Raw genomic sequence first — 56,900 nt, forward strand, 5'->3', positions numbered from 1 at the left:
AACGGTCATCGAGACGGGGTCGGGAAAACCAGCACGAAGGCGCTGCACGCTACAGTGCGAGTAAGCGTATTGGACCCGGTCCGCGTATCTCCATACAGGCCCGCGGCGTGTAACGGCCGCATCGAGAGGCCGAAGACACGACTGCACCTGACCGCATGCCTACACCGGACCCGAGGAAAAAGGGCTTGCATCTGTGGGGGCGTCCAGACACGCCTTCTTCTCCGGCCGCTGTCAGGTCTACACCACCGACAAGTCCGGGCTCGCCGCGATCAAGTCGGTCGATGCCCCGAACCCGGACGCCTACAAGATCCTGCCCGAGACGATCTCCAAGGAGCCGCTGGGCCCGAGCGTGGCGCGCGGTGACGACGAGTGGTTCGCGGTCGCCAAGTGGGTCTTGAACGCGCTGGTGCAGGCCGAGGAGTCCGGTGTGACCAGCGCCAATGTCGACGACATGATGGACAGCGATAACCCGACCATCCAGCGCATGCTGGGCACCTCGGGCGACATGGGCGAGAAGCTGGGCCTGGATTCCAAATGGGCCTATCGCGCCATCAAGATGGTCGGCAACTACGGCGAGATCTACGCCCGCAACGTCGGTCCCGACACCCCGCTCGGCCTCGAGCGCGGCGTCAACGATCTGTGGACCCGCGGCGGTCTGATGTACGCCCCGCCGATCCGCTAACGCCGCGGCGGATGCCGCCGGCCGCCGGTCACGGCGGCGGTGCCGGCCACCCTGATGAACCATGCGTCGATCGACGCGCGGGGCAGGGCGGCCGGCCCGTGGCCGTTGCCCGGACGGCCGGCGCGCCGCCGGTGTTTTCGATGACGCCGCTGCCGTCGTCCTTCTCGACACAAAGGTCCGGTTCACCATGACCGATCAGGCCGAGCGACGTGCCGGCGCGCGGTCCCAGCCGCCGCAGCAGGCGACGCCGATCTGGCGCGACCCGCGGACCCGCGCAATCATTTGGCAGGTGCTGATCCTGGGCGGCATCATCGCGCTCGCCGCCTATCTGGTCCACAACACCCTCGTCAATCTGGAAGCGCGGTCGATCCGGACCGGCTTCGGCTTCTTCGAGCAGGAAGCCGGCTTCGCCATTGGCGAAAGCACCTTCATCGATTACCGGGCGTCCGATTCCTACGGCAAAGCCTTCGCGGTGGGTCTGCTCAATACACTGCGCGTGTCGCTGATCGGCATTGTGCTGGCGACCTTGATCGGCGTGGTGATGGGCATCGCCCGATTGTCGTCGAACTGGCTGGTCGCCAAGCTGGCCTCGGTCTACGTCGAGGTGATGCGCAATATCCCGCTGCTTTTGCAGCTGTTTTTCTGGTACGGCGCGATCTCGTTCCTGCTGCCGGCGGTCCGCGACGCGCTGAACCTGATGCCCGGTGTGTTCCTGTCCAAGGCGGGCCTGCAGTACGCGGTGCCGGTCGGCCATCCGGTGCATCCCTGGATGGGCCTGGCCTTCCTGGCGGGCATCGGCGGCTGCGTCCTGTACTACCGCTGGGCCAAGAAGCGCCAGGCGGAGACCGGCGTGGAGCCGCGCCTGGGACTGCCACTGACCGGGATCCTGGTCGGCCTGCCGGGGCTGGTCTGGCTGATCGGCGGCGCGCCCGTGGCGATGAACGTGCCCGAGTTCGGCACCTTCAACTACCAGGGCGGGGCCAGCGTCACTCCCGAGTTCCTGGCCCTGCTGCTGGGCCTGACGTTCTACACCGCGGGCTTCCTCGCGGAGATCGTGCGCGCCGGCATCCTGGCGGTGCCGCACGGCCAGACCGAGGCGGCGAGCGCGATCGGGCTCAGGCGCGGCCAGGTGCTGCGCCTGGTCCTGCTGCCGCAGGCGCTGCGGATCATCGTGCCGCCGACGACCAGCCAGTACCTGAACCTGACCAAGAACTCGTCGCTGGCGGTGGCGATCGGCTATCCCGACCTGGTGTCGGTCGCGAACACCTCGCTCAATCAGACCGGCCAGGCGATCGAGTGCATTTCGATCATGATGGCCTGCTACCTGACGATCTCGCTCACCATCAGCTTCTTCATGAACTGGTACAACCGGCGCATCGCGCTGGTGGAGCGGTAGCGCCATGACCGATCCGACCACCGGCATGTCCAATCCGGAGCCGCAGGCCGCCCGCAAGCCGCCGGCCAGCAGCGTCGGCGTTCTCGGCTGGCTGCGCGGCAATCTGTTCAACGGCTGGTTCAACTCGCTGCTGACGATCCTGGCGCTCTACCTGCTGTGGCAGGTGGTGCCGCCGTTGTTCAATTGGCTGTTCTTCGACGCGATCTGGGCCAACGTGCCGGCCGAGGTCTGCCGCGAGAACCGGGAGGGCGCCTGCTGGGCGTTCATTCGCGAGCGGTACCGGCTGATCCTGTTTGGGACCTATCCGTTCGACCAGCAGTGGCGGCCGCTGGTCGGCGTGCTGATGCTGCTGGCCGTGATCGGGTTCAGCTGCTTCCGCCGGTTCTGGCGGCCCTGGCTGGGCTTGGTCTGGCTGGGCGCGCTGGCGATCTACCTGACGCTGCTGGGCGGCGGCGTGTTCGGCCTGACGCCGGTGCGCAGCGACCTGTGGGGCGGCCTGCCGCTGACCCTGCTGCTGGCGGTGGTCGGGATCGTCGTCGCGTTCCCGCTGTCGCTGCTGCTGGCGCTCGGCCGGCGGGCGGAGAACATGCCGATCGTGAAGGCGATCTGTGTGGGCTACATCGAACTGATCCGTGGGGTGCCGCTGATCAGCCTGTTGTTCATGGCGTCCTTCATGCTGCCGCTGTTCATGCCCACCGGGGTCACCATCGACGCGCTGATCCGCGCGCAGGTGGCGATCATCGTGTTCGTCAGCTCGTACCTGTCGGAGGTCATCCGCGGCGGTCTGCAGGCCCTGCCGCGCGGCCAATACGAAGGCGCGCAGGCGATGGGCCTGACCTACTGGCAGATGCAGCGCAAGATCATCCTGCCGCAGGCGATCAAGATCTCGATTCCGCCGATCGTGAACACCTATCTCGGCATGTTCAAGGACACTTCGCTGGTCGCGATCGTCTCGCTGACGGATCTGCTGCTGGCGACCCGGCAGTCGTTCGCGGACCCGGAATGGCGGCAGTTCTTCGTCGAGGGCTACGTCTTCATCGCCTGCATCTACTGGTCGTTCTGCTTCTTCATGAGCAAATATTCCCAGCACCTCGAACGCGCCCTGTCGACCGGGCACAAAACCTAACGCCCGAAATCCGCCGAGCCGGCCAGCTTTCAGGAAGGTCCGCCACCATGAGCGACACCCAAGGCGTCACCGCCGAAGAGAAGCACTGCGAAGCCGCCCGCCGGATGCCGGCGCCGGACAACGAAGCGATCATCGAGATGGTCGACGTCAACAAGTGGTTCGGCCAGTTCCATGTGCTTAAGGACATCAACCTGGCGGTGAACCGCAAGGAGCGGATCGTCGTCTGCGGTCCCTCGGGCTCCGGCAAGTCCACGCTGATCCGCTGCGTCAACCGGCTGGAGGAGCATCAGGCCGGCCGGATCGTCGTCGACGGGGTTGAACTCACCAACGACATCAAAAAGATCGAGCAGATCCGCCGCGAGGTCGGCATGGTGTTCCAGCACTTCAACCTGTTCCCGCACCTGAGCGTGCTGGAGAACCTGACGCTCGGCCCGATCTGGGTGAAAAAGCAGCCCAAGGCCGACGCCGAGGCGACCGCGATGCGCTATCTGGAGCGGGTCAAGATCCCGGAGCAGGCCAACAAGTACCCGGGCCAGCTGTCCGGCGGTCAGCAGCAACGCGTGGCGATCGCCCGCTCGCTGTGCATGAACCCGAAAGTGATGCTGTTCGACGAGCCGACCAGCGCGCTCGACCCCGAGATGATCAAGGAAGTGCTCGACGTCATGATCGAGCTGGCGGAGACCGGCATGACCATGGTCGTGGTGACCCACGAGATGGGCTTCGCCCGCACCGTCGCCGACCGGGTGATCTTCATGGACGGCGGCGAGGTGATCGAACAGAACCACCCGGAAGAGTTCTTCCACAACCCGGAGTCGGAGCGCACGAAGGCGTTCCTGAGCCAGATCCTGAAGCACTGAAGGTAAGGGCCGTAGGACCGCGTGGGCCTGGACGCTGTCCTGAACGGGAGACGTTTGCGCACGGGCATGAGCAGCCGTGCGGCGTGCTTCGACACGCCGGCCAGCGGCCGGCTACTCAGCATGAAGCGGTTTATATCTATCTGAAAAACCTAACTCTTCATCCTGAGTAGGACACCGAAGGTGGCCGTGTCGAAGGACCTCACACGGGCGCCCGGTTAGATGTACAAAAGTCTCTAAACCGGGGGGATCAGCCCGGTCATGCGTGGGTCGTCGATGCGCTTCTGGACCCGTTCGACCGGCTGGAAGCCGAAGCGCTGGTACAGCGTCAGCGCCTTCGGGTGGTCCAGGTTGCAGGTGTTGACCGTCACCTTTTCGGGCGCATGCGACCAGGCGATGTCGAGCGCCGCGCCCAGCAGGTAGCGGCCCAGCCCCTGGCCCAGGTACTCCGGCACCACGCCCAGGTAGGCGAGGTCGACCGCGCGGTCGTAGCGCCGGTCGATCTCCGCCATGCCCGCGGGCGTGCCGTTGCAGTACAGCACGTAGACTTCGACGTCCGGATTGGCGATCACCCGGGCCAGCGCGGCGTCGTCCAGGGCGCGCCGCTCCCACCACAGCCAGTCGCGGCCGATCTCGTTGTACAGGAAGCGGTAGAACGGCACCGTCGGCGGCTCGCTGCGCATCAGCGCGACGCGCTTGCCGGCCGGCGCGCCCGGCGCGCTCTCCGCCGGCGGCTGGGTCATCTCCAGATAGGTGATGGTGACGTCGAGCTTGCCCTCGGCGTCGGGCTGGACGTAATCCTCCGGCGGCGCGCCGGGGCTGGCCAGCCAGCGGCCCCAGACGCCGACGTCCTGCACCTCGTAGCCGAGCGCCTGATAGAACCCCTGGGCGGCCTGGTTGCTGCCGCGCAGCATCAACTGGGCCTTCGGGATCTGCTTTTCGGCCAGCCAGATCTCCGCCGCCCGGACCAGCTGGCGGGCGAAGCCCTGACCGCGATGGTTGGGATGCACGCTCAGGTAATACATCCAGCCGCGCCGGCCATCATGGCCCAGCCCGACCGAGGCGACGATCCGCCCGTTCACGCGCCCGACCAGCAGGTGGGCGTTGCCGGCTTCCAGAAAGCGCGAAACGTCGGTGGCGGGATCGTTGTACCAGCGGGTGAGCTCGCAGCTCTCCCACAGCGCGATCACCGCGTCGCGGTCGGCCGGCTCGGCCGCCTGGATGCGGAAGGCGTCGTCACCGTCGGTCAAGTCGGGCGTGTCCTCGGTCGTGGGACGTGGGACGTCGGGGGTCGGCCGGCGTGCGCACGCGACGGCGCCTCAGCCGCGGCCGGTCTCGACCGGCATGTCGAGCTCCGCCCGGCCCCAGTCGGACCAGGAGCCGTCGTAGAGCGCGATATCGCGGTAGCCGGCGACGTGCAGCGCCAGGCTGAGGACGGCCGCCGTAACGCCGGAGCCGCAGGAGGTCACCACCGGACGCTTGGGGTCGATCCCGGCGTCCGCGAGCAGGCGCTGCAGCTCCTCCGGGCCTTTCAGCGTCTGCGTCTCCGGGTTCAGCAGCTGGCTGAACGGCAGGTTGATCGACCCTGGGATGTGCCCGGCGCGCAGGCCCTCGCGCGGCTCGGCGACCTCGCCGGCGAACCGCTCGGGCGCGCGCACGTCGACGATCTGCTCCTTCTGCCGGCCGACCTCGCGGCTGACCTGGTCGCGGTCGCGCAGCAGGGTGTTGTCGAAGCGCGCGGTGAAGTGGCGCTCCTCGCCGGCGCGGCCCTTGCCGTCCTCGACCGGCTTGCCCTCCGCGAGCCACTTCGGCAGACCGCCGTCCAGCACCGCGACGTCGGTATGGCCCATCGCCCGGAACATCCACCAGACGCGCGGGGCGGAGAAGATGCCGCGCTGGTCGTAGACGACGATCCGGCTGCCGTCGCCCAGGCCCAGCCTGCGCACCTTGGCGGAGAACTTCTCGGGCGGCGGCATCATATGCGGCAGTTCGCTGGCGCTGTCGGCGATCTCGTCGATGTCGAAGAAAACCGCGCCCGGGATGTGCTGCTTCTCGAACTCCGCGCGCGCATCGATTCCTTCGCTCGGCAGGTAGTAGCTCGCGTCGACGATCCGCACGTCGGGCGCGCGCAGATGCTCGTGCAGCCAGTCGGTGCTGGCGAGGGCGTCGGGATTGGTGCGCGTCATTCCGGGTCCTTCGTCTCCTGTGCTCTGGTGGCCGCGGTCCCGTAGGCGCGCGGCGCAAGCGTTCAGTCTGCCAGGTGCAGGTTGATCCGGCGGTTCTGCTTGCCCTTGCTCTCGACCTTGCCGACCCGCACGGCGCCGATCTCGCGGGTGTTGGCGACGTGCGTGCCGCCGCACGGCTGGTAGTCGACGTCGCCGATCCGGATGGTGCGAACCTGGCCGCCGTCCATCGGCGGTTTGACCGACATGGTGCGCACCAGCTGCGGACTGGCCGCCAGATCCGCGCTGGAGATCCAATCGGCGGTGACCTCGTGCCCGCCCTGGATCAGCGCGTTCAGCTCCCGCTCCAGGGCGTCCTTGTCGACGCTTTCGCCCGCCAGCGCGAAGTCGAGGCGGCTTTTCTCCGCGCCGATCTGCCCGCCCGTGACCGGCCCGTCGACCAGGCTGCACAGCAGGTGCAGGGCGGTGTGCATGCGCATTAGCCGGTGGCGCCGGTCCCAGTCCAGCTCGGCCGTCACCGTGTCGCCGGGCCGGGGCAGGGCGGCGCCGTCGGCGGGGATCAAGAGGCACCCCCGGCCGTCCTCGCTCTTGCGGGTATCGGCGATCGCCGTCTCGCCGCCGGACCAGCGCAGCCGGCCGGTGTCGCCCGGCTGGCCGCCGCCCATCGGATAGAACACGCTGCGGCTGAGGCGGATGCCAGCCTCGGCGTCGGCCGAGACGACCTCGGCCGCGCAACTGCGGGCGTAGGCGTCGTCGCGAAAGGCGAGTTCCATGATGGCTCCCTAGTTCTCCAGCCAGTCGGGGACCGGCAGGCCCTTCTCGCGCAGGAACGCCGGGTTCCACAGTTTGGAGACGTAGCGCGTCCCCCAGTCGCACAGGATGGTGACGACCGTGTGCCCGGGGCCGAGCTCCTTGGCCAGCCGCTTGGCGCCGGCGACGTTGACCCCGCTGGAGGCGCCCATCACGAAGCCTTCGTGGCGAAGCAGATCGAAGGTGACGGGCACGCTCTCCTCGTCCGGGATCTGGAACGGGAAGTCGATCTCGAGCTCTTCCAGGTTGCCGGTGATCCGGCCCTGGCCGATGCCCTCGGAGATCGACGAGCCTTCCGCCTTCAGTTCGCCGTTGGCGTAGTAGTTGTAGAGCGCCGCGCCCGGCGGATCGGCGAGCCCGATCCTGACCTGCGGGTTGCGTTCCTTGAGCGCCATCGCCACCCCGGCCAGCGTGCCGCCGGTGCCGACCGCGCAGATGAAGCCGTCGACCTTGCCGCCGGTCTGCTGCCAGATCTCCGGACCGGTGGTTTCGTAGTGGCCGCGCCGGTTGGCCTGGTTGTCGAACTGGCGGGCCCAGATCGCGCCGTTCGGCTCGCTCTGGTTCAATTCCTCCGCGAGCCGGCCGGAGACGTGGACGTAGTTGTTCGGATCCTTGTAGGGGACCGCCGGGACCTCCTTCAGTTCCGCGCCGCACAGCCGGAGCATGTCCTTCTTCTCCTGGCTCTGCGTCTCCGGGATCACGATCACCGTGCGGTAGCCGCGCGCGTTGCCGACCAAGGCCAGGCCGATACCGGTGTTGCCGGCGGTGCCCTCGACGATCACCCCGCCGGGCTTCAGCGCGCCGCCGGCCTCGGCGTCCTGGATGATCGCCAGCGCCGCGCGGTCCTTGACCGAGCCGCCGGGGTTCAGGAACTCGGCCTTGGCGAGAATTTCGCAGCCGGTCTCCTCGGAAGCCTGGCGCAGGCGCACCAGGGGCGTGTTGCCGATGGTCCCCACGAAGCCGTCTCGAACGTCCATCAGGTCGATCCGTTTTAGCCGTTTGGCGGAAGGCGGGTGGCGAGACTAGGGCGGCCCATGTGCCCAAGCAAGAGCCGGGATGGCCTGCCCGCGCGGGCTAACCTGGCCCCGGCGCGGGTTCGCGCAAGCGCGCCCGGTTGAGCGCCAGCCAGGTCAATCCGATCACCGTGGGCGCGTTGTCCGCCGGGCCTTGCCCAAGCTGGGCGAACGCGGCGTCGAACGGCATCGCCCGGGCGCGGATGTCCTCGTTCTCGTGGGCGAGCCCGTGCACCCCGCCCGCGCCGGTCGCGTCGATCAGGCCGCAGTAAAGGCGGATCGTCTCGCTGCTGCCGCCGGGCGTGGCGAGGTAGTGGGAGATCGGGATCAGTTCCCGGACGTGCAGACCCGCCTCCTCTTCGGATTCCCGGTGGGCGACCGCCTCGGGCGCTTCGTCGGGTTCGATCATCCCGGCGATCACCTCGACCTGCCAGGGCGGCATGCCGCCGGCGAGCGCGCCGGGACGGAACTGCTCGATCAGCACGACCTCGTCGCGTACCGGGTCGTAGGGCAGCACGGCGACGGCGTGCCCGCGTTCGAACAGCTCGCGCGTCATCGCCTCCGACCAGCCGCCGGCGTGGGTGCGGTGGCGCAGGGTGTAGCGGTCGATCCGGAAGAAGCCCTGGAACGGCGTCTCGGCGTTCAGGATTTCCACGCTGTCGGGCACATCGGCGTTGGTCAGCGGTGCATTGATCGCCCGGCGCGTGGCGCGCGGCTGGTCGGCGGTCATGGGCGGTATCCGGGGTATCTTAACGGTTGGCGAACGGTCGCGACGACCAACCTAGGTCATGGCCGGGCACAGGTGAAAGCGTCCGGCGGTGACAGCCGACGGTCCCAATCCGGCTCGGGCCCGTTCGAGGTCGCCCAGCCTGCCTTCAGCCCCGCGCGTCCGCCCGCAGCTCCGTCCGGTGCAGCGCCAGCCACTGCAGGGCGATGATCGCCGGCGCGTTGTCGATCGATCCGGTGCGCAGCATGTCCCAGGCGCGGGCGAACGCAACCACCTCCGCGCGGATGTCCTCCTGCTCCGCCGCCACGCCGTGCAGGCCGCCGAGCATGCGGGAATCGACCAGGCCGCAGTAGATCCGGGCGCGTTCCGTGCTCGGTCCCGGACTGACCACGACGTCGTGCATCGGGATCAGGCGATAGATCGCCGCGCCGGCTTCCTCCAGCGTCTCCCGGCGGGCGACCGCGTCCGGCGTCTCGTTGCCGTCGATCTCACCGGCGACGATCTCGCGCTGCCAGCAGGGCTTGCCGGCGGCGAGCGCGCCCAGGCGGAACTGGGTCAGCAGGACGACCGTATCCGCGCGCGGGTCGTACAACAGCACCGCGACGGTCGGCTGGCGCTCGAACACCTCGCGCGTCATCCACCCGGTCCAGCCGCCGGCGTGCCGGCGATGGCGCAGCAGATAGCGGTGCACCCGGAAGTAACCCAGGAAGGCGGTGTGGCTGTCGGCGATCTGGAGGTTTGCCGGCGTGGCGTCGTCGGCCCACGGAAAAACAACGGGCATGGCAGGGGAGGGCTCCCGACCCTATGGTAGCTGGGCGGTAGTGTGTCTCGCTCCCCTATGGCTGTAGGATATCGCATATCGGGCCCGCGTACGAGCGTTGGCGACCGGATTTCCCACAAACCAAGAGGCAGGCCAGATGACGGTGTTGAGCGAGAAGGTGAGTTTTCCGGGCACGCAGGGGCACACGCTGGCCGCCCGGCTGGACCGGCCGACCGGGCCGCCGCGCGCCTACGCGCTGTTCGCGCACTGCTTCACCTGCACCAAGGATGTCTTCGCAGCCCAGCGGATCGCGGCGGCTTTGGCGGAGGAGGGGGTCGCCGTTCTCCGGTTCGACTTTACCGGCCTTGGCCACTCAGAAGGGGAGTTCGCGAACACCGACTTCACGTCCAACGTCGGCGACCTGGTCGCCGCGGCGGAGTTCCTGGCGCGCGAGCACGCCGCCCCGCAGCTGCTGATCGGGCATTCCCTCGGCGGTGCCGCGGTCCTCGCGGCCGCCCACCGGATCTCCTCGGCGCGTGCGGTTGCCACGATCGGCGCCCCCGCGGACCCCGGCCACGTGCGCCAGCTGTTCGCGCACAAGACCGAGGAGATCGCGACACAGGGCACCGCGGAGGTCGAGCTCGCCGGCCGGCGATTCACGATCTCCCGCCAGTTCCTGGACGACATCGCGGAACAGACGCTGCACGACGACCTGGCCGACCTGAAGAAGGCGTTGCTGGTGTTCCACGCCCCGCGCGACGAAGTCGTCGGGATCGACAACGCGTCGGCGATCTTCACCGCGGCCAAGCATCCCAAGAGCTTCGTCTCGCTGGACGATGCCGACCACCTGCTCAGCCGCAAGTCGGACGCGGTCTACGTCGCCCGCACGCTGGCCGCCTGGGCGGAACGCTACCTCGACCCGGCGGCGGGCGCGGGCGATCGCGCCGCGCCGGACCCGGCGGAGGGGACGGTGGTCGTGCAGGAAACCGGCGCTGGCAACTACCAGAACGCCGTGCGCGCCGGCCGGCACCGGTTGCTGGCCGACGAGCCGCGTGCGGTCGGCGGGATCGACAGCGGGCCGTCGCCCTACGATTTCCTGCTGACCGCGCTTGGGGCCTGCACCTCGATGACGCTGCGGATGTACGCCGATCGCAAGCAGCTGCCGCTGCAGCGCGTCACCGTCCGGCTCAGCCACGAGAAGGTCCACGCGGAGGACAGCAAGGCCGAGAACGGCAAGGTCGACCTGCTGACACGGCACATCGCGGTCGAGGGGGCGCTCAGCGCGGACCAGCGCCAGCGCCTGCTGGAGATCGCCGACCGGTGCCCGGTGCACCGTACCCTGACCGGCGATCTCAGGGTCCGCTCCGAGATCGAGTAGCGCTGTGCCAAGGGCCAGTATCCGCTAACGCCCTGTCAACGAAACCTGTGATAATTCAGTGCGCCCTGACGGCGCGGTCTACCAGTGGAGGAAGGATCCACCCAGACAGTAGTCGGTTTGGTCTGGTAGCTGACGAGCGGCTTCGTCGGGCAACCGGCGGGGCCGAAGCCTCGTGACAAAGGCCGCTTCAGGCGGTTGAGCGATCCAGCGGGCCGTAACATGCGTGAAGCCTGAGCAGGCCTCGAAAGGGACGTCGCGGATGCCGACCCGCCTGAATTACGGGGAAGGCCGCGTGCGATGGGGAAGGAAACCGACGCGCACCCATCGCGATCCGCCGGGGTAGTGGGCACGGCACGTTGGAAAGGTAGGCCGGGTAATCAGGGGAGGCCCGGGTCAGGCGAGGGTAGCGGCCTCAACGTCACTTCGGGTGACGGTCTGCCCGGGCGTCGGACGGGGCCATACGACCGTTGAGGCCGGGTAACGCCGGCGGAGGAAAGGGCCCCGACTTCTGGTGCGCTTCGCGACGAAGCCGAGGACAGGTGATTGGCGATGAGCCTAACAACACCCGAGAAGATCCGGAGACTTCAGAGGAAGCTCTACCTCAAGGCGAAGGCGGAGCCGGATTTCCGCTTCTATGCGCTGTATGACAAGATCTGGCGGACAGACATCCTGCACCATGCCTACGCCCTGGCGCGCGCCAATCGGGGTGCACCAGGTGTGGATGGGCAGACCTTCCGGCAGATCGAGGCGTCTGGGCTGGAAACGTGGCTGTCCGGTCTCCAGGATGAGCTGCGTGCTCACGCGTACCGGCCTCAGCCGGTGCGGCGGGTGATGATCCCTAAGCCTGACGGCGGCGAGCGGCCGCTCGGTATCCCGACGGTTCGGGACCGGGTGGTGCAGACCGCTGCCAAGCTGGTGATCGAGCCCATTTTCGAGGCGGACCTGGAGCCCAATTCCTACGCCTACCGGCCGGGGCGAAGTGCCACGGACGCGGTCAAGGAAGTCCACGGGCTGCTCATCCAGGGCTACACCGACGTCGTTGACGCGGATTTGTCCCGCTACTTCGATACGATCCCGCACACTGACCTACTCCGGTCGGTGACGCGCCGGATCAGCGATCGCTACGTCCTGAGGCTCATCAAGATGTGGCTCAAGGCGCCGATCGTGGAGACGAACGCGCGGGGTAGGCGGTCCATGTCCGGCGGCCAGCACAGTACCTGCGGCACCCCGCAGGGCGGGGTGATTTCCCCGTTGCTCGCCTCCGTCTACATGAACCGTTTTCTGAAGTACTGGCGGATCAGCGGCGCCGCGGAACAGTTACAGGCCCGGGTCGTGGCGTATGCCGACGACCTGGTGATCCTGAGCAAAGGCCAAGCGGCTGCTGCCCGGGATCGCGCCGACCGGGTTCTGACCCGGATGGGCCTCACGCTGAACCCGGTGAAGACCTCGTTGGTGGATGCCCGGAGCGCATCCTTTGACTTTCTCGGCTACACGTTCGGGCCGCACCGGTATCGGAAGGATGGGCGCTGGTACTTGGGCGCCAGCCCCTCGAAAGCAAGCGTGCGCCGCCTGACCCAACGGGTCAACGCGGTGATGACCCGAGGCCACCCGGCCCCGTGGCCGACCCTCCGCGACCGGCTCAATCGGCTCCTTCGCGGCTGGGCGGGATACTTCAACTACGGGACCCGACTGATGGCTTATCGGGCCGTCGACAAGCACGTCTATCAGCGTACGCAGAAGTTCCTGGTGCAGCGCCACAAGGTCCCGACGCGTGGGACACGCCGGTTCACCGATCGAACCGTGTTCGAAGAGATGGGGGTGCTACGCTTGCGCACTCTCCATGTCGGCGCGCCGCCGTGGGCCTCGAGGTGAAGCCAGTCGGAAAGCCGGATGCGGGAGATCCGCACGTCCGGTTTGATGAGCGGGGAGGAGAAACGGAGCGACGGCCCGGATTGAGGCACCGGCACACGGCGAAAGCCGCCGGCCAACGGCTACTCCCCGGGACCCACCGCCACCGCGCTCCTCCTCGACTCTACGCTAAATGTGGATGGGGGCGAACCGGCGCCCGACGGCCTGGGGGTCGGGCGCGTTAGCGAGTGAGAACCAAGGCGATGCCGCCCAAACTGACCCTGCCCGGAGCGCGCCGGCGAGTCGCGACGCGGCGCTCCGTGACCGGCCTGCGCAAGCGCGACGCCGAGCTGCTGAGGGGCGCGGACGGCCGCTATCCCCACGCTTACGTTCCCGAGCTGGCCGACGGTTTCGCCGCCGGGCGGACCGACCGCCGCGGGTTCCTGCGCACCGCCTGCCTGCTGGGCGTATCGGCCAGCGCCGCCTATGCCTTCGCCGGGCTGGTTGACGGCGGGCCGATGGCGCCACCCGCCCGCGCGCGGGACGTCCCGCGCCGGGGCGGCGAGCTGCGGTTCGCGATGGAGGTGATGGAGATCACCGACCCGGCGACCTTCGCCTGGTCGCAGCAGGCCAACATCACCCGTTGGATCGTCGAATACCTGACCCGGACCGGGCCGGACAACGTGACGCTGCCCTACCTCGCTGAGGGGTGGGAGGCGTCGGACGACCTGAAGACCTGGACCTTCACGCTGCGCCGGGACGTGCGCTGGTCGAACGGCGATCGCTTCACCGCGGACGACGTGGTAGCGAACTTCCAGCGCTGGTTCGATCCCGAGCTCGGTTCGCCCAACCGCTCGCTGTTCGACGGGCTGGGCGAACGTGGAGAAGTTACGCAAGCCAACACCCCACCGCGGCCGCCGGCCGGCCTGCGCGCGGGGGCGGTGGAGAAACTGGGCGAGCACAGCTTTCGCCTGCACCTGTCGCGGCCAGACCTATCGGTGCCGGAGAGCCTGTACAACTACCCGGCCGCGATCCTGCACCGCGACTTCGACGCGATGGGCGGCGATCTGCAGGCCAATCCGATCGGGACCGGCCCCTATGCGCTCGCCGCCTTCGCCGCCGGTGAGGAAGCGCGGCTGGTGCGCCGGCCGGACGGCTATTGGGGCGCGCCGCCGCACCTGGATGCGATCCGCTACATCGACCAGGGCCGCGACCGCCGGCAGATGCTGGGCGCTCTGCTGGACGACCAGGTGGACGGCGTGTTCGAGGTCGACGTGGGCGATCTACCGCTGTTGGAAGGCATCGCCGGGATCGACCTGCACGCGGTCTCGACGGCGCGCACCGGTGTCTGCCGGATGCGGGTCGACACCCCGCCGTTCGACGACATCCGGGTGCGCCGCGCGGTCCAGCTCGGTGCCGACAACCGCGACCTGCTGATCAACGGCTACAACCGCCGCGGCGTGATCGCGGAGAACCACCACGTCGGGCCGATGCATCCGGAATACGCCACCTTGCCGGCGGTCGCGCGCGATCCTGCGCATGCGCGCCAGCTGCTGGCGGATGCCGGCTATCCGGACGGCCTGCAGCTCACCCTGACGGTCGGCAACGTGCAGGGCCCGTGGGAGCAGCGGGTCGCCCAGGTGCTGCAACAGCAGCTGCGCCAGGCCGGCATCGACCTCAAGCTCGAGATCGTGACGCCGTCGGACTACGTCCGGACCTGGACCCAGGTGGCGTTCGGCATGACCTCCTGGACCCACAGGCCGCTGGGCGTGATGGCGCTCAACCTCGGCTATCGCTCGGGCCAGGCGTGGAACGAGACGCGCTATTCGAACCCGGAGTTCGACGCCAAGCTCGACACCGCCAACGGGCTGCTGGACCCGAACGCCCGCCGCGAGGTGATGGAAGAGGTGCAACGCATCTTGCAGCGCGACGCCGTGATGGTGCAGCCGTTCTGGCGCAACCAGTACGTCGCCACCCGCACCCGGGTGCGCGGCTACCAGACGCATCCCACCCAGTACCACCAGTTCCAGGACGTCTGGGTGGACGACGCTTAGGGCAGGCTTCAGCTGAAAGGCCGTCCCGCCTTCCAGCTTCTCGGCGTCCGGCGGTTTCCTCGTGCGCGGCAATCGGCTACCAACGGGCCAGGAACGACTGCGCCGGTACAAGACGGCGCCGGCACGGGAAGAGGCAGACTTGGACGCGAGCTGGCAGCTACAGATTCTGGTACTGATCGCCGTGATCGCGGCGGCGGCCGTGACCACGCTGAAGTTCTACGAGGACCGCCGGATCCGCGATCTGGCGTTATGGCTGCAGCGCACCTATCCGCAGACTTACGACGCCCTGCCCTGGGTGGTGCGCAACGCCAACCGGGCGGCCGCGGTGGAGGCGTTCCGTCAGAATCCGGACATCGACGACGCCGAACTGGAGCGTCGCTACGCCGAGGCGCAGCGCAGCCGCCGGTGGCAGGGCTTGGCCGTCGCGGTCGCGGTTGCCGCCGTTGCGCTGGCCGTCGCCGGGCACGAGTTCCTCGGGTGGACCCTGCAGCGCGGGCCGCGCCCGTAGCCTGCCCCATGGCGGGGTGATGGACGGTTCCCGGGATCAGTTGCCGCTGTTGCCGTCCTGCGGCCAGCCGGGGCCCTCGCCGGGCCAGCCGACGCCCTGGTCGCCCGGGATCGACATCAGGACGCTGGCGGCGAACAGGCACGCCGCAGCTCCCTCGGGATCGTACGTCCGTATTTCCGAGGCCACCCGGCGCAGCTCCGCGACCTGTCGGTCGAAACTGGAACTTAGAGGCCAGTTGGGCATCCGTTCAGCCATGAAACCTCCGCCCGGCGGCGTCGAGCGTGCTTGCGCCCATTCGCTGGTCGCTGACAGGGGTGGGTGCACGGCCCGGATCGAGGCGACGCGAGCCCATTCGCGTGTCGCTACCAAGCAGCCGGCCCGCCGTGTGCACGATCATTGTGCCTATCTTCCGTAGCTGGGACGCAATCCCTGAAGGTCTGTTCAACCTTTCGGGATTCCGCCTTGAGTCCCCCAAGAGAGGGAAAAGCCGGCACGGAAGGTGCGTAAACCTTCCGCGATCTTGCCCTATTGAACGTCGACGGGTGCGCTTTTGTTCGCGGGCGTGCCGACCCGGATCGGATCGCACGGCTGGAGACGAAAACGCCGGCCGACCCGGGCACGGGCGGCCGGCGCACACGGTCGGGGCAACCCGTGGGCGGTTACGCGACGCTGGCCACCGCGATGATGAACAGCACCGCGATACCGACGATCAGCGCCCCAGCAACGTAATCCTGTGCCATGACAACCTCCCATGCTTGGTGAAACGCTGGGTCATACTTGTCTAACGACAGTATAGGTGTTCACGTTCCAGCGTACCAGGTGTTTGGATTGGGAATTTATTGTCCTGTGCCAGGCGACGATGGGGGGTCCGTCGGCCGGGTCGCGCGGCGGGTCAGGGCCACGGCCAGCCCGCCGCCGGCCGCGGCGGCCACCGTGTTCACTAGGCCGTCGGCGACCTCCGCGCTGCGCCAGGGCAGCAGGCCCTGCAGGCCCTCGACCGCCCAGCCGAGCGTGACCATCGCCGCCACCGCCATCCAGCATTGCGGCCCCGGCCGCCCGAACGCCGCGCCAAAGCCGAGCGCAAGATACGCCAGTGCGTGCCACAGCTTGTCGATTCCGGGCGGACCCCCAGACGTCGGATCGGGGACCGCCGACAGCACGACCACGAGCCCGATCGACGCCGTCCAGGCGACGCGGACGGTCGCACGCAGCCCGGGCGCGCCGAGCCCCCGGCGCACCCGGGCCGTTATTCGGGTGCCGGGCATCGATCACAACATGGCGATAAGGACGGGGGCGGCGGTGTTGGAGGCCCGGGCCGGAATCGAACCGACGTGCGGGGATTTGCAGTCACTGTTTTGCCCCGTGTCCTAAGTCCTTGTCCGCGCTCAATCATGCCCGCGAACCCGCACAAATCCGCGATTTATGGTTGCACGTTCGGGGACAGCGTGAGACATTCCTAGACAGTCGCGCGCGGACACGGCGCGGACATAGCGCGGACACGAGAGGCGAAGGTATGGCACAGAAAATCACCGACAAGCTGGTGCGAACCCTTGAGGCGCCGGAGAGCGGGCAGACCAAGATTTACGATACCGACGTGCGCGGCTTTGGCTTCCGCGTCACGAAGGCCGGCGCCCGCAGCTTCATTTTCCACTATCGCGCCAAGGGACGCGAGCGGCTTTACACCATCGGCCAGTACCCGGCGTGGTCTGTCGAGGCCGCGCGGAACGAAGCAAAGGGGCTGCGCAAGGCTGTGGACCGTGGCGACGATCCGATGGGCGAGCGCCACGAGGACCGGCAGGCCGCGACCGTCAAGCGCCTGTGGGAGCTATACGAGCGCGACCATCTGCCGACCAAGCGCGACGCGGACCGCGACCGGGAAATGTGGAAAGCCGACGTGAAGCCGGCCTTGGGCGCGCTCAAGGTGCAGGACGTGAGCCGTAGCGACGTGCGAGAGCTTCACCGGAAGGTGACGAAGCGCGGGCCGATCCGGGCTAACCGGGTGTTGGCCCTAGTGTCCAAGATGCTGTCGCTCGCCGCGACCGAGTACGAAATGCGGGCGGACAACCCGGCAAAAGGCATCCCGCGCAACCCGGAGCAAAAGCGGGAGCGGTATCTGTCGCAGAAAGAGATCGCGGCGGTGTCCAAGGCGCTTGCCGAGTACCCGTCGCAAAATGCCGCGAACGCCGTGCGCTGGCTGCTGCTGACCGGCTGCCGGAAGTCCGAGGCGCTGGCAATGACCTGGGATGAGGTCGATTGGGATGCTGGCGTTTGGACGAAGCCGCAGACCAACACCAAGCAAAAGAAGTCGCACCGGGTACCGCTTTCCGCGCCCGCGTTGCAGCTCTTGCGCGATATCGCCAGCGCGCAGGAAGAGGGCACCCCCTATGTCTTTCCGGGCCGGCAGGCGAACGAACCGCTCAAGCAGCTACACACGGTCTGGAATTTCGTTCGAGACAAGGCCGGCGTGCAGGACGTGCGGCTTCACGACTTGAGGCACACATACGCGAGCATCCTTGTGAGCGCCGGTCTGTCCCTGCCGATGATTGGCGCCCTGCTAGGCCACACGCAGCAGGCCACCACGCAGCGGTATGCGCACCTGTACGACGATCCGTTGCGAGAGGCGACCGAGCGCGTTGGGGCTGTCGTGTCGGGGAACAACGACCAGGGAGCGGACGTGGTGCCTTTGCGCAAAAATGGCTAGATAAGGTATTGACTGTCGCTTACCTACGCCATATATTGACGGTACAAGTTAGTGGCTAGATGGAGCCTTGCCCACGGGGTGATCCCGGTGCGTGCGCTTTAGGGCAAAGGGGTACATCGAACGCGGCGTGACGCCGGCGAGCTTTGGTAATCACCAACGCTCCCGGCGTTTTTTGTTGCCGGGGGCGCGAAGAGGAGCCCGGCAATGTCGGAACCAAAGGACGAGGTTCTCGCTGAATACTTCACTAAAGCGCAGCTAGCAGAGTTTCTCGGCACTAGTCCCCGTACTCTTGATCGTTGGGAGCGGCAGCGCATCGGCCCGCCCCGGATCAAGGTCGGCAAGTTGATCCTGTACCGGCGACAAGCCGTTCACGATTGGCTCGCCGCTCAAGAGTCGCAGCCTGTTCGGACCCATCGGAGGGTCGCTTGAACAATGGTGCTGCGGAAAGAAAAGACCCCGGCTGTGGCGAACCGGGGCCTTTCGGAAACTGTCTGCATGGCGGCGGACAGCCCGAAAGATAGCGCAACCCGTGTGCCTGAGCAACCGCTTAGCCTTCGCGAGCTTGCCCGCAAGCATGATGGCCGCTGGCAGGGCGACAAGCTGCTAATCCGGTGCCCGGCCCATGACGACCGCAACCCGTCGTGCCTCGTGTCGCCAGACCCGGAAAAGTCGGGCGGCGTGTCCGTCCATTGCTTTGCCGGCTGCGATTGGCGCGACGTGAAGGACGCGTTGGGGCTGAATTGTCGCCACGTTGGCGACATATATCCGTCTCGCCAAGTTGGCGACACGGAGAGTGCCCAAGTTGGACACTCTAACCGCGACGAGCTGGTTAAACGCGTTCTAGGCGAGTGCCAGCCCATCGGTGGGCAGGCTGCGGACTATCTTCGCGAACGCGGTATCCATATCCCGTTGCCGGACTGCCTGCGGCTACACCCTCACTGTTGGCACACAGGCGCCCGTGAAGCCTTCCCGGCCCTGATTGCGGTGGCGACCACCGACAACGGGCCAACGGGGCTACAGCGGACTTATCTGGCCCCTGACGGGCGTTCTAAGGCGCCGGTCGATCCCGCCAAGATGTCGCTTGGCCGTATCCGGGGCGCAGCCGTCCGCCTGACCCCGCCGGCCGGCACGTTGTGGCTGACCGAAGGCGTCGAGGATGGCTTGAGCCTCGTGCAGATGATGCACCAGGCCGTGTGGGCCACGCTCGGCACGTCCGGCATGGCGACGGTCGAGCTGCCCGACGTTGTAGAACGGGTGATCCTCGCGCCGGACAATGATCCCGCCGGACAAGCATCAATCGACAAGGCCGCGCGGCGGTTTCACCACGAAGGCCGGGACGTGCGGATCGCCCGCCCGCCGATGGGGCAGGACTGGAACGACGTGTTAGGCGAATACGAAGAGCGGGCAGCCATCCTGCAATTCGACGCCTTGCAGCCGGTCAATTGGGCTGAGGACGCGGCGCGCCGGGCCGTGATCGGGGGTCGGCATGGCTGATCCCGTTCACGAGTTCACCGAGCCGTGGCGTCCGCCGGAAGAGCGCCAAAAGCCATCGCAAGATGATGGCAAATGGCGTCCCAAATTAATCTCTGTCCGGGATTTTGTGGACGGTTTTGAGGCGCCGGACTTTCTTATCGAAGATATGGCGCAACGCCGGTTCCTCTATTCGCTGACCGGTCGCACAGGTGACGGCAAGACTGCGGTGCTGACTACACTAAGTCTGTGCCTTGCAGCCGGACAGGAGTTCGCTGGCCGTCGTGTCGAACAAGGGCGCGTGGCATACTTCGCTGGCGAAAACGCGGACGATGTACGGGCTCGCACCCTTATGACTGCCGAGCGCCTTGGCGTTTCTCTTGACGACCTACCGCTCTATTTCCTCGACAAGCCATTCGATATTGTTGGGGCGAGGGAACAAATCAAAAAGAGCGCCGAAGAGCTTGGCGGATTGGACCTTGTCATTGTCGATACGCTTGCAGCGTTTTTCCAAGGCGAAGATGAAAACGCTAACGTCGAGCTTGGCAACTTTGCTCGCGACTTGCGAGAGAACCTATGCACGCTGCCCGGCGGGCCAAGCGTCATCATTGCGTGCCATCCGACTAAGGTTGCGACCAAGAGCAACCTTGTGCCGCGTGGTGGGGGCGCGTTCCTGGCCGAAGTGGACGGCAACTTACGGGTCTGGAGTGATGATAAAGAAACCACGGAGCTGCACTGGTGCGGCAAACTACGCGGTCCCGGTTTCGAGCCTATCCCGTTCAACCTGTCCAAGCGCACCAGCGACAGCGTGAAGGATAGCAAGGGCCGGCTTATTCCCAACGTCGTAGCGGAACCGCTGGCAGAGACGGAGCTACAATCCGTTGAGGCCAAGGCCCGCCGCGACGAAGATGCGCTGCTTGAGCGAATGCTGAACGATCCCAGCGGCTCAATGGCGGATTGGTGCCGGCAGCTTGGCTGGGTCGGAGCAAAAGGCGAGCCGTATAAGAGCAAGGTGCAACGGGCACTCGCCCAGCTCCAGGATGATCGGTTGGTCCATAAGTTCCGGGGCCGCTGGACACTCACAAAGGCCGGCAAGGATGAGGCAAAGCGTCGGGGCTGAGGCACAGTTACTGCCTCGTACCAACGCGGTACGATGGGCGGTACGGAACGCATCGGCAACGGAGCCGGTACAGAGTGGTACGGTATCCGGTACGGCAGTGCTGCTAAGTTCCTGATATCCCTAACGTACCAGCGGTACGGCAGGGCGGTACGGAGAGGGGGGTTTTTAACCCCTCTCCTACCCGTACCGTACCAATCTTTCTTAGGGGTGGTACGGCGGTACGACCCTAATCCTGCGTGGGTGAAAGCGGAGAATGTGTGGTTGTTACCCGCGCATGGAACCGCCGCGCCTCACATGCCGTGCGTCGGCTGAATATGGTTGCGGGGATGCAGTATCCCCACACGTAACGTCGCGAGCCCTTGGCATACTGCGGGTTTTTGTGCTATTATCTGAACGTGTCCGCACCATGTCCGCGCTTGCGGGCGGCGACGCGGCAAACGACGGTAAACAGGAGACGGAGCCGATGGCCGAACAGCAGACCAAAGCGGAAGCGGAAGCCGCGTATATTCAAAGCAACGTGCCTGAGCGGCAGGTGCCCGCTGATCTAGACCCGCGCGTTTTGCGGGCGCGCGTGACGGGCGATGTCGCGGGTGAGTTCGCAGAAGATCCCTCGCTTGAGGACGCCATGACGGCGGCGGAGGCGCTTCATTCTCAGCTTGGCCGATACATCGAAGGCGAACGGGCCGTTAAGTCTGACACCACCATGACGGCGGATGCGCAGACACTCGCGTTGGCCGACATGATGAACGTGGAAAAGGGGCCGACGCACCGGGCGGATCAAGCCCGCCAGCGGCTTAGTGAGGCGCACAGCACGGCCAGCAAGCGCGTTGACCAGACGATTAAGAGCGCGATGCCGGAGACTGAGGCGCAAGAGCTTCGGTCTGTGGTGCGCAGCATGAGCGCCGATGATCGGGAAAAGCTACTGACCGACCTTCGCGAGCGCGGCGACGTGCGGTCCCTCGCTGCCTTGGTCGCGCATCCCTCCAACGTGGCGAGCGGCCTTGGTCCGGGTGAATACACCGCAACGCGGCGCTTTGTTGAGCAGAAGCTAGCTCCGGCTGAGGCGCAACGCCGTGACCAGACCGCGAAGGCCCGGGAGCAGCTTGACAGCCTGACGGAGCTTTATCTTCGGGAAACTGCTGCCATGACGCCCGATCAAAAGCGGGTGAGCCGCATCCGCTCAGCACAGCAGGCGAGCCGTAAAGCGCGCGGGCAGTCCTAGAGGTGCCGATGGCCATCGGCAGCCGGCGGGGTTGGGTTGCTCCTACCCGGATCGCCCCGCCGGCATCTTTTACGGGGGCGACCATGTTTGAGGATTTTGGGCGGCGACAGACCAACACGGCGGTTGCCGGCTTTGTGTACCGCCGCAGGGGCGACACTGACCCGCTTTACCGGCTTGCCCGGCGCGCCGCGACGACCGGCACGCAGGCGGACCAAGACGCTTTGATTGAAGCGTGCGAGGCGCGCCTTACGGACGAAGAACAGCAGGCTCTTGAGGCGGAGCTGCTGGAATTGAGCGACCGTCTGCACGCGATGACCGAAGATGTGAACGCAGATACGGTCGCGATCCTTGAGAGTTGGAGGCGCCGCTAATGGCCCGTTTGGTACTTGGCATTGACGCCCGGCCGGCAAAACAGGGCGCGCAAGAGTTCCGCCGGTCGGCTGAGAGTATCCAGGGGTCGGCGCGCAACACGGTCCAGCGCGTCAACCGGATCGAAGGCGCGTTCGACAAGCTGCGCCGGAGCGGGCTGGCCGTAAACGGCGTTCTAGGCGCGATTGCCGGGGCGGGTGGCCTTGGCTTCCTGATTAAGCGCAGCTTGGACGCGGCGGCGAACATTGAGGACTTAGCGAACCGCGCGGGTGTCACGACCGACGCCCTACAGGAGCTAACCTTTGCCGCGCGCCGCTACGGTGTCCAGCAAGACGCGCTGGTTGACGGCATCAAGGAATTGCAGATCCGCGCCGATGAGTTCGCCACGACCGGGAAGGGTGAGGCAGCCGAGGCTTTCGAGCGCCTGGGCTTCACGGCGAACGAAGCGGCCCGTCTGATTGACGGCACCGGGCGCGGTGTCGAGGTTGTCGTTGAGCGCATCCGCGACTTGGAAAGCACAGCGGCGCGCGCCCGTGCCTTTGAAGAGCTGTTCGGCGGGCAGGCCGGTGAGCAAATTCGCCAGATCACGGGCGATATCGGCGCCCTGCGTCGCGAGGCGAACGAGCTTGGGCTTGTGCTGGAAGAGGATGTTATCCGCAACGCGGACGAGGCCCGCGACAAGTTCGATTTGCTTTCCAACGTGCTTCAAAAGCAGGTTGTCTCTGCAATCGCACAGTCTGCACCGCAGATTAGTGGCGTCCTTGACGGTCTGTTAGATGATTTGCCTCAAGCGATTTCGCAGCTTGAAAGTCTCGCTGAGAAATTCGGTATCATTGAAGATGTATCCAAGAACACCCGCATTTTCCAATTGCGCGGTGAGCTTGAGGAAATCCGCCGCCTAGAGCAGCAGGCGCAGCAGATGCGGGACGACAGTATGTTGGCCCGTGGTGCTGGCTTTATCAGCGACCAGATTGCTGAGATAACTGGACTGCAAGCGGACTTTGAGGCGCGGAGACAGGCGCTCAGGTTCGAGCTTGCCGAGCTGACCAGCGGCCCGTTGCAGAGTACCAGCGACAGCAGCGGCGGTGGTGCCTTGCGCATTGACGTGCCGGCGCCATCGGGCGGCGGCGGGGGTAGTAGTGCCTTGCCGGAACCGCCCGGTTCGTTCGCGGCTAACCAGCGGGCATCCGATATCATCCGCGAGCAACGCGCCGAGTTGGACCGCCTGGGTGAAAGCCTGCGGTCTGATATCAACCCCGCGTGGGCGCAGTATCAAGAGCGGGTGCAGAACCTAAACACGGCGCTTGAGGCGGGGCGGATCACGCAACGCGAGTTCCTGACCTTGAGCCAGCAAGCGGGTGAGCGATTCTCGGATACGACGCAGACCGCGACCGAGGGCTTGCAGAACGCGCAGAAGGCTGCGGACCAGCTTGGCTTCAGCTTCAGCAGCGCTTTTGAGGACGCAATCGTGAAGGGGCAGGAGTTTTCCACGGTCCTACAGGGGCTGGCTCAAGACATCCTGCGCATTCTGGTCCGCACGCAGATCACGCAGCCGGCGGCAGGTGCGCTGTCCGACGTGTTCGGAAGCGCGTTTGGGAACATCTTTAGCGGTGGCGGAGGCACCACAGGTGCGGCCGTCCCGACATCGGCGGGCGGGCTAGGCCAGCCGCTTCCGACGTTTGCAGAGGGCGGTATCACGCGCGGTCCGTCCATTGCCGGCGAGCGCGGCCCGGAGGCCGTTATTCCGCTGCCCGGCAACCGCAAGGTGCCTGTCCAGATGCAGGGCGGCGAAACCAACGTCTACGTTGAAAACCATAGCGGCCAAGAGGCCAACGTGCAGCGCTCCCGCAACGGCAACGGCGGCGAAGATATCCGCGTCGTGATCGGTAAAGAGGTCGGTCGTCAGATTGCTGGCGGCGTGCACGACAAGCCCATGCGTGCGCGCTACGGTATCACGCCAAGCACCGGCACTCGGTAGGAGGTATCATGAACCCGAATAATCAGCCGAACATGCCAAAGTTCACGCCGTTGTGGGGCTTGATCGTGATTGCCGTGGTTATCGGCTACTTTGTCTTCGCCTAGGAGGATTTATGGGACGCCGCTGCACCGTCTGTGACCACCCGGAGCGCGCCAAGATCGAGCTTGGTCTAGCGCGCAAGGTGCCGTCGCGGAAGCTGGCGCAAAAGTTCGACGTGGGCGAAGCGGCGATCCGGCGGCACAAGGACGGGCACATGCCGCCGCAGCTCATGGCGTCGCTTATGACGGCTGCCACGCCCTCGGAGATTGACCTAGACCAGCTACGGCAGTCGGAGAGCGAGGGCATCCTACAGCACCTCGTGGCCGAACGCGGGCGGCTCTACAACGTCGCGGACGAAGCGGAGCGGCTTGGCGACTTCCGTTCAGCGATCCAGGCGCACCGGGCGATCAACGACAACATCAGCACGACGGCCAAGCTGCTAGGCGAGCTGTCCACCGGCAGTCAGACCACGATCAACAACAACCTCGTGGTGGCGCCTGAGTATCTGGACATGCGTAACGAGCTGATCCGGGCGCTGCGCCCGTACCCGGAAGCCTGCCGGGCCGTGGCGCAGGTGCTCCGGCGGTACGAGGGCGCGGAGCCGCACCAGACCGGCACACATCAAAAGGTGCTGGAACATGCTGGCGGCTGACCTAGCGCGGGCGCTCGATCCCGTCACCTTTGCCCGGGACGCGGGCATCACGCCCGATCCGTGGCAGGCGGACGTGCTCACAAGCACCTCTCACAAGGCGCTGCTGCTGTGCTGCCGGCAGAGTGGCAAGAGCACCACAACGGCGCTGTGTGCGCTTCACGAGGCCACATACAGCCCCCGGGCGCTTATCCTGCTGCTGTCCCCGTCGCAACGGCAGTCGAGCGAGCTGTTCCGCAAGGTGATGGCGTTCTATTCGGCCATCCCCGGCGCGCCTGAGATTTATCAGGAAAGCGCCATGCGTGCGGAGTTCGTGAACGGGTCGCGCATCATCGCCTTGCCGGGCAGCGGGCAGACCGTGCGCGGTTATTCCGGCGCATCGCTCGTGGTTATCGACGAAGCGGCGCAGGTGGACGACGAATTGTTGGCAGCCGTGCGCCCGATGCTGGCAACCACGCGCGGCCGGCTGATCGCCCTAAGCACGCCCTACGGCAAGCGCGGCTGGTTTTACGAGGCATGGCGCGGGGCCGGCGACTGGCAGCGCATCTGCGTTACGGCGGACGATTGCCCCCGTATCTCGCAAGAGTTTCTGGACGAAGAGCGCGCCGAATTGGGCGAATGGTCCTTCCGCCAAGAGTATCTGTGCGAGTTCGTGGATACCGAGGAACAGTTTTTCGCGACCGACGTAATCGAGGCCGCGCTTTCGGATGAGGTTCAACCGCTATGGTGATGGTCGGAACAGAAGATCGAAGCAATTACGTTGTCGGTGTGGACTTGGGGCAGTCCCATGACCCGACCGCGATTGGCGTGATCGAGCGCACGGATACATATGAGTTGCACCATTGGGTGCGCGAGCGGGGAATCAATGACGCGGAAGCACGCCGCAAAAAGGATGTTCCGCCGCGCTTCGCCTTGCGTCACCTTGAGCGGCTGCCGCTCGGCATGTCCTACCCGGCGCAGGTGGATAAGGTGCAGACCGTCCGCGCCCGGCTGCCGCAGCGGACCGAGTTGGTGATTGACCGAACCGGCGTGGGGCGGGCGGTGTTCGATATCTTTCGTTCACACGGCGTAAGAGCACAGGCGGTCGATATCACGGCCGGCGACGGGGCTTCGCAGTCCAGTGACGGCTGGCGGGTGTCCAAGAAAGACCTGGTGAGCCGATTGCAGGCGCTCTTGCACCAGGGGCACTTGAAGATCGCTAAGGGCATGCCGGAGGCGCAGGCGCTCGTGAAGGAGCTACAGGACTTCCGCGTGACCTTCACGCAGGCGGGTAATCCGACGTTTAATGCCCGTGAAGGCCAGCACGACGACCTTGTGTTGGCCGTGGCCATCGCCTGCTGGTGGTCCGCCATGCCGAGCCGTTCGGTGACGGCTCATCGGCTGCAATGGCAGGGGCTATCTGCCAAGGTCGTATAGACCGCGCTCGATCAAGCGCCGGATCGCCTCAGCCCGGCTTGGTAGGTCGGGCTGCTGCCGGCGCCATTCGTCCAGGCGTTCGACCTCTTCCGTGGTCATGTGGATCGGGATTCGCTGGTCGCGTTTCTGTGTCATGGGCACAGAATATACCGGGTGTGCCTGCGGCACAAGATTGTGCTTGCGTTGTGCCGGTTGTGCCGCTAGCGTTATAGGCACAGCAGAACGGAGAGGCTGCAATGTCCAACGTCGTTCAAGTCGCTTTCGGCAAAGCCGCGCCCCGCAACCCGGAGCCGGCGCCCGGTCTGTTCGCGCACCCGACGATGGCCCCGTTTGCCAAGAGCCTGACGGCAGACCAGCGGACGCAGGTTGAAACCCTGATCCGCGACGCGTGGGTGCAGGGTTGGACGGTGGAGACGTTGCAGACGCAACTCGCCCGCCTGCTGGACCGCAAGCGGAAGCACACGGCGCTGCTGGCCCGTACCGGGCTGGCGGTTGCCGCACACGCCTAATGGGAGGCACAAATGTCCGTTTCAAAGATCAACACCAACGCCGACGATCTCAGCCAGACGATGCAGGAAATGGGAAAAGACGTTGACGCTATAAACGACGCCGTTGACGGCCTGCGGGCGCTGGCGATGCTGCTGCACGGGTATCAAGACGATACCGTTGGCACGAGCCAAGTGATGCGCCTGCTAGACCCCATCGTTGCGAACCTGCAAAACGCGGCCGAGCAAGCCGAGGTCAGGTCGCGTAGCGCGCGCCGCGCCATGAACGGCGAACGCCCGCTGCCCGGCGAAAACGACCTGTACCTATGCCGGCTGTCCAAAGAGTACCAAGAGATTTGCGAGGCAAATACCGGGATCGTCTCGGATGACGAGTCGGCCATCATGGACAAGATGCTCGCAACGCCCGCTGACAGCATTATCGGCGTTGCTGCCAAGCTGGCGGCGGTGTCACGTACCCGCGACCCCGAGCCGACTGCGGTATGCGACAAGTTGGAACATCGCGCGCTTGTCGAGGTTGAGCGGCTCGGCGGGTTCGCCCCTGAGAGCCGCGACAAGGCCGCATAGACGCAAACGCTAATTTGGCGTCTTTCGCCCCCGGTGCCCCGCGCATCGGGGGCTTTTCACGTAAAAGGCCCGCCGAACCGCAAACGCTAGCTCGACGGGCCTCCGCGAATACGACCGGCAAGCGGTCAGTTATTTTATAACACGTGCGGATTCGCCCGGCAAGCGGACATGGTGCGGACATGAAAAAACCCGGCTGCGTGAGCCGGGCTGTAAGTCCCTGAATTTGTTGGAGGCCCGGGCCGGAATCGAACCGACGTGCGGGGATTTGCAGTCCCCTGCATCACCACTCTGCCACCGGGCCAGAAAGCCGCAATAGTTGGGGCGCGGCAGGCTGCTGCGCCGTCCAACCTGCGGGGGGCACGTATAAAGAGGGGCCCCGAACCGGTCAAGCGGATCGCACGGCCCGCCAGCGCCCGGGCGCGCGGGCGTTGCTTCGCTTGGAGGTTCGCGCCTATAACGGCGCGCGTGCAGGCGTTTGCCGCGCGACGGCGGCACACCACCTTCACTCTCGGCCGGGCCGCCTTCCACGCCCGGTCCGGCACACCGCCCGAACGAGAGGACCCATGGTCGATTACGCCACCGCCCGGATGAACATGGTGGAAAGCCAGTTGCGCACCAACAAGGTCACCGATCAGCGGGTCCTGGAGGCGTTCGAGACGATACCGCGCGAACGGTTCGTGCCGGATCACCTGCGCAGCCTCGCCTACGTCGACGAGGATTTGCGGCTGAAAGGCGACCGCTACCTGGTCGAGCCGATGGTGCAGGCCAGGTTGATGAACGTCGCCGACATCCGGCCCGAGGACGTGGTCCTGGTGGTTGGTGCTGGCACCGGGTACGCCTGCGCGCTGTTGTCGACCATCGCCGCGACCGTGGTTGGGCTGGAAAGCGATCCGGAACTGGCCAAGCTCGCGGAGAGCGCGCTGCAGGAGCAGGGCATCGACAACGCCGTCGTGATCCAGGGCGAGATGGAGAAAGGCTACGCCAAGCAGGGCCCGTACGACGTCATCCTGGTCAACGGCGCGGTGGCGGAGGTGCCCAAGGCGCTCACCGACCAGCTGAGCCCGCAGGGCGGGCGGCTGGTCACGGTCGTGCGCAGCGGCACCGGCCCGGGCAAGGGCACGGTGTTCGAGCGCTGGGACAAGGCCGTCGGCCGGCGCACCCTGTTCGACGCCAACACGCCCGTGTTGCCCGGCTTCCGCAAGCAGACCGGATTCGTCTTCTAAGCGTGCCGTGCCGCCTGGCCACGCCGCACGCCGAATAAGGACAGCCTCGATCTCATGACCGTTTCCCGCCGTTTCCGTCGCCGCCGCGCGGTCCGTCGCGTGGCGCTCAAGAGCGCGGCGTCCGCCGCCGTGCTGGCCGCGGCCGCGCTGCTGCCCGCGAGCGCCTCGGCCGAGAGCTTGCAGCAGGCGCTCGCCAACGCCTACCGCAGCAACCCCAATCTGGAGGCGGCGCGCCGCGCGCTGGGCGCCACCAACGAGGCGGTGCCGCAGGCCCAGTCCGGCTGGCGGCCCAGCGTCACCGTACGTGGACAGGCCGGCCGGCAGCGCAGCGATACCGAGCTAGGGGATCTGAGTCCCCTTCAACAAGGCGGCGTCGAATACACCACGCCGCTGAGCGCCTCGCTCGAGATTAGGCAGCCGCTGTACCGCGGCGGTAGCACGGTCGCCGGGGTCGCCCGCGCCAAACTCGAGGTCCGGGCCGAGCGCGCCCGTCTGGCGTCGACCGAGCAGGACATCCTGTTCCGCGCCGCGCAGGCTTACATGAATGTCTGGCGCGATCAGGCGGTGCTGCGGCTGAACGACAACAACGTCGAGGTGCTGCGCCGGCAGCTGCAAGCCACCCGGGACCGTTTCGAGGTCGGCGAGGTGACGCGCACCGACGTGGCGCAGGCGGAATCGCGCCTGGCCCGCGCGATCGCCGACCGGACCGATGCGCAGGGCCAGTTGAACGCCAGCCGCGCCGCTTACAAGGAAGTCATCGGGCAGATGCCGGAGAACATCGAGCAGCCGCCGGTGCCGGACGGCCTGCCGGCCAACCTGCAATCCGCCGTCTCGCAGGCGCGCGAGGCGAACCCGCAGGTGCGCGCGGCCGAATTCGCCTACCGCGCCCGGCGCGAGGAGACGCGCGAGGTCGCGGGCCAGCTCCTGCCAAGCGCCGACCTGGTGGCGGAACTCGCGTACAGCGAGGAGCAGCAGAGCGGCGGCACGTCTGGGGAATCCGCGGAGATCCGGGCCGAGGTGACGATCCCGCTGTACCAGCAGGGCCTGGTTTACTCTCAGGTGCGCGAGATCAAGCAGCGCGCCAACCAGGCGCGGCTGAACCTGCGCGCCGCGCGCAACACCGCCGAAGAGACCGCGGTCAGCGCCTGGGAGACCCTGCAGGCGGCGCGCGCGCAAATTGAGTCGCTGGAGGAGCAGGTCCGCGCCGCGGAGATTGCGCTGGAAGGCGTGCGCCAGGAACTGCAGGTCGGCGCCCGCACCGTCCTCGACGTGCTCAACGCCGAGCAGGAGCTGCTCAACGCCGAGGTCAGTCTGGTCCGCGCCCAGCGCAACGAGGTCGTCGCCGCCTACCGCGTGCTGCAGGCGGTGGGCCAACTGAACGCCCGCGCGATCGGCCTGGACGTTCAGGTATTCAAGCCCATGCGCAACTACCAGGCGGTCGCCGGCAAGTGGTTCGGCTGGGGCCTGCCGGAAGAGCAGCCGGCCCAGCGGCAGGGGGCGCCGAGCCAGCAGGACCGGCCGACGAATCTCGACGGCGGGCCCAATTCCCACGGTGGCGGCAGCAGCCAGTAGCGGCCTGCCGCCCACCTTGCCGGCCGGGTGCGGTTGCGTTCGGGTTTTCTTTACCGACATGCTATAGGCTGGCGGATCGGCGAAGCGCACCCGGCGAAGGACGGCTTGATGAGCGACAGCAAGCAGGGCGGCGGCGAGCCGTCGATGGAGGAAATTCTCGCCTCCATCCGCAAGATCATTTCCGAAGACACCGCCGACGACCGCGCCGGGAGCACGCAGCACGGCGCCGAAGCTGACGATTCGGCACCGCAAGCTGACGATCAGGGCGACGATGTCCTGGAGTTGGACGACGCGGCCGACCCGATCAGCGCGGACCCCAGTGATACGGACCCTGGTGCCGCGGACGACGGCGACGACGCCCCGCTGGACCTGACCGAAGAGGTCGCCGCGGCGGGCGACGATACGAACCCGGACGACGCGGCGCCGCTCGACCTGGACGAGCAGGTCGACGCCGAGACCGCGGGCGCGGCGCAAGCCGACGCGGAGTACGTGTCCAACGACGACATCGGCGACTTCGACGAGATCGCCCAGGCCGCCGAGACGGTCCGTGATGACATCGCCAGCGACGATCGTGCCGCCGGCGATAGTGCCACCGGCGACCTGGCCGAGGAAGACACGGCGGGTGGAGCTGCCGCAGTTGACAGCGACGCCGCGGACGAAACCGCGTTCCTGGCAGACCCGTTCGACGGCACGCAAGCGGGCACGGACGCGCCCGATACGGCGGCGGAGGCCGCGCTTGCCGCCGGGGCGATGGCCGGGGCGCGTGGCGGCGAGGCGCAAGGCCGCGACGCGACCACCAGCCGGTCTGACGACACGGCGAGCCCGCTCGGCCCGGACGACCAGCGGGTGATCTCCGACACGGCCGAGCAGCAGGCGGTCGAGCAGCTGACCTCGCTCGCCCGGCAGGCGGACGACGCGCCCAGCGGCACCGCGGCCGACAACGTCGATCACATCCTGGCCCGGATGGTGCGCGATGCGTTGCGCCCGCAGCTGCGCGAGTGGATGGACCGCAACCTGCCGCAGATCGTCGAGCGGATCGTGCGCGAGGAGGTCCAGCGCATGACCAAGCGCGCCCAGGGCCTGGACGACGACACCCGCTATTAGCGCAGACGCGCTGAGGGCCGTGTCGGCGTTTGGCGGGTAAGCCGCGCGATCTTGCGTATGCCGTGCGGCCGCGCGGCCCCTTGCTTCACCCGGCAGATTGGCTAGGTTGCGCGCGGCGTGCGCGCGACCCGCTTGGCGTTGCCCAAGACATACCGCGCGCACCACGTTCATTTCTGCGCGAAGGTTTCAAGGCACGTCCATGCTCGACAAGACATTCAACCCGGCCGAGGTGGAACGGAAATTCTACGACGTCTGGCGTAAGTCCGGCGCTTTCCGCTGCGATCCGGACAGTCCGGCCAAGCCGTTCACGATCATGATGCCGCCGCCCAACGTGACCGGCAGCCTGCACATGGGCCACGCGCTCACCTTCACGCTGCAGGACGTGCTGACCCGGCATAAGCGGATGACCGGCTACGACGCGCTCTGGCAGCCCGGCATGGACCACGCCGGGATCGCGACCCAGTCGGTGGTCGAGCGCACCCTGGCGCAGGAGGGCAGCAGTGCCGCCGGGCTCGGCCGCCAGGCCTTCCTGGAGCGGGTCTGGGACTGGAAGGAACAGTCCGGCGGCACGATCTCGCGCCAGCTGACCCACCTGGGCGCCTCCCCGGACTGGGAGCGCGAGCGCTTCACCATGGACGCCGGCCTGTCCAAGGCGGTGCGCAGGGTGTTCGTCGAGTTGCACCGCCAGGGGCTGATGTACCGCGACCAGCGCCTGGTGAACTGGGATCCCAAGCTGCACACCGCGATCTCCGACCTGGAAGTCAACCAGGTCGAGGTCGACGGCAAGCTCTGGCACTTCAAGTATCCGGTGGAGGGCGAGGCCGACACCCATATCATGGTCGCCACCACCCGCCCCGAGACCATGCTGGGCGACACCGGCGTGGCGGTGCATCCGGAGGATCCGCGCTACCAGCACCTGGTCGGCAAGCACGTCATCCTGCCGCTGGTCGGCCGACGCATCCCGATCGTGGCGGACGCGTGGGCGGATCCCGAGACCGGCTCCGGCGCGGTCAAGATCACCCCGGCGCACGACTTCAACGACTTCGAGGTCGGCCGGCGCTGCGGGCTGGAGGTGATCAACGTCCTCGACCGCGACGCGGCGATCAACGAGAACGCGCCGGAAGACTACCAGGGCATGGACCGCTTCAAGGCGCGCAAGCAGATCGTCGCGGATCTGGAGGCCCTGGGTCTCCTCGCCAAGGTCGAGGAGCACCGCCACAGCGTGCCGCACGGCGACCGCTCCGACGTGCCGATCGAGCCGTGGCTGACCAACCAGTGGTACGTCGACGCCGCCACGCTCGCCAAGCCGGCGATGCAGGCGGTTCAGGACGGCCGGACCCGGTTCGTGCCGTCGAACTGGGAGAACGTCTACTTCGAGTGGATGCGCAATATCCAGCCCTGGTGCGTCTCCCGGCAGATCTGGTGGGGCCACCAGATTCCCGCCTGGTACCCGCTGGACGCCGAGGGCGAGGCGACCGGCGATCCGTTCGTCGCGATGACCGAGGACGAGGCCAAAGCCGAGGCCGAGCGGCGTCTGGGCAAGAGCGTGCGCATCCTGCAGGCCGAGGACGAGGTTCCCGCGGACAACCGCGGCCTGGACGGCGAGACCGTCTACCTGCGCCGCGATCCGGATGTGCTCGACACCTGGTTCTCCAGCGCGCTCTGGCCGTTCTCCACCCTCGGCTGGCCGGACGAGACGCCGGAGCTGGCGAAGTACTACCCGACCGACGTGCTGGTCACCGGCTTCGACATCATCTTCTTCTGGGTCGCCCGGATGATGATGGCGGGTCTGCACTTCATGGGCGACGTGCCGTTCCACACCGTCTACATCCACGCCCTGGTTCGCGATGCCCACGGCCAGAAGATGTCGAAGTCCAAGGGCAACGTGATCGACCCGCTCGACATCTGCCAGCGCTACGGCGCGGACAGCCTGCGCTTCACCCTGATCGCGCTGTCAGCCCAGGGCCGCGACGTCAAGCTGTCCGAGGACCGGGTCGAAGGCTACCGCAACTTCGCCACCAAGCTGTGGAACGCCGCCCGCTTCTGCCTGATGAACGGGGTTGAGCCCGATCCCGGCTTCGATCCCGGAAAGGTCGGGCAGACGGTCAACAAGTGGGCCGTCGCCAAGACGGTGCGCGCCGCCCACGGGGTGGACGAGGCGCTCGCCGCCTACCGCTTCAACGACGCGGCGAGCGCGCTCTACCAGTTCACCTGGCACCAGTTCTGCGACTGGTACGTCGAGTTCGCCAAGCCGATCCTGCAAGGCGACGACGAAGCCGCGAAGGCGGAGACCAGCGCCACCATCGCCTGGGTGATGCAGCGGCTGTTGCACCTGCTGCACCCGTTCATGCCGTTCATCACCGAGGAGCTGTGGGAGCAGTTCGGCGGCGGCGAGGGCAGCCGCCTGATCACCGGCAGCTGGCCGGAACTAGGCGAGGGCCTGATCGACGCCGACGCGGAGGCCGAGATCGACTGGGTCACCCGCACGATCGGCGAGATCCGCACGGTGCGCGGGGAGATGAACGTCCCCAACAAGGCCGAGGTGCCGCTGCACCTGGAAGGCGCGGGCGCGACCACCAAGGCTCGCCTGGACCGCCACGCGACCCTGATCCGGCGGCTCGCCAAGCTGTCCGAGATCCGCACCCTCGACCGGGTCGACACCCGCGGCGCCGCGCAGCTCTTGATCGACGAGGCGACGGCGGTGCTGCCGCTCGCCGAGATCATCGACCTCGCCCAGGAGCGCCAGCGCCTGCAGAAGGAGCTGGAGAAGCTCGACCAGGAGATCGCCAAGTACGACAAGAAGCTCGGAAACGCCGATTTCCTGAACAAGGCCCCGCAGGCCGTGGTCGAGGAACAGCGCGACCGCCGCGCGGACGCCGCCGCGTCCAGGGAGAAGCTGGCGAACGCCCTGGAGCGGCTCGTGGGGTAGGGGGGCCCTCGGGCGGGTAGATACCCGTCGGGCGTCCTTCGAAACGGGTGCTGGCGCGCCCCGCTCAGGATGACGTGCGCTTTGTAAGTCACTGATTTTAAAACTCACGTCATGCTGAGCAGGTCGGCGCAGCCGACCGTGTCGAAGCACGCCTGACGGCCCTCGCCCAGCACGCCACCGCCCGTCACGAAAACCGTTGGCTGCCCCGGAAGCCGGCGGCTATCCTCGCGTCCGGCGATACATGAGATGAGAGGAGAGAAGGCGCCATGCCGCTCGACGAGAACCAGAAGCGCCGTTTCGACAAGTCCAAGCTGCCCAGCCGCCACGTTACCGTCGGCCCGAACCGGGCACCGCACCGCTCGATGTACTACGCGATGGGGCTCACGGAAGAAGAGATCAACCAGCCGTTCGTCGGGGTGGCGACCTGCTGGAACGAGGCCGCGCCCTGCAACATCGCGCTGTCCCGGCAGGCGCAGGCGACCAAGTCCGGGTGCGAGGAAGGCGGCGGCACCCCGCGCGAGTTCACCACGATCACCGTCACCGACGGCATCGCGATGGGCCACCAGGGCATGAAGTCCTCGCTGGTGTCGCGCGAGGTGATCGCGGATTCGACCGAGCTCACCATGCGCGGCCATTGCTACGACGCGATCGTCGGCATCGCGGGCTGCGACAAGTCGCTGCCGGGGATGATGATGTCGATGGTCCGGCTCAACGTCCCAGCGGTGTTCATGTACGGCGGCACCATTCTGCCGGGGCGCTACAAGGACCGCGACGTCACCATCCAGGACGTGTTCGAGGGGGTGGGCGCGCACGCCGCCGGCAAGATGAGCGAGGACGACCTGCACGACCTGGAATGCCATGCCTGCCCGTCGGCCGGGTCGTGCGGCGGCCAGTTCACCGCCAACACCATGGCGTGCGTCTCCGAGGCGATCGGGCTCGCGCTGCCGGGCTCGGCCGGCGCGCCGGCGCCTTACGAGTCGCGCGACGAGTACGCCCGCGCCTCCGGCGTGGCGGTGATGGACCTGTTGGAGAAGAACATCCGCCCGCGCGACATCGTCACCCGCAAGGCGCTGGAGAACGCCGCCACGATCGTCGCCGCCTCCGGCGGCTCGACCAACGCCGCCCTGCACCTGCCGGCGATCGCGCACGAGGCCGGGATCGATTTCGACCTGCACGAGGTCGCGCGTATCTTCCGCCAGACGCCCTATATCGCCGACCTGAAGCCGGCCGGCCGCTACGTCGCCAAGGACCTGTTCGAGATCGGCGGCGTGCCCGTGCTGATGAAGGCGCTCTACGAGGGCGGCTATCTGCACGGCGACTGCATGACCGTCACCGGCAAGACGATCGCCGAGAACCTGGAGGCGGTGACCTTCCCCAAGGACCAGGACATCGTCCGCCCGACCAGCGACCCGATCTCCACCTGGGGCGGCGTCGTCGGCCTGCAGGGCAACCTCGCCCCGCAGGGCGCGATCGTGAAGGTCGCCGGCCTGGACACCCTGAAGTTCACCGGGCGCGCGCGCTGCTTCGACTGCGAGGAGGAGGCGTTCGACGCCGTCTCCAGGCGCGACTACCAGGAAGGCGACGTGATCGTGATCCGCTACGAGGGCCCGCGCGGCGGCCCCGGCATGCGCGAGATGCTGGCGACCACCGCGGCGATCTACGGCCAGGGCATGGGCAAGAAGGTGGCGCTGATCACCGACGGGCGCTTTTCCGGGGCCACCCGCGGCTTCTGCATCGGCCACGTCGGCCCGGAAGCGGCGGTGGGCGGCCCGATCGGCCTGCTGCGCGACGGCGACACGATCAAGATCGACGCCGACGAAGGCACGCTCGAGGTCGACCTGTCGGACGCCGAACTCGCCGAGCGCCGCAAGGCCTGGCAGCCGCGCGCCCACGACTACCAGGCCGGCACCATCTGGAAGTACGCCCAGACCGTCGGCGACGCCGAGAAGGGCGCGGTCACGCACCCCGGCGGGGCTGCGGAGACGCACTGCTACGCGGATATCTGACGGCCGCTCACTGATCCCCCTGCTCCACTGGGAGGAGGGGCGAGGGGAGGAGGAACCACGGGCGCGAATGCCGCGGGCAACCTCCTCTCCCTAACCCTCTCCTCCCGCTGGAGGAGAGGGGATAAGTTCGGCGTTTTCAGCGAAATACCCGTCGCCCTTCGTCCACGGAGCGTCCGCAATCGCCCGCATCGCCGTCGCCGGTTTTCAGCACGAGACCAACACCTTCGCGCCCGTAAAGGCGGACTTCGACGCCTTCGCGGTGCCGGGGGCGTGGCCGGGGCTGCTGCGCGGCGCTGAGGTGATCGCGGGCACGCGCGGGCGCAACCTGCCGATCGCGGGGTTCTGCGAAGCCGCCGAGCGGGCCGGGCACACCCTGCTGCCGCTGTCCTGGACGGCGGCGAGCCCGAGCGCGCAGGTGACCGACGACGCGTTCGCCCGGATCGCCAACCAGATCCTGGAGGACCTGTCGCAGCAGGTCGGTCTGGACGCGGTCTATCTCGACCTGCACGGCGCGATGGTGACCGAGCGCGAGGCCGACGGCGAGGGCGCGCTGCTGGCCCAAGTGCGCGCGCTCGTCGGCGACCAGCTGCCGGTGGTCGCCAGCCTGGACCTGCACGCCAACGTCTCCCGGGCGATGGTCGACCGGGCGGACGCGCTGATCAGCTATCGAACCTATCCCCACGTCGACATGGCGGAGACCGGCGCGCGGGCGCTGGCGCAGCTGGACGGGCTGTTCAACGGCACCGCCGGCCGGGCGACCGCGTTCCGCCAGATCCCGTTCCTGATCCCGCTCACCGCCGGCTGCACGCTGAGCGAGCCGGGTCGCGGGGTCTACGCCCGGCTGGCCGAGATCGAAGAAGCGCGTCCGGGGGTCATGCTGTCGTTCAACTGCGGCTTTCCGCCCGCGGACGTGCCCGACGCCGGGGCGAGCGTGATCGCCCACGCCCGCGACCAGACGACGGCCGATGCGGCGGCCGACGACCTCGCGGCCTACGTCACGGAGCGGGAAGACGCGTTCGGCGCCGACATCCTGCCGGCCGGCTCCGCTGTGACGCAGGCGATCGAGCTGGTGCGCGCCCGTCGCGGGCCGGTCGTGCTGGCGGACACGCAGGACAACCCTGGCGCCGGCGGCAACGGCGACACCACCGGCCTGCTGCGCGAGCTGCTGGCGCAGGGCGCGTCGGGCGTGCTCGCCGGCCTGCTGCACGACCCCGACGCCGCGCGGGCGGCGCACGATGCGGGCGAAGGTGCGGTGATCGAGGTCTCCCTCGGCGGTCGAACGCCAGGCGATACCCCGTTGGACGTGGGGGTAAAAGTGGCGGCGGTCGGGGACGGGCAGGTGACCGGGGTCGGCCCGTTTTACCGCGGTGCGCGCTTGCAGCTGGGGCCGTGCGCGCTGCTGGCGCTCGACGGCGGGCGGGTCCGGGTGGCGGTGGTCAGCCGCAAGCTGCAGGCCGCCGACCGCGCGCCCTTCCTGCACCTGGGCGCGGACCCGGCCGAGGCGGCGATCCTGGCGCTCAAATCCTCCGTGCACTTCCGTGCGGACTTCGGCCCGATCGCCAGCGATATCCTGATCGCCGCGGCGCCGGGGCCGAACCCGGTCGACCATACCCAACTCGCCTACCGCCACCTGCGCGCTGGGGTCCGCCTGATGCCGAACGGCCCGACCTTCCTGGGCGCCCCGCGGGGCTGAGACGCGCGGCTTTTACAGTGGGTTGCGCGCGAGTGCTCGACGTGGGTTTTAAGCGAAGGCTGAACCACAGAGGCGCAGTGACACAGAGATGGCGTGCAAGGGACGGCCGCGTGTCTACACGGTCTAACGTTTGCGATGTTTGCGCGCGCAAGCGCGCCGAAAAAGCCTTCGTCCGTCCCTGCACCACCATCATCAGGGCGGCACAATGCTCGGCGGGGCACAGAATCTCTGTGCCTCTATATCTCTGTGGTTCAATCTTAACCGGCATTCGCGCCCGAACACCGGCTCCGGGGCGGGTCACCCCCAGGGCCCGGGGCGCTTGTTCTTCGGCTTGGCGGACCTCTTCCCGGCCGTCGGCTGCGCCGGCTGCGTGCGGGGCGGGCGCTTGATGCGGATGCCCTTGGGCTGCTCGCCGCCGCCCCACAGCGGGATCGACTTGTGCCGGAAGCTGCCGATCAGCGCGGCGCCGGCGGCAAAGCCGCCGATGTGCGCCCACCAGGCGACGCCGCCGCCGCTGGGCCCGCTGCCGAGCGCCGCGACCAGCTGGAAGCCGATCCAGCCGACCAGCAGCAGCCATGCGGGAAAGCGCAGCGGGATCCAGAACAGCAGGATCGTTACCCACGCCTTGGGATGCAGGATCAGGTAGGCGCCCAGTACGCCCGAGATCGCGCCCGAGGCGCCGATCATCGGGGTGGTCGAACCGGGGGCGATCAGCACGTGGGCGAGCGCGGCCGCGGCACCGCAGATCAGGTAGAAGGCCACGAACTTCAGGTGGCCCATGGCGTCCTCGATGTTGTCGCCGAACACGCCCAGGAACAGCATGTTGCCGGCGAGGTGCATGAACCCGCCGTGCAGGAACATCGAGGTGAACAAGGTCGCCCAGGCCGGCAGCAGCGATAGGTCCGGCGCCAGTTCGCGCGCGCCCACCAGGACCGCCGGGATCAGGCCGAAGCTGTAGGCGATCGCCTGCGCCGCCCGCGGGCCGGAGGTGACCTGCAGGATGAACACGACGATGCAGGCCGCGATGATCGCCCAGGTGACGACCGGCCGGTCGATCAGGATACGCGGGTTATCGTCCTGCAGCGGAATGAACGGCATCGCGGGTCCCTTGGCGTGTGCGGCGCAGATGTCTCCCGGAGACTAGCGCGGATGGCGGCGCTTTGCAGGCATTCGCACGTTCGCGGTTGGTTTTGGGGAATGATGGGCGTCCCGGCGGGTCCCTCTCCCTTGAGGGGAGAGGATAGGTGAGGGTGGGACTTCCAGCTGTGCGCCGGGGAGTCCCACCCTCACCCTCCCACGCCCTGAAGGGCGCGGGCCCCTCCCGCTCGCCTCGAGGGAGAGGCGAAGAGCGCCGCGGTGCCGCTGTTGATCGTCGTCGGGCGTGCTTCGACGCGCCGCCGCGGCCGGCGGCTGGTCCGTATGAAGTTAACTTATCTATCTGAACAACCTATCACTTCATCCTAGGCAGGCTTGCGCAGCAAGCCGTGTCGAAGGGCGACTGCCGGGCGCCGAAGCCCCCGCGCCGGCCCTCATACGTCCAGCTCGCACACCACCGGGGTGTGGTCGGAGGCCTTGTCCCAGCCGCGCGGCGTGGTGTCGATCTCGCAGGTCTTCAGGCGGTCGGCGGCCTGCGGGGACAACAGCAGATGGTCGATCCGCAGGCCGTCGTCGTTGCGGAAGGCCGCCCCGTAGTCCCAGTAGGAATAGACGTGCCGGTCGTCGTGCAGGGCGCGCCACGCCTCGGTATAGCCAAGGTATTGGAGCGCGCGGAAGCGGTTGCGTGTCTCCGGCCTGCACAGCGCGTCGTCGGCGAAGCGCGCGGGGTCGTAGACGTCGTCGTCGGTGGGCGCGCAGTTGTAGTCGCCGCCCAGCACAGTCGTCTCCTCGCTGCGCAGCAGCGCGTCGGCGTGGGCGCGCAACCGGTCCATCCAGGCCAGCTTGTAGGCGTACTTGGGCCCGTCGGCGGGGTTCCCGTTCGGCAGGTAGATCGACCCGACCCGGACGCCGCAGGTCCGCGCCTCGATATAACGGGCCTGCGCGTCGTTCGCGTCGCCGGGCAGGGCCGTCGCGGTCACCTCGATCGTGTCCCTGGACAGGATCGCCACCCCGTTATAGCTCTTCTGCCCGACCACCGCCGCCGCGTAGCCGGCGGCCTGGACCTCCATGCGCGGAAAGTTGTCCTCCGTGCACTTCAGTTCCTGCAGCAGCACCACGTCCGGCTGCGCCTGCTTGGCCCAGTCGGCCAGATGGCCGGCGCGCTGCTTGATCGAATTTACGTTCCAGGTGGCGACGCGCAGGGGCATGGCGGCGGCGCGAGCTCCTAGGCTTTCGCGGTTGGACAGAAGAAACGCCCGCGACGGATTTACGCGGCGCGGGCCTTAGATAAGTAACTGTCTGGGCAAGATGCTGAAAGGTAGAATTACCTTTCAGCATCTTGCCCAGTCTTCAAAAAGTTAGAGCAAAATTTACGACGTAAGCCGGTTCGGCTTACATCGTAAAATCGCTCCTGCGCGTCGTGGCGGCGCGAACGACGTGAACTAGATCGAGAAGGAGGCGCCGCAGCCGCACGAGCTGCTGGCGTTGGGGTTGCGGACCTCGAAGTACGAGCCGATCAGGTCGTCGACGTAGTGCAGCTCGGAGCCGCCCAGCAGCTCCAGCGACACCTCGTCGATCACGATCTTCACGCCGTCGCGCTCGAAGGTGTGGTCGTCGTCGTTGATCTGCTTGTCGAAATCGAAGCCGTAGCGGAAGCCGGAACAGCCGCCGCCGGACACCGACACCCGCAGCAGCAGCTGTGGGTCGCCCTCCTGCTCGATCAGGTAGGCGATCCGCTTGGCCGCGGCCTCGGTGATCGTCATCGGCTTCAGGCCGCCCTCGGGCGCCGCGCCGGCGTCGGCCCCGGCGGGGGCGGCGTCGCCGGCGGTCTCGCGGTTGAGCAGCGATTCCTGCTGCAGGCTTGCGGTCTCGCTCACGGCTGTTGCCTTTCGACGCTTCCAGGAACTCCATCTCCTAATGTAAACGCCCGCACATCCCTGTCAAACCGCGCACCGGCAACACGGCCCTGCCGGAATCGCGGGGCCGGGCAGAGTGCGGGGCAGGGGCGATTGCGGGGCAGGAGCGATTGCGATGGGGCATGATTGCGACGGGGCCCGCGCCCGCGTAGGCTCGCCATCGTGATGAGCGTCAAGACGGTCAACGCCCGCAGCCTCGCGGCCTACGCGAGCGATCCCGACGCCTCGCGCGGGCGGCGGCACGCCGAGCCCGAAAGCGCGACCCGCAGCGTGTTCCAGCGCGACCGCGACCGGATCGTCCACTCCGGCGCGTTCCGGCGGCTGCAGTACAAGACCCAGGTGTTCGTCTACCACGAGGGCGATTACTTCCGTACCCGCCTGACCCACAGCCTGGAGGTGGCGCAGATCACCCGGTCGGTCTGCCGCCAGCTGGGCCTGAACGAGGACCTGGCGGAGGCGGTCGCGCTCGCCCACGATCTCGGCCACACGCCGTTCGGCCACGCCGGCGAGGAGGAGTTGGGCCGGCAGCTGAAGGCGCACCGGGCGGGCAGTTTCGACCACAACGTGCAGACCTTCCGGATCCTGACCGCGTTGGAGCATCGCTACGCCGGCTTCGACGGGCTGAACCTGACCTGGGAAAGCCTGGAAGGTGTGGTCAAGCACAACGGGCCGGTGCGCGAGCCGGCGCCGGAGCTGAGCGCGTTCTGCCGGGACTTCGACCTCGAACTGGGCACCCATGCGGGCCCGGAGGCGCAGGTGGCGGCGCTGGCCGACGACATCGCCTACGACAACCACGACATCGACGACGGCCTGCGCGCCGGGCTGTTCACGCTCGCCGAGTTGGAAGACCTGGACCTGGTCGGCCCGGTGCTGCACGAGGTGCGCGCCGCGCATCCCGGGATCGACGAGCCGCGGCTGATCCACGAGGCGGTGCGGCGGATGATCGACCGCATGGTCGGCGACCTGTTGAGCGAGACGCAGCGCCGGCTGCACGAGCTGGCGCCGGACAGTCCGGCGGCGGTGCGCGGGGCGTCCGCGCCGGTGGTTGCGTTCTCCGACGCCATGCGTCAGAAGGAGCGCGCGCTGCGCCAGTTCCTGTTCGAACGCATGTACCGCCACTTCAAGGTCAACCGCATGACCCAGAAGGTGCGGCGCGTGGTGCGCGAACTGTTCGAGCAGTACACGCGGGCGCCCAACTGCCTGCCGCCCGACTGGCGCGCCCACGCCGAGGCGCTGGACGCCCCGCAGCGCGCCCGGGTGGTGGGCGACTACATCGCCGGCATGACCGACCGCTACGCCATCGAGGAACACCGCAAGCTGTTCGACGTGACGGCTGCGACGTAAGAGATCAGCACCCCGCGCACCACCGCCGGGGTCGAGACGCTGGGTACGCGAGATCCGATGAACTTCTATACCGCCTTCCGCGACCGCATCGTCCGGGAGCTCGCGGCCCTACAGGACGCCGGCACGCTGCCGGGCGGCCTGGAGCTGGCCAACGTCAAGGTGGAGCCGCCGCGCGATCCCGCCCACGGCGACATCGCGACCAACGCCGCGATGGTGCTGGCCAAGCCGGCCGGGATGAAGCCGCGCGAGATCGCCGAGCCGCTGGCCGAGCGGCTGCGCGCGCTCGACGAGATTACGGCATGCGAGGTTGCCGGGCCCGGCTTCGTCAACATGCGCCTCGCCACCCCCTTCTGGGCGGAACTGCTGGCCCGGCTGCTGCAAGCCGGCCGCGACTGGGGCGCGAGCGACCTGGGGCAGGGCACGCCCGTCAACATCGAGTACGTCTCCGCCAACCCGACCGGACCGCTCACCGTCGGGCACGCCCGCGGCGCAGTCGTCGGCGACGCGCTGGCGGGCTTGCTGTCCAAGGTCGGCTATGACGTCTGCCGCGAGTATTACGTCAACGACGCCGGCGGGCAGGTCGATACGCTCGCCCGGTCCGCCCACCTGCGCTACCGCGAGGCGTTGGGCGAGCAGATCGGCCAGATTCCCGAGGGCCTCTATCCGGGCGACTACCTGAAGGATGTCGGCCGGGCGCTGGCCGAGCGCGACGGCGCCAAGTGGCAGGCGGTCGACGAAAGCGCGTGGCTGCCGGAGGTGCGCCGGTTCGCGATCGACCAGCTGATGGCGCTGGTGCGCGAAGATCTGGCCGCGATGGGCGTCCAGCACGACGTATTCACGAGCGAACGCGAACTGACCCAGGCCGGCGCGGTCGAGGAAGTGCTGGGCTACCTGGAAGCGCGCGGACTGATCTACACCGGCGTGCTCGAGCCGCCCAAGGGCAAGAAGCCGGAGGATTGGGAAGAGCGCCCGCAGACGCTGTTCAAGGCGAGCGCGTTCGGCGACGACGTCGACCGGCCGATCCGCAAGCACGACGGTTCCTGGACCTACTTCGCCGCCGACATGGCCAACCACCTGGCCAAGTATCGGCGCGGCTACGCCCGGATGATCAACGTGTGGGGCGCCGACCACGGCGGCTACGTCAAGCGCATGCAGGCGGCCGTGAAGGCGCTGACCGACGGCGAAGGGCATCTGCACGTCGCGCTGTGCCAGCTGGTCAAGCTGCTGCGCGCGGGCGAGCCCGTGAAGATGTCCAAGCGCTCCGGCAATTTCGTCACCCTGCGCGAGGTGGTCGACGAGGTCGGCAAGGACGTCGTGCGGTTCATCATGCTGACCCGCAAGAACGACGCGCAGCTGGAGTTCGACCTGGAGAAGGTGGTCGAACAGTCCAAGGACAATCCGGTGTTCTACGTGCAGTACGCCCACGCGCGCTGCCACTCGGTGCTGCGCCACGCGGAAGCCGAGATGCCGGAGATCGCGCTCGACGGGACCGCGCTCGCGCAGGCACGGCTGTCGCGCTTGACCGACTCCGAGGAAATCGGGCTTATCAAATACCTAGCCGGTTGGCCGCGCACGGTGGAAGGCGCGGCGGAGGCGTACGAACCGCACCGCCTGGCGTTCTACCTGCACGACGTGGCGGCGGCGTTCCACGGGCTGTGGACCAAGGGCAAGGACGACGCCGCCCTGCGCTTCCTGCAGCCCGACGACCCAGAGCTGACGCGCGCGCGTCTGGCGCTGGTGCGCGGGACGCAGCAGACGATCGCGTCGGGTCTGGAGATCATGGGCGTGGATCCGCTGGAGGAGTTGCGCTAGATGCCGTCCGACCGAGGCCCGACCGACCCCCGTCGGCCCCGCGCCAGCGACGATGGCCGCGACGCGCGCGGCCGCGACGACTGGGACGCGGAGGACGACCTTGGGCCGGTGCACGAGCAGCGCTCCGCCAGCGATTATTACGACGACGATCCCTACGACGACTACGACGACGGGCCCCGCCTGCTCGCCCGGCGGCTGGTGCAGGGCGGCGTCGCGCTGCTGGCGGTGGTGCTGTTCCTGGGCGTGGTCTGGTACGCCTACACCTGGGGCAGCCGCTCGGCCGCGACCGGCGACGTGCCGGTGGTCGCCGCGCCGGAGGGGCCCGAGAAGGTCGAGCCCAAGGATCCCGGCGGCATGGACGTGCCGCACCAGGACAAGCTGCTGCTGAACCAGGACGGCGAGGGCAACGGCGGCCAGGTCGAACGCCTGCTGCCGCCGCCGGAGGAGCCGCGCCCGCCAGCGCAGAGCCAGCCGGCGCAGCCCGCGGATCCGCAGCAGGGCGAGGGCACCCCGCCCGCCGACGGCGGCGACGGTCGGCAAGTCGCCGACTTGCCGGAGACGACCGTGCCTGACCAGAGCATGCCCGAAGCCGGGACCGGCGGCACGCCCCCAGAGTCCGACGGCGACGCCCAATCAGCCGACGGGGCGACCCGCACGCCCGAGCGCAAGCCGGGCGGCGACGGCGCGAGCGGGTCGCAGAGCAGCCAGACGGAGACGGCCGCGGCCGATCCGGCGCAGAGCGGGGCCGAGGCGACGGGCCAGCCGGATCGCGCCCCGGCGGAGGGCCGGTTCGCCGTGCAGCTCGCCGCGTTTACCAGCGAGCAGGCCGCGCGCCAGGCCTGGTCGTCCTACCAGCAGCGGTTCCCCGACATCTTGGGCGGGCAGCAACTTCTGCTGCAGAACGCGGAAGTCAACGGGCAGATGTTCTGGCGCGTGCGGACCGGCCCGTTCGCCGACCGGTCGGCGGCGCAGAGCCTGTGCAACCGGTTGCAGGCCGAGGACCAAGCCTGCCTGCCGGTGACCCGCTAGCTGGATGCCGCGGCGCGCGATCCTGGGCTGTGCCGGCCCGCAGCTGACCCGCGACGAGCGGCGCTTCTTCGCCGAGCAGGATCCGCTCGGCTTCATCCTGTTCGCGCGCAATTGCGAAAATCCCGAGCAGGTCCGCGCGCTGGTCGACCAGCTGCGCGATTCGGTCGGCCGGGCCGACGCCCCGGTGCTGATCGACCAGGAAGGCGGCCGGGTGCAGCGGCTGAAGCCGCCGACCTGGCGCCACGCGCCGGCCCCCGGACGCTTTGCCGAGCTGGCCGAGCGCGACCTGGACGCGGCGCGCGAAGCCGCGCAGTTGAACGCCCGTCTGCTGGCCCACGAGCTCGGCGAGCTCGGCATCACGGTGGATTGCGTCCCCTGCCTGGACATTCGGGTGCCTGGGGCGAGCGAGGTGATCGGCGACCGGTCGTTCGGCGCCGACCCCGGCCTGATCGCCGCGCTCGGCAAGGCGGTGGTCGACGGCCTGCTGACCGGCGGCGTGCTGCCGACCATCAAGCACGTCCCGGGCCACGGCCGCGCGCTGGTCGACAGCCACCACGAACTGCCGCGCGTGGCCGCCGACCTTGCGACCCTGCGTGCCAGCGACTTCCGGCCGTTCGCCGAGCTGGTCGGGGCGTACTGGGCGATGACCGCGCACGTGATCTACACGGCGATTGATCCCGACCGGCCGGCCACCCTGTCGCCCTCGGTGATCGGCGAGACGATCCGGGACGAGATCGGCTTCGACGGCGTTCTGATCTCCGACGACCTGTCGATGCAGGCGCTTTCCGGCGGGTTCGCCGAGCGCGCCGCCGGGTCGCTCGCGGCCGGTTGCGATCTCGTGCTGCACTGCAACGGCGCGCGCGAAGAGATGGCCGCCGTGATGGCCGGTACCGGCGCGCTGGACGGCGAGACCATGCGCCGGGTGCAGATGGGCGAGCGGGCGCGCCGCGCCTGGGCCCGGCCGCTCGACGCCGAGGCGGCCCGGCGACAGCTTGACGCCCTGCTGGCGGGCGCGTAGCCACACACCCTGTTGGTTCTGGAGCCTGGCAGCCGGTGAGCAACGTCGTTCCGTTCGAGGAAGATCCGCCACGCCGCGACGCCGACGGCAACCCGGAGCGGCTGGTCGTTGACCTGGGCGGCTTCGAGGGGCCGATCGACGTGCTGCTGCAGCTGGCGCGCGACCAGAAGGTCGACATCACCCAGCTGTCCATCCTGTCGCTCGCCGAGCAGTACCTCGCGTTCGTGCGCGCGGCGCGCCGTTTGCGCCTCGAACTGGCGGCCGACTACCTCGTGATGGCGGCCTGGCTCGCCTACCTGAAATCGCGCCTGCTGCTGCCCGAGCAGGAGAGCCAGGAGGAGGAGCCCTCGGGCGCGGAGATGGCCGCCGCCCTGCGCTTCCAGCTGCAGCGCCTGCAGGCGATGCAGGATGCCGGCAAGAAGCTGATGGCGCGCCCGCGCCTGGGGCAGGAGGTGTTCGCCCGCGGCGAGCCGATGGAGATCCCGGTCGTCGACCGGCCGAGCTACCAATGCTCGCTGTACGAACTGCTGCAGGCGTACGCCCGGCAGAAGGTGCATCACGAACCCGAAAGCCTGCGCGTCGATCCGCACGACCTCTACTCGGTCGAGGATGCGCTGGGCCGGCTGAAGCGCCTGCTGGGCGTCGCGCCGACCTGGAGCACGCTGGCGGCGTTCCTGCCGCCCGGCATGGACAGCGGTTTGCGCCGGCGCAGCGCGTTCGCCGCAACCTTCGCCGCCAGCCTGGAGATGGTTCGCGACGGCAAGGTCGACCTGCGCCAGGACGAGACTTTCGGCCCGATCTTCCTGCGCCCGCGCGCGCCGGAGGACGCGGACCAGGAAGCCGGCGAGGTCGGACCTGCGGATGGCGACGGCGATGACGGCGGTGGCGACGGGGGCGGCGACGACGACGAGGGCGTTGGGGGCAACCACGGCGGCGGCGACGGGGGCCGGCCGGCATGAGCGACTCCCGTTTCGAGCGGCTGCGCCTGTTGGAAGCCGTTCTGTTCGCCGCGGCGGAGCCCAAGACCCCAGGCGAACTGTCGCGCCATCTGCCCGCGGACGCTGACGTCGGCGACCTGCTCAGCGAACTGCAGCAGCTGTACGCCAACCGCGGCGTTCAGCTGCGCCGGATCGGCGGCGCGTATGCCTTCCGAACGGCGGAAGATCTGGCGGGCCAGTTGCGGATCGACCGCGAGGTCACCCGCAAGCTGTCGCGCGCGGCCGTGGAGACGCTGGCGATCGTCGCCTATCACCAGCCGGTCACCCGCGGCGAGATCGAGGAGATCCGCGGGGTCAGCCTGAACAAGGGGACGCTGGACACCCTGCTGGAGGCGGAGTTCATCCGCCCGCGCGGCCGCCGGCAGACACCGGGTCGGCCGGTCACCTGGTGCACCACGCAGAGCTTCCTGGACCACTTCGGGCTGAGCGAGATCAAGGACCTGCCGGGGCTCGAGGAGCTCAAGGCGTCCGGGCTGATCGACCAGCGCCCGGCGATGGCCTCGCTGTCCGCCCGCGGCCTGCTGGGCGAGGCGGCCGAGCAGGACGATCCGGAAGACGACGGCGACGGGTCCGAAGGGTCCGAGGAGCGGCTGGATCCCGACTTCGGCGAAGATCTGGTCGAGCCGGGCGAGGCCGGCGACGGCGGCACCGAACCCCGCTGACCCCCGGTCTGCGCGTCCCGCGTGGCCGGGCGCGTCCCGCGTCCGCTTGAACCGCTAGCCCGCCTGGCATAGGTAGTCGGGGCGGACGGCCGCCAGGCTGGAGCTGACGGCGCGGCCGCTCACCCCTTCTTTTCGTCCGGAATACCGGCCGCTTCATGGAAGTCCTGAAACTCGAGCACGTCAGCCACGACTTCGGTCAGCTTCGCGCTGTCGACGATGTGACGCTGGCCGTGAGCCGCGGCGAGCTGGTCTGCCTGCTGGGCCCCAGCGGCTGCGGCAAGACCACCGCGCTGCGCGTCGCGGCCGGCCTGGAGCGTCTGCAGCAGGGCCGCGTGCTGATCGACGGCGAGCCGGTCGGCGACCAGAAGCACGACGTTCCTCCCGAAGACCGCAGCGTGGGCCTGGTGTTCCAGGATTACGCGCTGTTTCCGCACCTGGACGTGAAGGGCAACGTCGGCTTTGGCTTGCGCGGCTGGTCGAAGAAGAACCGCGAGGCGCGCGCCCGGGCCATGCTGGGGCAGGTCGGCATGGCGGCGATGGCGGACGCGCATCCGCACATGCTCTCCGGCGGGCAGCAGCAGCGCGTGGCGCTGGCGCGCGCGCTGGCGCCGAACCCGAAGGTCATGCTGCTGGACGAACCGTTCTCCGGCCTGGACGTGACGCTGCGTCACACCATTCGCGACGAGACGCTGAACGTCCTCAAGAGCGCCGGGGCGGCCACGCTGATGGTCACCCACGATCCCGAGGAGGCGATGTTCATGGCCGACCGGGTGGCGTTGATGCGCGATGGGCGAATCGTCCAGGTGGGTCCGCCGGCGGACCTCTACGCCAAGCCGGTCGACAAGTTCGTCGCCAGCTTTTTCGGCGATATCAACCGCCTGCCGGGGAGCGTGACGGGCGGCCAGGTGCAGACCCCGTTCGGCCGGCTGGACGCGGCGCACCTTGCCGAAGGACAGGCGGTCGAGGTGCTGATCCGCCCGGAGGCGCTGCACGTCCAGCCCTGTGCCGCGCCGGAGGACCGCGCGCCCGGTCAGCGCCCCGCCCGGGTGCGCGCCGCGCGCCTGCTCGGCCGGTCGTCGATGCTGCATCTGGACCTGCCGGCAAACGGCACGGAAGTGACCGCCCCGGCCGCCGATGCCCAGGACGGCATCCAGCTGCACGCGCGAATCCCCGGACGCTATCTCCCGGCGGAGAACGACCTGCTGGACGTTCAGCTCGATCGCAGCCAAACCTTTGTTTTTCCGGCGGATCACGTTACATAGTCGGGCACCGGACCCCCGACCGGATCGGCCGGCGGGTCGCGCCGTTGCGGCCCCCCAGGCTTTCTGCAATAGTCCGCTCGGGCGCCTGAAAAACTGGCGAACGACGACCTTCTCTCTCAAGGAGATCCCGGTATGGGAACGTTTAGTATCTGGCACTGGCTCATCGTCCTGGCCGTCGTGCTGATCCTGTTTGGCGGCGGCGGCAAGATCCCCAAGCTGATGAAGGACATGGGCAGCGGGATCAACGCCTTCAAAAAGGGTCTGAAGGACGACGACAAGAAGGCCGAGGCCGACGAGGCCGAGGCCGAGCCGAAGAAGATCGAGGGCGAGGCGACCACGGCCCAGTCCAGTACGGCCCAGTCCAGTACGGCCCAGGCCAGCACCGACGCCGACACGCAGAGCCAGGACAAGGACCGCAAGGCGGCCAACGGCTGAGCCGCCGCGTGCGCCAGCGTTCCTGACCCCGACGTTGTTGCGGCCCGCGCCAACCGGATCGCCCCGGGGCGCGGGCCGCGCTCGCCTACCCTAGTTTCCGCCCGCGCGAACAGGCCCCGCCATGTTTGACATCGGCTGGTCCGAAATGGCGATGATCGCTCTTCTGGCGCTCATCGTGATCGGACCGAAAGACCTGCCGACCGTGATGCGCACGATCGGCCAGTACACGCGCAAGGCGCGGATGATGGCGCGCGACTTCCAGTCCAGCCTCGACGATATGATGCACGAGACCGAGCTGGACGAGGCCCGCAAGACGGTCGAGAAGGCGTGCACCTACAATCCGAAGGACGAGATCGAGCGCGAAGTCGATCCCGACGGCTCGGTCCGCGAAACCGCGGCCGAGTTCGATCGGGAAACCCGGGCACACGACGCCGAGACCGACGACGGCGGCACAGGCGGCGGCGCGTCGGATAAGGCGGCGTCCAACAGGTCCGCGAGCGCGACGTCGTCGGGCGGGAGCGCCGCCGGCTCCGGCACGAAGACGTCCGGGACCAAATCGTCCGGCGCGAAGACTTCCGGGACGAAGAGCTCCGGCGGCACCAAGACCAAGAGCGCCGGCACCGCGACGGGCGCCACCGGAAGCACGAAGTCTTCGGGATCGAAAAGCGCGGCGGGCGCCAAGAGCACGGGCGCCAAGAGCGGCGGCCAATCCACCCGTGCCAGGTCGACCGGCACGAAGGCGCAGGGCGGCAAATCGACGGGCACGAAATCCTCGGACAGCAAGTCGGGCGGCGCCAAGTCGACAGGGTCCAAGTCGACAGGGTCCAAGTCGACGGGGACCAAGTCTGGCGGCACCAAATCCGGCGGCAACAAGAAAGCCGACAGCCCGGCTTCGAGCTAGGTCGGCACGTGCGCCGGCAGCGACGCGCCGACCAAGCGCGCCGCCAGCCGGCGAGGCGGGCGCGTTAGGCTGCGGCGACCAAGGTTAGAAGGGCGCATTCGGGCGTGAGCGAGGACACCTACGACGACCGCAAGATGCCGCTGCTCGATCACCTCATCGAGCTGCGCAACCGCATGCTGTGGAGTATCGGCGCGCTCATCGTCGGTTTCCTGATCTGCTTCTTCTTCGCCGAGGCGCTGTTCAACTTCCTGGTCGATCCGCTGGCCGACCTGCTGCAGCGCCGCGGGCTCGAGCAGGGCTACCGGCGGATGATCTTCACCGACCTCACCGAGGTCTTCTTCACCTACATCAAGGTGGCCTTCTTCTTCGGCGCCTTCATCACCTGTCCGATCTTCCTGACCCAGTTCTGGCTGTTCCTGGCGCCCGGCCTGTACCGGCACGAGAAGAAGGCGCTGGCGCCGTTCCTGGTGGCCTCGCCGATCCTGTTCTTCATGGGCGGCGCGCTGGTTTACTGGGCGATCTTCCCGCTGGCCTGGGAGTTCTTCTTGTCGTTCGAGACCTCGGGCGCCGGCGGCAACCTGCCGATTCAGCTGGAAGCCAAGGTCAACGAGTACCTCGGCCTGGTGATGAAGCTGATCTTCGCGTTCGGCCTGTGCTTCCAGCTGCCGGTGGTGATGACGCTGATGGCGCGCGTCGGCCTGGCGACCAGCGAGGGCATGCGGCGCAAGCGCAAGTACGCCATCGTCGGCGTGTTCGTCGTCGCGGCGATCTTTACCCCGCCGGACCCGCTCAGCCAGATCTCGCTCGCGGTGCCGATCATCATCCTCTACGAGGTCTCGATCTGGATGGCCCGGATGACCGAGCGCAAGCGCGCCGAGGCCGAGGCCGAGGTCGACCGCGAGGTCAACGACGAGTAGCGCCGCGCGCCCCGGCGGCCCGATCGACCGGGCCGCCGGGGCCGGCGACTCCGGTCGCGCCCCTTGTGCCGGCGCGGTCATGGACGGGTAACCACCCAGGCCTTATAACGCCTGCGGTTATTTGACGGGGCCGCGGCGACTGAGTTGGCAGGCGGCGCGTCCCGAACGGCGAATCGTGAACGAAAGACGCCATGCACGACCTTAAGTGGATCCGCGAACAGCCCGACACGTTCGACGCCGCGATGGCGCGCCGCGGGCTGGCGCCGCAGTCGCCGCGCCTGCTGGAGCTCGACCGGGAGCGCCGGCGCCTGCACCAGGACCTGCAGGAGATGCAGACCCGCCGGAACGAGGCGTCCAAGGAAATCGGCCAGCAGATGAAGGCCGGCGAGCAGGACGCCGCCGGGCGGGCGAAGCAGGAGGTCGCCGACCTGAAGCGCCGGATGGGCGAGGTCGAGGCACGCGAGCAGCAGCTGCAGGGCGAGCTGGACGACCTGCTGGCCGGCCTGCCCAACGCCCTTGCCGACGACGTGCCGGACGGGGAAGACGACGGCGACAACGTCCTGGTGCGCAGCTGGGGCACGCCGCACACGCCCGATCCCGCCAAGCAGCACTTCGAGCTGGGCGAGGCGACCGGCGAGATGGACTTCGAGCTGGCCGCCAAGCTGTCGGGCAGCCGGTTCGTGGTGATGAAGGGCGAGGTCGCCCGGCTGCACCGCGCGCTGGGGCAGTTCATGGTCGACCTGCAGTCGAACGCGCACGGCTATCAGGAAGTCAATCCGCCGGTCCTGCTGCGCGACGACGCGCTCTACGGCACCGGCCAGCTGCCGAAGTTCGGCGACGACCTGTTCCGCACCACCAACGGCTTCTGGCTGTCGCCCACGGCGGAGGTGCCGCTGACCAACCTGATGGCCGACGAGATCGTCGCCGAGGGCGACCTGCCGATCCGCTACACCGCGCTCACGCTGTGCTTCCGCGCGGAGGCCGGAGCCGCCGGCAAGGACACCCGCGGCATGCTGCGCCAGCACCAGTTCGAGAAGTGCGAGATGGTCTCGATCGCGCACCCGGACACCAGCTGGGACGAACTGGAGCGCATGGTCGGCTGCGCGGAGGCGGTGCTGCAGAAGCTGGAGCTGCCCTACCGCGTGGTCACGCTGTGCAGCGGCGACACCGGCGCGGCGGCGCGCAAGACCTACGACCTGGAGGTTTGGCTGCCGGGACAGGGGCTGTACCGGGAGATCTCCAGCTGCTCCAACACCGGCGACTACCAGGCCCGGCGGATGAAGGCGCGCTACCGCCCGGCGGAGGGCAAGGGAACGCGCTTCGTGCACACCCTGAACGGGTCCGGCATCGCCGTCGGGCGGGCGCTGATCGCGGTCCTGGAGAACCACCAGCAGCCCGACGGTAGCGTGCGCATCCCCGAAGCGTTGCGGCCCTACATGGGCGGTCGGGAGACGATCCTGGCCGGCGGGACTCCGGCATGACCGGACTCAAGCCGCTCGACCTCGCCGGTGCGCGGATCCTGATCACCAACGACGACGGCGTGCACGCCCCCGGCATCCGTGTCCTGGAGGAGATCGCGCGGACGCTCTCCGACGACGTCTGGACGGTCGCGCCGGAGACCGAGCAGTCCGCCACCAGTCACTCGCTCACCGTCCGCCGCCCATTGCGCCTGCGCCAGCTGGAGCCGCGGCGCCATTCGGTCGACGGCACGCCGACCGACAGCGTGGTGGTCGCGACCGCCAAGGTGCTGGCCGACCGCAAGCCGGATCTGGTGCTGTCGGGCATCAACCTCGGCTCCAACCTGGCGGAAGACGTGACCTACTCGGGCACGGTGGCGGCCGCGATGGAGGCGGCGCTGCTGGGCCTGCCGTCGATCGCGCTGTCGCTCAACCGGCGCGGCGACCACGACTTCCGCTGGCAGACGCCGCGGGCGCACGCGGCCCGCGTGATCCGGCAGATCTGCGCCGTCGGCTTCGGGCAGGACACGCTGGTCAACGTCAATTTCCCCGACGTCGAGCCGGATCAGGTCCGGGGCGTGCGCGTGGTCCGGCAGGGCCGGCGCGACGTCCAGACCGAGATCGTCGAGGGCAAGGACCCGGGCGGCCGGCCGTACGTCTGGATCGGCGACTACATGCGCGACGAGGCGCTTTCGGACGATACCGACCTGGCGGCGATCGCCGAGGGGTACGTGTCGGTGACGCCGCTGCACCTCGACTTGACCGCGCGCGATCTGATGGCCTCGCTCAGCGGGGCGTTCGACTGAACCACGCCGAGCGGGGTAGGCACCGACGTGAGCCTGGCGGCGCGCAAGATCCGACTGGTCATGCAGTTGCGGCAGACGGGTGTGATCGACACCGCCGTCCTGTCCGCCATCGAGCGGATCCCGCGCGAGGGGTTCGTGCCCGAGGCGTTCCAGGACCGCGCCTACGAGAACATCACCCTGCCGATCGGCCAGGGCCAGACGCTGAGCCAGCCGCAGGTCGTCGCCAAGATGACCCAGGCGCTGAAGGCCGACCGACGGATGAAGGTGCTCGAGATCGGCACCGGCTCCGGCTACCAGACGGCCGTGTTGGCCAGGCTGTGCCGGCGGGTCTATTCGATCGAACGCTACCGGGAGTTGCTGCAGACGGCAGAGCGGCGGCTGTCCGATCTGCGGGTGCACAACGTCACCACCCGGGTCGGCGACGGCTGGCAGGGCTGGCGCGAGCAGGCGCCGTTCCAGCGGATCATCGTGACCGCCGCGGCGACCAGTCTGCCGGACCGGCTGATCGACCAGCTGGGGCCCGGCGGCATCATGGTCTGCCCGGTCGGCGCGGAAAGCCGGGTGCAGCGGCTGATGCGGATCAGCCGCGACGACGCCGGCGGCGTCCACGAGGAAGATCTGGGCGAAGTGCGTTTCGTGCCGCTGGTGGCGGGCCTGCCGCAGGACCAATCGCGCGCGGCGGGTGGATCGCGGCGCGGATGACTGTCAGGAGAAGACCGATCGACACCACGGATGCGCCGGGAGGCGCGGCGGCGATGCGCCGGTTTCGTCCAGCCCGTCCGCTGATCCTGGCCGCGGCCGTCGCGCTTGCACTCAGCGCGTGCGCGCGCTCCGGCCCGCCGGCACCGGTGGTCTATGGCAGCGGCGGGCCCGCGCAAAGCCAGTCGACCGGCAGCGAGAGCCGGGGCGGCAACGACGGCTCGGGCGGCCGCGCGACGCAGTCCAGCCGCGACACTGGCAGCCAGCCGGCCAGTCAGGCCGAGCGCCGGAACGCGCAGGCTGGCCCGTCGCAGGCCCGCGTCAACTGGGCGCGCACCGGGCGTGCCGGCATCCACACGGTGGACAAAGGCGACAGCGTCTATGGCCTTGCCCGGCGCTATCAGGTGCCGATCCGCGCGATCATCGACGCCAACGACCTGGAGCCGCCGTACACGCTCTACGTCGGCCAGGAACTGCGGATTCCAGTGCCGCGCCGCCACGTGGTGGAGCGCGGCGACACGGTCTACGGCATCTCGCGCGCCTACGGCGTCGACATGAGCGAGCTGACCCGGCTGAACGATATCCAGCCGCCCTATAGGATCACGCCGGGGCAGGTGCTGGTGATCCCCGGCACCGGCCGCGACGCCGCACCGACCCGCACCGCTGCCGGCGATGATGCGAGCGCGTCCGAGCGCGGCACCGCCGAGCCGTCACAGCAGGGCGCGCCGGCGTCCGATGGTACGACGCAGCAGGCCGAACGGGCGCCGCGGCGGGACGCGCAGGACGCCGAACAGGCGCAGGCGATCGCACGGCTGCCGGATGCCCCCGCGGGCACGCCAACCCCACCGCAGCCGCCGGCCCGTAAGGCCGACACCGCGGGCCGGACCCAGACCGCGGCGCGCACGCAGACCAGCGCGCCCGAGCGTCAGGCCAGCACGCAAGCCGCCGCGGCGCCGCAGCCGAAAAGCATCCCGCAGCCGCCGCCGCGTGCGGAGGCGCGGTTCCTGTGGCCCGTGCGCGGCAAGGTGCTGTCCAGCTTCGGCCCGCTGGACGGCGGTCTGCACAACGACGGCATCAACATCGCCGCGCCCGCCGGCACGCCGGTCAAGGCGGCGGAAAACGGTGTGGTCGCCTACGTCGGGAACGAGCTGCGCGGCTTCGGCAACCTGTTGTTGATCAAGCACGCCGACGGCTGGGTCACCGCCTACGCCCACACCCAGGAGATCCTGGTCGGCTACGGCGAACAGGTACGTCGCGGCCAGCTGGTCGCCCGGGTCGGCGCCACCGGTTCGGTCTCGGAACCCCAGCTGCACTTCGAGGTCCGCAAGGGCTCCAAGGCCAAGAACCCGGCCCAGCTCCTGGGCAGCCAGCAGGCGGCGCGGTAGGGATGTCCCAGAGTCTGTCTGGCAGCCGCCGATTCCCTCTCCCCTCAAGGCAGAGGGGCCCGCTTCAACGCCGAGCTCACTACCGACAAGGTTGGGATCGGCGTCAATCCAGCCGCTGGCCCATCCGGCCCGCCAGGTCCTGGATGTATTGCCAGGCGACGCGGCCGGAGCGGGCGCCGCGGGTGGTCGCCCATTCCTTGGCCTCGGCGTGCAGGGTCGCGCGGTCGATTTCCAGGCCGTAGCGCTCGGCGTAGCCTTCGACCATCGCGAGGTAGGTGTCCTGGTCGCAGTTGTGGAAGCCGAGCCACAGGCCGAACCGGTCGGACAGCGAGACCTTTTCCTCGACCGCTTCCGACGGGTTGATCGCGCTGGAGCGCTCGTTCTCGATCATGTCGCGCGGCATCAGGTGCCGACGGTTCGACGTCGCATAGAACAGCACGTTGTCCGGCCGGCCTTCGACGCCGCCTTCGAGCACCGCCTTGAGCGACTTGTAACTGCTGTCCTGCAGGTCGAACGACAGGTCGTCGCAGAACAGCAGGCAGCGCCGGTCAGATCCGGCGAGGCCGTGCAGGAGCCGGGGCAGGGTCGGGATCTCCTCGCGGTGGATCTCGATCAGCGCCAGGGGGCTGCCGTCGATCGCCTGGTTCACGGCCGCATGCACGGCCTTGACCAGCGAGGACTTACCCATGCCCCGGGCCCCCCATAGCAGCGCGTTGTTGGCCGGCAGGCCGCGGGCAAACCGTTCCGTGTTGGCGTAGAGCTGGTCCGCCTGCCGGTCGACCCCGCGCAACAGGTCGAGCGCGACCCGGTTGACCTTCGCCACCGGCTGCAGGGCCTCCCGTTCGGCCTGCCAGACGAAGGCGTCGGCGCCGGTCGGCTCCAGCCGGCCGGCGGGCGGCGGGCTCATCCGTTCCAGCGCGTCGGCGATACGGGTCAACAGGTGCAGCTTCGGATCGGCGTCGTTCGGCATGGCGGGTCACTCGTCTGGGTGGGGCCGGCGGCTGGGGAGCCGGCAGGTGGTCCAGCGCGGGCTAGCGGCTGGCGCGCGGACGCTAGCCGGGGCCTCGCGGAGCGTCAATTTGCGCGGGTGGGACGCTCATTGCATTCCGTCGCTTGGCCGTTATAGTCCGCGCGAATTCGCGTCCTCGAGAGGGAGATTCCATGCTCATCAGTCCGGCCCACGCGCAGGCCGCCGGTGGCGACGGCGGGGGCCTCCTCGTCCAGCTGCTACCGATCATTCTCATCTTCGTGGTGTTTTACTTCC

General features: G+C 68.3%; 54 protein-coding genes and 1 tRNA gene (1 of these 55 running past the window's edge). 41 read left to right on the forward strand and 14 right to left on the reverse strand.

Annotation, left to right across the window (positions count from 1 at the left end; all coding sequences use genetic code 11):
* Positions 1-193: 193 nt before the first annotated feature.
* The 4 genes from CKO28_RS09905 to CKO28_RS09920 all read left to right on the forward strand — a co-directional run bounded on the left by CKO28_RS09905 (position 194) and on the right by CKO28_RS09920 (position 4,061).
* Entirely contained in the window at positions 194-682 is a 489-nt protein-coding gene (locus CKO28_RS09905; RefSeq protein ID WP_200340612.1) for a type 2 periplasmic-binding domain-containing protein, read from the forward strand.
* Positions 683-869: 187 nt separating this feature from the next.
* On the forward strand, positions 870-2,078 hold the full coding sequence (locus CKO28_RS09910; RefSeq protein WP_200340613.1) for an amino acid ABC transporter permease: 1,209 nt from the start codon (positions 870-872) through the stop codon (positions 2,076-2,078).
* Between the two features lie 4 nt (positions 2,079-2,082).
* Entirely contained in the window at positions 2,083-3,204 is a 1,122-nt protein-coding gene (locus CKO28_RS09915; protein WP_242480468.1) for an amino acid ABC transporter permease, read from the forward strand.
* Positions 3,205-3,308: 104 nt separating this feature from the next.
* A complete protein-coding gene (locus tag CKO28_RS09920) occupies positions 3,309-4,061 on the forward strand; it encodes an amino acid ABC transporter ATP-binding protein (RefSeq protein ID WP_200340673.1) in 753 nt (250 codons plus the stop codon).
* Between the two features lie 233 nt (positions 4,062-4,294).
* Here CKO28_RS09920 and CKO28_RS09925 read toward each other — a convergent pair whose 3' ends face one another.
* The 6 genes from CKO28_RS09925 to CKO28_RS09950 form a co-directional block, all read right to left on the reverse strand.
* Positions 4,295-5,308, reverse strand: a complete 1,014-nt coding sequence (locus tag CKO28_RS09925) for a GNAT family acetyltransferase (protein ID WP_242480469.1) — start codon at positions 5,306-5,308, stop codon at positions 4,295-4,297.
* A gap of 69 nt (positions 5,309-5,377) precedes the next feature.
* Positions 5,378-6,244: a 3-mercaptopyruvate sulfurtransferase gene (sseA, locus tag CKO28_RS09930; RefSeq protein WP_200340615.1), complete on the reverse strand. Its 867-nt coding sequence runs from the start codon at positions 6,242-6,244 to the stop codon at positions 5,378-5,380.
* Between the two features lie 62 nt (positions 6,245-6,306).
* The gene (locus CKO28_RS09935; protein ID WP_200340617.1) at positions 6,307-7,014 is read right to left on the reverse strand and encodes an alanyl-tRNA editing protein; all 708 of its coding nucleotides are present in this window, start codon (positions 7,012-7,014) and stop codon (positions 6,307-6,309) included.
* 9 nt (positions 7,015-7,023) lie between these two features.
* Positions 7,024-8,028 carry a cysteine synthase A gene (locus tag CKO28_RS09940; protein ID WP_200340619.1) on the reverse strand — a complete coding sequence of 335 codons (1,005 nt, stop codon included), beginning with the start codon at positions 8,026-8,028 and terminating at the stop codon, positions 7,024-7,026.
* A gap of 97 nt (positions 8,029-8,125) precedes the next feature.
* Complete coding sequence (locus tag CKO28_RS09945; RefSeq protein ID WP_200340621.1) at positions 8,126-8,794, reverse strand: NUDIX domain-containing protein; 669 nt, start codon at positions 8,792-8,794, stop codon at positions 8,126-8,128.
* 145 nt (positions 8,795-8,939) lie between these two features.
* The gene (locus CKO28_RS09950) at positions 8,940-9,572 is read right to left on the reverse strand and encodes an NUDIX domain-containing protein (RefSeq protein WP_200340622.1); all 633 of its coding nucleotides are present in this window, start codon (positions 9,570-9,572) and stop codon (positions 8,940-8,942) included.
* A gap of 136 nt (positions 9,573-9,708) precedes the next feature.
* Here CKO28_RS09950 and CKO28_RS09955 point away from each other — a divergent pair, with 136 nt between their 5' ends.
* From CKO28_RS09955 to CKO28_RS09970, 4 genes are all read left to right on the forward strand, one after another.
* Complete coding sequence (locus CKO28_RS09955) at positions 9,709-10,929, forward strand: bifunctional alpha/beta hydrolase/OsmC family protein (RefSeq protein ID WP_200340623.1); 1,221 nt, start codon at positions 9,709-9,711, stop codon at positions 10,927-10,929.
* Between the two features lie 549 nt (positions 10,930-11,478).
* A complete protein-coding gene (gene ltrA / locus CKO28_RS09960) occupies positions 11,479-12,801 on the forward strand; it encodes a group II intron reverse transcriptase/maturase (RefSeq protein ID WP_242480470.1) in 1,323 nt (440 codons plus the stop codon).
* Between the two features lie 239 nt (positions 12,802-13,040).
* Positions 13,041-14,831, forward strand: coding sequence for an ABC transporter substrate-binding protein (locus tag CKO28_RS09965; RefSeq protein ID WP_200340625.1), 1,791 nt, complete (start codon positions 13,041-13,043; stop codon positions 14,829-14,831).
* 139 nt (positions 14,832-14,970) lie between these two features.
* Complete coding sequence (locus CKO28_RS09970; protein WP_200340626.1) at positions 14,971-15,339, forward strand: hypothetical protein; 369 nt, start codon at positions 14,971-14,973, stop codon at positions 15,337-15,339.
* Positions 15,340-15,375: 36 nt separating this feature from the next.
* On the opposite strand, the gene CKO28_RS09975 is transcribed toward CKO28_RS09970, so the two are convergent.
* Complete coding sequence (locus CKO28_RS09975; protein WP_200340627.1) at positions 15,376-15,594, reverse strand: hypothetical protein; 219 nt, start codon at positions 15,592-15,594, stop codon at positions 15,376-15,378.
* A 581-nt stretch (positions 15,595-16,175) separates the two neighbouring features.
* Positions 16,176-16,604 carry a VanZ family protein gene (locus CKO28_RS09980; RefSeq protein WP_200340628.1) on the reverse strand — a complete coding sequence of 143 codons (429 nt, stop codon included), beginning with the start codon at positions 16,602-16,604 and terminating at the stop codon, positions 16,176-16,178.
* 248 nt (positions 16,605-16,852) lie between these two features.
* Between CKO28_RS09980 and CKO28_RS09985 the strand changes: the two genes are divergently transcribed.
* From CKO28_RS09985 to CKO28_RS10030, 10 genes are all read left to right on the forward strand, one after another.
* Complete coding sequence (locus tag CKO28_RS09985) at positions 16,853-18,040, forward strand: tyrosine-type recombinase/integrase (protein WP_200340629.1); 1,188 nt, start codon at positions 16,853-16,855, stop codon at positions 18,038-18,040.
* A 204-nt stretch (positions 18,041-18,244) separates the two neighbouring features.
* Entirely contained in the window at positions 18,245-18,469 is a 225-nt protein-coding gene (locus tag CKO28_RS29280) for a helix-turn-helix transcriptional regulator (protein ID WP_200340630.1), read from the forward strand.
* Positions 18,470-18,535: 66 nt separating this feature from the next.
* A complete protein-coding gene (locus CKO28_RS09995; RefSeq protein ID WP_200340631.1) occupies positions 18,536-19,534 on the forward strand; it encodes a DUF7146 domain-containing protein in 999 nt (332 codons plus the stop codon).
* A complete protein-coding gene (locus CKO28_RS10000) occupies positions 19,527-20,630 on the forward strand; it encodes an AAA family ATPase (protein WP_200340632.1) in 1,104 nt (367 codons plus the stop codon). The genes CKO28_RS09995 and CKO28_RS10000 overlap by 8 nt, the downstream gene beginning before the upstream one ends.
* Positions 20,631-21,093: 463 nt before the next feature.
* Entirely contained in the window at positions 21,094-21,852 is a 759-nt protein-coding gene (locus CKO28_RS10005) for a hypothetical protein (RefSeq protein WP_200340633.1), read from the forward strand.
* Between the two features lie 8 nt (positions 21,853-21,860).
* A complete protein-coding gene (locus CKO28_RS10010) occupies positions 21,861-22,223 on the forward strand; it encodes a hypothetical protein (protein ID WP_207168790.1) in 363 nt (120 codons plus the stop codon).
* Positions 22,223-24,199: a hypothetical protein gene (locus CKO28_RS10015; protein ID WP_200340635.1), complete on the forward strand. Its 1,977-nt coding sequence runs from the start codon at positions 22,223-22,225 to the stop codon at positions 24,197-24,199. Before CKO28_RS10010 ends, CKO28_RS10015 begins: the two co-directional genes overlap by 1 nt.
* Positions 24,200-24,311: 112 nt before the next feature.
* Complete coding sequence (locus CKO28_RS10020) at positions 24,312-24,890, forward strand: hypothetical protein (protein ID WP_200340636.1); 579 nt, start codon at positions 24,312-24,314, stop codon at positions 24,888-24,890.
* Positions 24,877-25,617 carry a terminase large subunit domain-containing protein gene (locus CKO28_RS10025; RefSeq protein WP_200340637.1) on the forward strand — a complete coding sequence of 247 codons (741 nt, stop codon included), beginning with the start codon at positions 24,877-24,879 and terminating at the stop codon, positions 25,615-25,617. The genes CKO28_RS10020 and CKO28_RS10025 overlap by 14 nt, the downstream gene beginning before the upstream one ends.
* On the forward strand, positions 25,611-26,303 hold the full coding sequence (locus tag CKO28_RS10030; RefSeq protein WP_200340638.1) for a phage terminase large subunit family protein: 693 nt from the start codon (positions 25,611-25,613) through the stop codon (positions 26,301-26,303). Before CKO28_RS10025 ends, CKO28_RS10030 begins: the two co-directional genes overlap by 7 nt.
* Here CKO28_RS10030 and CKO28_RS10035 read toward each other — a convergent pair.
* Complete coding sequence (locus tag CKO28_RS10035) at positions 26,283-26,438, reverse strand: ribbon-helix-helix protein, CopG family (protein ID WP_200340639.1); 156 nt, start codon at positions 26,436-26,438, stop codon at positions 26,283-26,285. The two genes, CKO28_RS10030 and CKO28_RS10035, sit on opposite strands and share 21 nt — an antisense overlap.
* A gap of 101 nt (positions 26,439-26,539) precedes the next feature.
* On the opposite strand from CKO28_RS10035, the gene CKO28_RS10040 reads away from it, so the two are divergent.
* Positions 26,540-26,812, forward strand: coding sequence for a hypothetical protein (locus CKO28_RS10040; protein WP_200340640.1), 273 nt, complete (start codon positions 26,540-26,542; stop codon positions 26,810-26,812).
* A 12-nt stretch (positions 26,813-26,824) separates the two neighbouring features.
* Positions 26,825-27,373 (forward strand): hypothetical protein, encoded by a 549-nt coding sequence (locus tag CKO28_RS10045; RefSeq protein ID WP_200340641.1) that lies wholly within the window; start codon positions 26,825-26,827, stop codon positions 27,371-27,373.
* 227 nt (positions 27,374-27,600) lie between these two features.
* Here CKO28_RS10045 and CKO28_RS10050 read toward each other — a convergent pair.
* Positions 27,601-27,674, reverse strand: a tRNA-Cys gene (locus CKO28_RS10050).
* A 262-nt stretch (positions 27,675-27,936) separates the two neighbouring features.
* On the opposite strand from CKO28_RS10050, the gene CKO28_RS10055 reads away from it, so the two are divergent.
* From CKO28_RS10055 to CKO28_RS10080, 6 genes are all read left to right on the forward strand, one after another.
* A complete protein-coding gene (locus tag CKO28_RS10055) occupies positions 27,937-28,596 on the forward strand; it encodes a protein-L-isoaspartate O-methyltransferase family protein (protein ID WP_200340642.1) in 660 nt (219 codons plus the stop codon).
* A gap of 54 nt (positions 28,597-28,650) precedes the next feature.
* Positions 28,651-30,168 carry a TolC family outer membrane protein gene (locus CKO28_RS10060; RefSeq protein ID WP_200340643.1) on the forward strand — a complete coding sequence of 506 codons (1,518 nt, stop codon included), beginning with the start codon at positions 28,651-28,653 and terminating at the stop codon, positions 30,166-30,168.
* A 108-nt stretch (positions 30,169-30,276) separates the two neighbouring features.
* Entirely contained in the window at positions 30,277-31,272 is a 996-nt protein-coding gene (locus CKO28_RS28845) for a DUF2497 domain-containing protein (RefSeq protein ID WP_200340644.1), read from the forward strand.
* Between the two features lie 199 nt (positions 31,273-31,471).
* Positions 31,472-34,201, forward strand: coding sequence for a valine--tRNA ligase (locus CKO28_RS10070; protein WP_200340645.1), 2,730 nt, complete (start codon positions 31,472-31,474; stop codon positions 34,199-34,201).
* A gap of 266 nt (positions 34,202-34,467) precedes the next feature.
* Entirely contained in the window at positions 34,468-36,207 is a 1,740-nt protein-coding gene (gene ilvD / locus CKO28_RS10075; protein ID WP_200340646.1) for a dihydroxy-acid dehydratase, read from the forward strand.
* 187 nt (positions 36,208-36,394) lie between these two features.
* The gene (locus tag CKO28_RS10080) at positions 36,395-37,900 is read left to right on the forward strand and encodes a M81 family metallopeptidase (RefSeq protein WP_437127624.1); all 1,506 of its coding nucleotides are present in this window, start codon (positions 36,395-36,397) and stop codon (positions 37,898-37,900) included.
* Between the two features lie 297 nt (positions 37,901-38,197).
* On the opposite strand, the gene CKO28_RS10085 is transcribed toward CKO28_RS10080, so the two are convergent.
* The 3 genes from CKO28_RS10085 to erpA form a co-directional block, all read right to left on the reverse strand.
* Positions 38,198-38,998, reverse strand: a complete 801-nt coding sequence (locus CKO28_RS10085; RefSeq protein WP_200340647.1) for a rhomboid family intramembrane serine protease — start codon at positions 38,996-38,998, stop codon at positions 38,198-38,200.
* 431 nt (positions 38,999-39,429) lie between these two features.
* Entirely contained in the window at positions 39,430-40,203 is a 774-nt protein-coding gene (locus CKO28_RS10090; protein WP_437127622.1) for an exodeoxyribonuclease III, read from the reverse strand.
* A 234-nt stretch (positions 40,204-40,437) separates the two neighbouring features.
* Positions 40,438-40,872, reverse strand: coding sequence for an iron-sulfur cluster insertion protein ErpA (gene erpA / locus CKO28_RS10095; RefSeq protein ID WP_338050095.1), 435 nt, complete (start codon positions 40,870-40,872; stop codon positions 40,438-40,440).
* A gap of 204 nt (positions 40,873-41,076) precedes the next feature.
* Here erpA and CKO28_RS10100 point away from each other — a divergent pair, with 204 nt between their 5' ends.
* From CKO28_RS10100 to CKO28_RS10165, 14 genes are all read left to right on the forward strand, one after another.
* A complete protein-coding gene (locus CKO28_RS10100) occupies positions 41,077-42,255 on the forward strand; it encodes a deoxyguanosinetriphosphate triphosphohydrolase (protein WP_200340648.1) in 1,179 nt (392 codons plus the stop codon).
* Positions 42,256-42,312: 57 nt separating this feature from the next.
* Entirely contained in the window at positions 42,313-44,067 is a 1,755-nt protein-coding gene (gene argS / locus CKO28_RS10105; RefSeq protein ID WP_200340649.1) for an arginine--tRNA ligase, read from the forward strand.
* Positions 44,068-45,096 (forward strand): SPOR domain-containing protein, encoded by a 1,029-nt coding sequence (locus CKO28_RS10110; protein ID WP_200340650.1) that lies wholly within the window; start codon positions 44,068-44,070, stop codon positions 45,094-45,096.
* Positions 45,097-45,100: 4 nt separating this feature from the next.
* On the forward strand, positions 45,101-46,114 hold the full coding sequence (nagZ, locus tag CKO28_RS10115) for a beta-N-acetylhexosaminidase (RefSeq protein ID WP_200340651.1): 1,014 nt from the start codon (positions 45,101-45,103) through the stop codon (positions 46,112-46,114).
* 35 nt (positions 46,115-46,149) lie between these two features.
* Positions 46,150-47,073, forward strand: a complete 924-nt coding sequence (locus CKO28_RS10120) for a segregation/condensation protein A (RefSeq protein WP_200340652.1) — start codon at positions 46,150-46,152, stop codon at positions 47,071-47,073.
* On the forward strand, positions 47,070-47,774 hold the full coding sequence (gene scpB, locus CKO28_RS10125; RefSeq protein ID WP_200340653.1) for an SMC-Scp complex subunit ScpB: 705 nt from the start codon (positions 47,070-47,072) through the stop codon (positions 47,772-47,774). Before CKO28_RS10120 ends, scpB begins: the two co-directional genes overlap by 4 nt.
* 155 nt (positions 47,775-47,929) lie before the next feature.
* Positions 47,930-49,036: an ABC transporter ATP-binding protein gene (locus tag CKO28_RS10130; RefSeq protein WP_200340654.1), complete on the forward strand. Its 1,107-nt coding sequence runs from the start codon at positions 47,930-47,932 to the stop codon at positions 49,034-49,036.
* A gap of 132 nt (positions 49,037-49,168) precedes the next feature.
* Positions 49,169-49,471 carry a twin-arginine translocase TatA/TatE family subunit gene (locus tag CKO28_RS10135; protein ID WP_200340655.1) on the forward strand — a complete coding sequence of 101 codons (303 nt, stop codon included), beginning with the start codon at positions 49,169-49,171 and terminating at the stop codon, positions 49,469-49,471.
* Positions 49,472-49,592: 121 nt separating this feature from the next.
* On the forward strand, positions 49,593-50,372 hold the full coding sequence (gene tatB, locus CKO28_RS10140; RefSeq protein WP_200340656.1) for a Sec-independent protein translocase protein TatB: 780 nt from the start codon (positions 49,593-49,595) through the stop codon (positions 50,370-50,372).
* A 104-nt stretch (positions 50,373-50,476) separates the two neighbouring features.
* A complete protein-coding gene (gene tatC / locus CKO28_RS10145) occupies positions 50,477-51,289 on the forward strand; it encodes a twin-arginine translocase subunit TatC (RefSeq protein WP_437127623.1) in 813 nt (270 codons plus the stop codon).
* A gap of 191 nt (positions 51,290-51,480) precedes the next feature.
* Positions 51,481-52,770, forward strand: a complete 1,290-nt coding sequence (gene serS, locus CKO28_RS10150) for a serine--tRNA ligase (RefSeq protein ID WP_200340657.1) — start codon at positions 51,481-51,483, stop codon at positions 52,768-52,770.
* Positions 52,767-53,552, forward strand: coding sequence for a 5'/3'-nucleotidase SurE (gene surE, locus CKO28_RS10155; RefSeq protein WP_200340658.1), 786 nt, complete (start codon positions 52,767-52,769; stop codon positions 53,550-53,552). The genes serS and surE overlap by 4 nt, the downstream gene beginning before the upstream one ends.
* A 27-nt stretch (positions 53,553-53,579) precedes the next feature.
* Positions 53,580-54,254: a protein-L-isoaspartate(D-aspartate) O-methyltransferase gene (locus CKO28_RS10160; protein WP_200340659.1), complete on the forward strand. Its 675-nt coding sequence runs from the start codon at positions 53,580-53,582 to the stop codon at positions 54,252-54,254.
* A gap of 53 nt (positions 54,255-54,307) precedes the next feature.
* Positions 54,308-55,636 carry a LysM peptidoglycan-binding domain-containing M23 family metallopeptidase gene (locus CKO28_RS10165; protein ID WP_200340660.1) on the forward strand — a complete coding sequence of 443 codons (1,329 nt, stop codon included), beginning with the start codon at positions 54,308-54,310 and terminating at the stop codon, positions 55,634-55,636.
* Between the two features lie 103 nt (positions 55,637-55,739).
* On the opposite strand, the gene CKO28_RS10170 is transcribed toward CKO28_RS10165, so the two are convergent.
* A complete protein-coding gene (locus CKO28_RS10170; protein WP_200340661.1) occupies positions 55,740-56,606 on the reverse strand; it encodes an ATP-binding protein in 867 nt (288 codons plus the stop codon).
* Between the two features lie 191 nt (positions 56,607-56,797).
* On the opposite strand from CKO28_RS10170, the gene yajC reads away from it, so the two are divergent.
* Positions 56,798-56,900, forward strand: partial view of a preprotein translocase subunit YajC gene (gene yajC, locus CKO28_RS29120; protein ID WP_200340662.1) — the 5' portion only. It continues 500 nt past the right edge of the window; only the first 103 of its 603 coding nucleotides appear in the window; it begins with the start codon at positions 56,798-56,800; its stop codon lies beyond the right edge, outside the window.

Source organism: Rhodovibrio sodomensis, assembly GCF_016583645.1.
GTDB lineage: Bacteria > Pseudomonadota > Alphaproteobacteria > Kiloniellales > Rhodovibrionaceae > Rhodovibrio > Rhodovibrio sodomensis.

Coding starts and splice junctions, on each gene's coding strand:
- nagZ (WP_200340651.1), top strand. CDS start 45,101: ATGCCGCGGCGCGCGATCCTGGGCTGTGCCGGCCCGCAGCTGACCCGC.
- surE (WP_200340658.1), top strand. CDS start 52,767: ATGACCGGACTCAAGCCGCTCGACCTCGCCGGTGCGCGGATCCTGATC.
- CKO28_RS10045 (WP_200340641.1), top strand. CDS start 26,825: ATGTCCGTTTCAAAGATCAACACCAACGCCGACGATCTCAGCCAGACG.
- CKO28_RS10090 (WP_437127622.1), bottom strand. CDS start 40,203: ATGCCCCTGCGCGTCGCCACCTGGAACGTAAATTCGATCAAGCAGCGC.
- CKO28_RS09910 (WP_200340613.1), top strand. CDS start 870: ATGACCGATCAGGCCGAGCGACGTGCCGGCGCGCGGTCCCAGCCGCCG.
- CKO28_RS10035 (WP_200340639.1), bottom strand. CDS start 26,438: ATGACACAGAAACGCGACCAGCGAATCCCGATCCACATGACCACGGAA.
- CKO28_RS10130 (WP_200340654.1), top strand. CDS start 47,930: ATGGAAGTCCTGAAACTCGAGCACGTCAGCCACGACTTCGGTCAGCTT.
- CKO28_RS10060 (WP_200340643.1), top strand. CDS start 28,651: ATGACCGTTTCCCGCCGTTTCCGTCGCCGCCGCGCGGTCCGTCGCGTG.
- CKO28_RS10015 (WP_200340635.1), top strand. CDS start 22,223: ATGGCCCGTTTGGTACTTGGCATTGACGCCCGGCCGGCAAAACAGGGC.
- CKO28_RS09940 (WP_200340619.1), bottom strand. CDS start 8,028: ATGGACGTTCGAGACGGCTTCGTGGGGACCATCGGCAACACGCCCCTG.
- serS (WP_200340657.1), top strand. CDS start 51,481: ATGCACGACCTTAAGTGGATCCGCGAACAGCCCGACACGTTCGACGCC.
- CKO28_RS09915 (WP_242480468.1), top strand. CDS start 2,083: ATGACCGATCCGACCACCGGCATGTCCAATCCGGAGCCGCAGGCCGCC.
- CKO28_RS10100 (WP_200340648.1), top strand. CDS start 41,077: ATGAGCGTCAAGACGGTCAACGCCCGCAGCCTCGCGGCCTACGCGAGC.
- CKO28_RS10000 (WP_200340632.1), top strand. CDS start 19,527: ATGGCTGATCCCGTTCACGAGTTCACCGAGCCGTGGCGTCCGCCGGAA.
- CKO28_RS09995 (WP_200340631.1), top strand. CDS start 18,536: ATGGCGGCGGACAGCCCGAAAGATAGCGCAACCCGTGTGCCTGAGCAA.
- CKO28_RS09965 (WP_200340625.1), top strand. CDS start 13,041: ATGCCGCCCAAACTGACCCTGCCCGGAGCGCGCCGGCGAGTCGCGACG.
- CKO28_RS10165 (WP_200340660.1), top strand. CDS start 54,308: ATGCGCCGGTTTCGTCCAGCCCGTCCGCTGATCCTGGCCGCGGCCGTC.
- CKO28_RS28845 (WP_200340644.1), top strand. CDS start 30,277: ATGAGCGACAGCAAGCAGGGCGGCGGCGAGCCGTCGATGGAGGAAATT.
- CKO28_RS10055 (WP_200340642.1), top strand. CDS start 27,937: ATGGTCGATTACGCCACCGCCCGGATGAACATGGTGGAAAGCCAGTTG.
- argS (WP_200340649.1), top strand. CDS start 42,313: ATGAACTTCTATACCGCCTTCCGCGACCGCATCGTCCGGGAGCTCGCG.
- CKO28_RS10005 (WP_200340633.1), top strand. CDS start 21,094: ATGGCCGAACAGCAGACCAAAGCGGAAGCGGAAGCCGCGTATATTCAA.
- CKO28_RS09975 (WP_200340627.1), bottom strand. CDS start 15,594: ATGGCTGAACGGATGCCCAACTGGCCTCTAAGTTCCAGTTTCGACCGA.
- tatB (WP_200340656.1), top strand. CDS start 49,593: ATGTTTGACATCGGCTGGTCCGAAATGGCGATGATCGCTCTTCTGGCG.
- CKO28_RS09955 (WP_200340623.1), top strand. CDS start 9,709: ATGACGGTGTTGAGCGAGAAGGTGAGTTTTCCGGGCACGCAGGGGCAC.
- CKO28_RS10135 (WP_200340655.1), top strand. CDS start 49,169: ATGGGAACGTTTAGTATCTGGCACTGGCTCATCGTCCTGGCCGTCGTG.
- CKO28_RS10110 (WP_200340650.1), top strand. CDS start 44,068: ATGCCGTCCGACCGAGGCCCGACCGACCCCCGTCGGCCCCGCGCCAGC.
- CKO28_RS09935 (WP_200340617.1), bottom strand. CDS start 7,014: ATGGAACTCGCCTTTCGCGACGACGCCTACGCCCGCAGTTGCGCGGCC.
- CKO28_RS09945 (WP_200340621.1), bottom strand. CDS start 8,794: ATGACCGCCGACCAGCCGCGCGCCACGCGCCGGGCGATCAATGCACCG.
- CKO28_RS09950 (WP_200340622.1), bottom strand. CDS start 9,572: ATGCCCGTTGTTTTTCCGTGGGCCGACGACGCCACGCCGGCAAACCTC.
- CKO28_RS10025 (WP_200340637.1), top strand. CDS start 24,877: ATGCTGGCGGCTGACCTAGCGCGGGCGCTCGATCCCGTCACCTTTGCC.
- sseA (WP_200340615.1), bottom strand. CDS start 6,244: ATGACGCGCACCAATCCCGACGCCCTCGCCAGCACCGACTGGCTGCAC.
- CKO28_RS10070 (WP_200340645.1), top strand. CDS start 31,472: ATGCTCGACAAGACATTCAACCCGGCCGAGGTGGAACGGAAATTCTAC.
- CKO28_RS10040 (WP_200340640.1), top strand. CDS start 26,540: ATGTCCAACGTCGTTCAAGTCGCTTTCGGCAAAGCCGCGCCCCGCAAC.
- CKO28_RS10085 (WP_200340647.1), bottom strand. CDS start 38,998: ATGCCGTTCATTCCGCTGCAGGACGATAACCCGCGTATCCTGATCGAC.
- CKO28_RS29280 (WP_200340630.1), top strand. CDS start 18,245: ATGTCGGAACCAAAGGACGAGGTTCTCGCTGAATACTTCACTAAAGCG.
- CKO28_RS09920 (WP_200340673.1), top strand. CDS start 3,309: ATGCCGGCGCCGGACAACGAAGCGATCATCGAGATGGTCGACGTCAAC.
- CKO28_RS10020 (WP_200340636.1), top strand. CDS start 24,312: ATGGGACGCCGCTGCACCGTCTGTGACCACCCGGAGCGCGCCAAGATC.
- CKO28_RS09980 (WP_200340628.1), bottom strand. CDS start 16,604: ATGCCCGGCACCCGAATAACGGCCCGGGTGCGCCGGGGGCTCGGCGCG.
- ilvD (WP_200340646.1), top strand. CDS start 34,468: ATGCCGCTCGACGAGAACCAGAAGCGCCGTTTCGACAAGTCCAAGCTG.
- ltrA (WP_242480470.1), top strand. CDS start 11,479: ATGAGCCTAACAACACCCGAGAAGATCCGGAGACTTCAGAGGAAGCTC.
- CKO28_RS09985 (WP_200340629.1), top strand. CDS start 16,853: ATGGCACAGAAAATCACCGACAAGCTGGTGCGAACCCTTGAGGCGCCG.
- CKO28_RS10010 (WP_207168790.1), top strand. CDS start 21,861: ATGGCCATCGGCAGCCGGCGGGGTTGGGTTGCTCCTACCCGGATCGCC.
- scpB (WP_200340653.1), top strand. CDS start 47,070: ATGAGCGACTCCCGTTTCGAGCGGCTGCGCCTGTTGGAAGCCGTTCTG.
- CKO28_RS10030 (WP_200340638.1), top strand. CDS start 25,611: ATGGTGATGGTCGGAACAGAAGATCGAAGCAATTACGTTGTCGGTGTG.
- CKO28_RS10170 (WP_200340661.1), bottom strand. CDS start 56,606: ATGCCGAACGACGCCGATCCGAAGCTGCACCTGTTGACCCGTATCGCC.